The organism is Mesorhizobium sp. WSM3873, assembly GCF_001672445.1.
Taxonomy (GTDB): Bacteria; Pseudomonadota; Alphaproteobacteria; order Rhizobiales; family Rhizobiaceae; genus Mesorhizobium.
Map to the genome: position 1 here is coordinate 113332 of NZ_LYTM01000054.1, position 57186 is coordinate 170517.

Here is a 57186-nt window from a genome sequence, read left to right on the forward strand (position 1 = left end):
AGTTCGGCGCGTGCCGAGGTCGGCGGCGCGATGATCCACATCACCTCGGCCCGGCCGCTGCCGATGTTCTCGCTGCGATGTGGTGTCGATGTCGCGTATTCGATGCTGTCGCCCTCTTCGAGGACGTGGCGGGCGTCGCCGAGAGAGACCTCGACGACACCGCGAAGGACGATCAGCATCTCCTGCGCGTCGCCATGCGTGTAAAGCGCGGAGCCGGTCGAGCCGCCGATATCGAACTCGCCGACATAGACCTCCATGTCGCTCAGCGGCGGGCGGGAAAGCAGCATCTTACGGCAGCCGTCGCTGGGCGGAAGACTTGGCCGCTCGCTGCGCCGGAGCACGCCATGGTTCTGTGTCGCGCTTTCCTCGAACAGCATCGCGACGCTCACGCCCAACGCCGAAGCCATCTGGTTGAGCGAGGCAGTACTGGCGCCGGTCAGCCCGCGTTCAAGCTGGCTGATGAAGCTGGCGCTGGTCCCGGTCGCTTCCGCGAGGTCACGCAATGACAGGCGGCGAGCGAGGCGCAGGGCCTTGAGCCGCACGCCCAGCACCTGCTGCGCATGAGCTGCAGCCGTGCCGGCACCGTTCGCCGCCGGAGCCTGGCCGTCCTCCGAAGCCTCGCGCATCCCGTTTTCCTCCACTTAACACCCTGTACAGTACCACTGTACAGCTGGCAATAGGGGCGGATGCCATTTCCGCTGTCCCATGACTCGAAACGGAAGCCGACCAAAAAATTAAGCATTCAACGGCAGTATCGAATGTCGGCCGGCAAGATGTCGTACAGCAAGGGCCATTGTCGGTCAGCTGAGCGGGAAGGGATCGCGATATGTCATCCTGGCTAAGAAACGGACCGTTGATGCTCATGCGCAGCCTGCTGATGCTGGCTGTCTTGGCGATCGGCACTCTGACTGCAGGGGCGTTGGAACCGGCCAGCTATCCGGAGCCGCCAGACTCCGTAGCTTTCACCGTTCAAAAGGACGGCAAGCAGATCCCGCTCACGCTGCGGCAGTTGGAAAAGCTCGGCCTCTATAAGGTCATCACCACAAGTCCTTTCGAGCAAGGGCAATTGACGTTTGAAGGCGTCCTGTTCCGAGACGTGCTCAAGTCCGTGGGATTGGCGGATAGGGATTCCGTCACTCTAAGGGCCGCGGACGATTACGTGCAGGTGATTCCGCACGAGGATTGGACGGAAGGTCCTCTGCTTCTCGCGACGCGCCAGGACGGGGAGTTGCTCACCCGACGAACACAAGGTCCGACCCGCTTGGTCTATCCTCTCAAGGACTATCCCGCCTTCGACACGCCGATCCGCAAACCGCGATGGATTTGGCTGATCAAGACGATCGAGTCCGACAACTGACCGGCTGGCAGGCCTCCATGGTGGGATCTCGATTGAGAGGCTGGCGAATTCCGCTTTCCTACGGCAGTGCCATAGGGCTTGCGGCGGTCGGTTCCGCGATCCTCATCGTCATGCTGTTTGTCAGTATCAGCAAGATCGAGTCCTCGCTGCCCCGGTTCGGGTTCTTCGCGATCCGCGAATTCCATATTGCCATACGCGACGTGACCCACCTGAGGGATATGACCTCGCTCGCTGAGGTCGCGCCCAACTCTCAGGCGAGCCTAGATCATCTGGCCGCTGCCAACGACCTGGTCTACATCCGCTTCAAGCGGATCGACGGCGGCGAAACGATCAGCGCAATTCCCGCATATGCAGGCATCGTGCCGCGCGTGAACGACGCGGTAACGCGGCTCGACGCCGTAATCGCGGCGGGACTCCCGTTCGATCAGCAGCGCTTGAAGGAACTGGGTCTGGAACTCGAGCAGATCGTCGGCCGGATGAACGACGAGTACTACAAATACGGCGAGGGCGTTAACGCCGATCTCTATGCGTCGGAAGTCAGCCTGAATCGGTTCAACTATCAGATAGCCTTTGCTCTGACGATCCTGTCGCTGCTGGCAATCGGGACGGCGGTTCTGTTCATCGGTCGCCGGGAAACGATAAAGAAGCTGGAATTTCTCGCCTGGCGCGACGCGACCACCGGACTGAAGAATCGTGCCTGGATGGCAGCCAACAGGGACGCCATGCTGGACCGGGCGAGGGAGACCGGTAAGCAGCTTCAGCTGCTCCTGATCGATCTCGACCATTTCAAGAGCGTGAACGACACCTTCGGCCATCACGTCGGCGATCTGCTGCTGAAGGCGGTTGCCGAGGTCCTTCAGTCGGTCGAGCGGCCCGGCGACGTAGCCGCCGTGCGATTGGGCGGAGACGAATTCGCCATCATGGCTATTGCCGATCGGAATGATCATGACGATTTGGGGCAACGTCTGCGCGAACGGCTGAACAGGTTCGCAGAGTTGGAGGGCCATCAGGTGCGCATTGGCGCCAGCATCGGCATGGCATGTTTCCCTCAGCACGGTTCCGACATTTCCACGTTGCTGCACAGTGCCGATAGCGCTCTCTACACGGCAAAGGCCGAAGGGCGGTCCGGTTTCGTGACGTTTTCGCCCGCGATCCTCAGTCAGATCGACATGCAGCTCGGTGAAGAAGCGGCCATCAAGCGGGCCCTCAATTGCGACGAGTTCTTCCTGGTCTGGCAATCCCAGTTCGAGCTGGCGACCGGCCGCATGATCGGGGCCGAGGCGCTGGTCCGCTGGCACGACCCGGTCTCGGGAGCGGTTCGTGCGCCGGCATCGTTCATTCCGATCGCGGAACGAAGTGAGCTGATCCTGGAACTCGACAAGATGGTTCTGGGCAAGGCTTGCGAGCAAGCCGCCCGATGGATGCCTATTTCCACCGAAGAGTTCATCTGCTCGGTCAACGTCTCCGGAAGAAGCCTCCAGACCGATGCCTATCTGACGCATCTCACCGAGACGCTGCGGCAAACGGGGTTGCTGCCATCGCGTCTGCAGTTGGAGATCACCGAAGGAATATTCATCCAGAACAGCCGCAATGCCTTGGAGAGCATCGGCAAGATTAGAAACCTCGGGGTGAGCCTGGCACTCGACGATTTCGGGTCAGGTTATGCGAGCTTTGGATACCTTGCCGATTTCGACTTCAACCAATTGAAAATCGATCGCTCGTTCCTCAGCGACCTGGCTTCCTCCACGAAGAAACAGAACGTGGTCCGAGGCATCATCGCGCTGGCCAATTCGCTAAGCCTGACCGTTGTCGCGGAAGGGGTGGAGAACGAAGCCCAACTCGACTTCCTGATCCACGAACACTGTCACGGCGCACAAGGGTTCTTTATGTCGGAGCCTGTTGAGGCAAGGTTGATGACCAACTATCTCGTCGCAAGGCAGGGTGGCGCCAAAACAGATGGAAAAGCTCGGGCCGAGTCTCTTCGCTTGGGCCCATCCATGCTGCGGAAAGTCGCCAAGCAGGGCCGCAAGACCGCCGATTAAATCAGGGCTCAGCCCTCGCCGGAAAGATCCCGCCGCGCCTTGTCCAGCTCCTCGGCGTAGCGTCGCATCAGATGGCTTTCAGTGAGCAGGCCAAGCACGATGCGGTCGTCGAAATCCTCAACGACCGCTAGCTCTTCAGCGCCGGCGCGCTGAAAGGTCTCGGCGGCGGACTGGACGTTCATCGACGGCACCAGCACCGCATCCTTGAACTGCGCGAGCGCCTGCACCGGAGTCTCGCCGTCTGAGAGGTCGCTGTGCAGTTCGGCCACGAGCAGCACGCCGACATAGTGCCGGCCCTCTTCGACGGCGATGACGCGCTGCGCCGAGCCGAGCGGGATCTCCTTGCGGAACTCGGCCAAGGTAATCGAAGCATCGATGGTGCGGACGTCCTTGCGCATCATCGACCCGACATTGAGGCTGCGCATCCAGCCGACGTCGTGGGCGCTGCGGATCGTCTCGCCGCGCAGATGGAAGCGCCAGGTCGAGAAGGAGTAGCCGAAGGTCTCGCGCACCAGGATGGCCGACATGATCGACGCTGCCAGCACCACGCCGGTGAGCGTCAGGTCCCGCGTCGATTCCAGCGCGAGAAAAGTCATGGTCAGCGGGCCGCCGACCACACCTACGGCAAGCGAGGTCATGCCGACGACAGCGGCGACCGCCGGATCGAGCGCGGTTGAGGGCGCAGCCATCGCCATGACGCCGGCAAAGACCTTGCCGAGCAGCGCCCCCAGGAACAGCGAGGCGAAGAACAGACCGCCGCGGAAACCGGAGCCGAGCGAGATCGCCGAGGCAGCAAGCTTCAGCACGAAGACGCTGGCCACCACGGGAAGCGCGTAGTTCATGGCGAACTCGCGGTGGAGCGCGCCGTGTCCGCTGGACAGCACCTGCGGCGTGACCAGCCCGAGCAGCCCAACAACGATGCCGCCGATGAAAGGTCTGACGGAAGCGTCGATCGCCAGCCGCACAAAGACGCGCTCGATAAGGCTTACCAGATGCATGATTGCGATGGACGCCGCCCCGCCGAGCAGTCCCAGCAGCAGGAACGGCACATACTGGCTGGCGGTCAGCGTCGGCAGGCCGGAAAGTTCGAGCGGAAACGGCACGCCGCCGAACATCTCAGCCGTCAGCGAGGCGGCGATCGCCGCCGTCATGACCGGCGCCACATTGGCCACCGAGTAGATGCCGATGACCAGTTCGAAGCCGTAGAAGGCACCCGTCAACGGCGCGTCGAAGGCGGCAGCGATCGCGCCGGCGGCGCCGCAGCCGACCAGGATGCGCACGTCGTTGCGGCGCAGCCGGAAGGCGCGCGCCAGCCGCGAGGCGATGCCGGAACCAACCTGCGTATAACCGGCTTCCAGACCGACCGAGGCGCCGAAGCCGCTGGAGATCATGGTCTGGCCGACAATGATGAACGTATCGGTGAGCGACATGCGCCCACCGTAGAGCGCGTTGGCTTCGATCGGGTCGACAGGCGTTCTGAACTTCCGCCTTCTCAGCCAGATCACCGAAAGGCCGAGCAGCAGTCCCCCGATCGCCGGAAACATCGCCTGCACCGGACTGGCCAGCGAAAACATCGCTGAAAGACGCCCGCCCGGCTGCACGTCAAAGAGCAGGAAGTGCATGGCTTGCACCAGCGCGCTCATGCCGGTGACCAGGGCGCCCGCGATCATGCCGACCATCCCCGCCATCAGCACAATGACGATGCCGCGCGCCTCGAGCACGGGGATGGAATTGATCAACACCGCCCGAAGCCGGCGGGCGTAGACTTGCGGTTCGTTTATGGCAGGCAACGGAGCGGCTCGCCGGTATGCGGAGGATGGATGCTGCCGCGCCTGATACGCCCGACGGCATGGAGTGGCAACCGCAATGCCGACCGCTTGTGGCGCCATTTTGGCGTTGCGTCGATTAGCGACGGTTGGGCCGGCTACCCTCGCTTGCGAGAATGGGAAAATGGCACTGATCGAGAGGATCAGGGGCCTGCAATCGTCCCCCGCGACGAAGGTCGCCAGCAGCTCCGCCGGCTCCGTTGCGCTCGCCTTCTCCGCGAACAGATGACCCGGTGCCCGGCGGCTCGAACCAGGTCTATCCTTTGGCGGCAATTCCTTCGTCCCTCACACAGCCAGGCTGAAGTCGGGCCGCCAGCCGAGTTCGCTGACGGCCTTGTCGGTCGCGACATGGCCGTTCGGCTCGGCGATGTTGAAGGGGCCCGGCGCGCCGCGCTCGACGGCAAGCAGCGCCGCATAAGCAGCGGCATCGACATGCACGGCCGGATCGGCCGCAATCTCAGTTCCGGTGCCGGGACCATAGAGATGTCCATAGCGCAGCACGATGCCTGTCATGCTCGAGCCCTCGAGAACCTGGCGTTCGAGCGCGATCACGCCGCCGACGCTAATGCCGCGGCCGCCTTCGGCGCCGCTGTCGAGCGGATCGGTTTCGGCATGCGGCTCGGGTCCGGGCGCATAGGCCCAGGCGATGCTTTGCGCGATCAGGCGACGGGCGCCGGCCGACGTCGCGGCCTCGACCAGATTGCGGGTCCCCTCGTCGCGGACGCGCGCGTTTCCGATGATGGACTCGCCCATCCTATTGGGATCGAGTCCGGCCGGCAGATCGGTAAGCTGATGGATCACGACCTCTGGCCTCGCCGCGGCGACCGCCGCAAGCAGGCCGCCGGCATCGAACACATCGATCACCACCGGGCTGGCCCCGATCGCGCGGAGCTTCTCGGCCTTCTCGGCCCGACGCGTTGTCGCAGTCACCCGATGGCCGGTAGCGACCAGTTGCGGGATCAGGCGGCGGCCGATCGCGCCGGAACCACCAGCAAGAAAGATGCGATAGCCCATCGTCTTCCATTCCATCTTGCGATAATATCAGAGTTCGAACAACATATAAGAGCTCTTACATCGTGCGCAAGCAGAAACCGGAAATTCCGGCCCCTGGCAAAGGCAAGCGCGGCGAGGAAGGTTATCTCGGCTACCTGCTGCGCCAGGCCGCCGGCGCCCACAGGCTGCGGGTCGAGCGGGCGCTGGATGAGTTCGGCGTCACGCAGCCGCAATTCGCGACGCTGACCATGCTGTCGGCCTATCCAGGCATCTCCAATGCCGACCTCGCCCGGCTCGCGGTGCTGACGCCGCAGACGGTGAGCGTGATCGTCGGCAATCTGGAAAAGGCCGGTTCCGTGGTCCGCAAGCCGCATGCGGTGCACGGGCGCATCCAGCACCTTGATCTTAGCGACAGCGGCCGTGCCTTGCTGAAGAGATGTCGCGAGCGGGTGCAGCGGCTTGAACGCGAGCTGACCGCCGCACTTTCGGCCAACGAAGAGCGCGCCGTCCGGCGCTGGCTGGTCGCCGTCTCGATCGCGGACACGGCCGGTTAGATCGCAGTACCCTCGCCCGCTTCATAGAGCGCCAGCTTCCGATCCCCAATGCCGAGTTCCGCCCAGCTCGCGCGCCATTCGGCTATATGCGCTGACTTGAAATGCGCCTCGAGCGCCGCACGATCCCGCCAGGCTTCCGAGACATGGATCAGGCCGGGATCGAGAACATCCTGCGCATAGGAATATGCGAGGCAGCCGGCTTCGGCGCGACTCGCTGAAATCATTCGTCCCATCGCCGGCCTTGCCTGCTCGAGCCTGTCGGGTGGCAGCCGAATCGTGCCGATGATGAGGAGCATGCGCCTTTCCTTTCGCCAGCCGGCTCAAATCCCGTAGCCCCTCTCCCACCTTCGCGCAAGCTTGACCGGTTAAGGTCGGGAGCCTGCCTTTGCGCTGGGCAAGTCTGGATTCGAGGACGATATGGCGATCAGCGAAACAATCCCGTCCGGCCTGGCGGCCAAGAATGGCCGCGACGTTTTCTTCGCGCTCGGCATCGTCGTCATCCTGGCGGTGCTGTTCCTGCCGATCCCGGCCTTCCTCATCGACATCGGCCTTGCCTTCTCGATCGCGCTCTCGGTGCTGATCCTGATGGTGGCGCTCTGGATCCAGCGGCCGCTGGATTTCTCCTCCTTCCCGACCGTGCTGCTCATCGCCACGATGCTCAGGCTCTCGCTCAACATCGCCACCACGCGCATGATCCTGTCGCATGGCAATGAGGGTACGCATGCCGCCGGTTACGTCATCTCGGGCTTCTCGAAGCTGGTGATGTCGAGCGACTTCGTCATCGGCCTCATCGTCTTCATGATCCTGATCGTGGTGAACTTCATCGTCATCACCAAGGGCGCCACCCGCATCGCCGAAGTCGGTGCGCGCTTCACCCTCGACGCCATCCCCGGTAAGCAGATGTCGATCGACGCCGACCTTTCCGCCGGAATGATCGACGAGAAGACGGCGCAGCTTCGCCGCCGCGAGTTGGAAGAAGAATCCTCCTTCTTCGGCTCGATGGACGGCGCGTCGAAATTCGTGCGCGGCGACGCCATCGCCGGCCTCATCATCACCGCCATCAACATCGTCGGCGGCATCGCCATCGGCTATCTGCGCCACGGCATGGGCCTCGGCCAGGCGGCTGACGTCTTCATCAAGCTGTCGGTCGGCGACGGCCTCGTCACCCAGATCCCGGCCCTCATCGTCTCGCTCGCCGCCGGCATGCTCGTCTCCAAGGGCGGCACGCGGGGCTCCGCCAATCAGGCGGTGTTCGGCCAGCTCGGCGCGCATCCGCGCGCGCTCTATGTCGCGGCCTCGCTGCTCGTCATCCTCGGCCTTATGCCCGGTCTGCCGCTATTCCCGTTCTTTGCCCTTGCCGGCGCCATGGCCGGCCTCGGCTACGTCATCCCGCTGCGCCACAACCGCGCGCTGGCGGCAGCCGAAGCGCAGAAGAACAAGGAGAAGGCCGACAAAGTCGAGGAGGAGAAGAATTCGGTCAAGGCCTCGCTTGCGACTGCCGAGATCGAGCTGCTGATCGGCAAGCAGCTCTCGACCAGGCTGCTGGTCGCACATCAGGAGCTGGTGTTCCGCATGTCGAAGATGCGCAAGAAATTCGCCCAGCAATATGGGTTCGTGGTGCCGGAGGTGCGCGTCGCCGACGACTTCGCCATCCCGCCGAAGAGCTATCAGATCAAGGTCCACGGCACCGTCGTTGCCGAATACCAGATGCGCGTCGGCGAAATCATGGTGCTGCTTGGCACCCGCGGCGTGCCCGACATCCCCGGTGAGGAAATCCGCGAGCCGGCTTTCGGCATGCGCGCCTATTCGGTGCTGGAAACCTTCGCCGAAGATCTGAAGCGCGAGAACTACACCTTTGCCGACAACATGTCGGTCCTGCTCACCCACCTTTCCGAGGTGATCCGCAACAACCTGCCGCAGCTTCTGTCCTACAAGGACATGAAGGCGCTGCTCGAGCGGCTGGACCCCGAGTACCGCAAGCTCGCCGACGAGATCTGCACCTCGCACATCTCCTATCCCGGCCTGCAGGCGGTGCTGAAGCTTCTGCTTGCCGAGCGCGTCTCGATCCGCAACCTGCATCTGATCATCGAGGCCATCGCCGAGATCGCGCCGCATGTGCGCCGCACCGAGCAGATCGTCGAGCATGTCCGAATCCGCATGGCGCAGCAGATCTGCGGCGATCTCTCCGAGGTCGGCATGCTCAAGGTGCTGCGCCTCGGCAACCGCTGGGACCTCGCCTTTCACCAGAGCCTCAAGCGCGATGCCAAGGGCGAGGTGCGCGAGTTCGACATCGATCCGCGCCAGCTCGAGGAATTCGGCCAGGACGCCACCAAGGCGATCCGCAAGCATCTCGAAGCCGGCGAGCGCTTTGTGCTGGTCACCGCGCCGGACGCGCGGCCCTATGTGCGCATGATCATCGAGCGGCTGTTCACCACGCTGCCCGTGCTCAGCCACGTCGAGATCGCCAAGGGCGTCGAGATCAAGGTTCTCGGAACGATCTCGTGAACACGCTCTCGCAAGGCGTCGTCATCGCCGCCTTCCTTGCCTTCTGCCGCATCGGCGCCTGTTTCATGCTGATGCCCGGCCTGTCGAGCGCCCGCGTGCCTCTCCAGGTCCGGCTGTTCGTGTCGATCGCCGCCACCGGCGGCCTGTTCGCCTTCCTCTGGGACCGCATCTATCCCTATGTCGACCCGCGCCCGCAGGTGCTGGTGCCGATGATCGTTTCCGAGCTTCTGGTCGGCGGGCTGATCGGCGCCATGACCAGGCTGTATATGGAAGCGCTGCGCTTCATGGGCTCGGCCATCGCCATGATGATCGGCTATGGCGGCTCAGGCGGCCCGGCGATCGAGGAGCCGGAGCCGCAGGCTGCGCTTGCCGCCATCATCTCGTTCTCGGCGCTGCTCCTGCTTTTCGTCTTCGACTTCGACCACGAGATCGTGCGCGCGCTGGTTGCCTCCTACACGGTTGCTCCGGTCAATGTATTCTTCAACCCGCAGGCGGCGCTGGTCGACGTCACCGACACGGTGTCGGACGCCTTCTTCCTGGTCATCCGGCTCGGCAGTCCCTTCGTCGCCTACGCCATTCTGGTCAATTTGACGATCGGCTTCGTCAACAAGCTGACGCCGCAGATCCCGGTGTATTTCATCTCGCTGCCCTTCGTCATCGCCGGCGGGCTGATCATCTTCTACTTTGCCATCGGCACCTTGCTGTCGTTGTTCGTCGACGGCTTTGTCGACCTGACGCTAGCGAGGTAGCCGCGATGGCCTCGCGCAAGGACAGACTGAAGAAGTTGGTCAAGGTGCAGGAGCAGTTGAAGGCGGTGCACGAAACCCGTCATGCCGGCTTCCTCTCCGCGGCCGCGGCGGCCGAATCGGAAGCAAAGGAACTCATCGGGCATTTCGACGCTGACAGCTCGCTGGCCGGCCTGTTCCCGGAACTTTACCATCGCCGGATTGCGAACTCGCTCGGCCAACAAAAACAGAATCTTGAAAGCGCCCGGGAGGAGGCGACGTTGATCGCCGCCGCGACCGCGCGGACCAACATGGTCGAGCGCGCCTATAGGGACGCTCGCCGCCGCGACGAGCGCGAACGCTCAGACCGCGAGCGGCTGGACCTCATTGCCCAGAAGCGGGGACATGACTAGGGCAATCAGGAAAAGCATGAAACGGTTGGGCTCGGCGACGTCGCCGTGGCCTCCCGTCCGGACTTGCGTCAAACCAAGGAGATAGAGCGGTGGATCCGGCGCGCGGCGAACGAGGCTGTCAGATGCCGGTCGCCGTCGTGCCGACCGACTTGGCCGCCCCGATCCGCTCCCAGCGCCTGCCATTGCCCTGCGCCTGCCGGGCGAAATAGTTGTAGGGCGTGCTGGACCAATCACGGACCGCGCCGGTGAGGTTGTCGAGCACCAGGTCGCCCTCGTTGGTGCGCACCGTCAGCACCGTGTGTCCCTCGCCGTGATAGCTTGCCACGGTCAACAGCAGCGCCGAGGCCGGCCAGCCGCGCTTCATCAGTTCGAGCTTCTTGAGTATCGCGATATCCTCGCAATCGCCGGACACGGTCGGCACGCGCCAGTCGTCGTTCTTGCCGACAACGGCTCGATCACTGACCTCGGTAATGCGTGAATTGACCGAAAGGTTGATCTCGTTCAATTGCGCGCTGAGCTGAGGCCGCAGGGCGACGACCTTTGTTCCGCCGGCCGTGCTGCAGAGGCCGGGTTGGCGGCTGCAGAACGAATAGAAGGCCGGCGGTGGGAACGCCTTGCCTTTGGTTTGCATCGCCGTTCCGGCCTGGGCGGCAAATGGGCTGGCAACCGACAGCAGAAATGCGATCAGCACGACATCGCTTTTCACGATCAACGTCTCCAAGGCGTGGTCTCGAGGATGAGGGAGCGGGGTTAATTAGTCGTTTTCAAAACCCCGAATTGCGCCGGCGGCGGGGCAACACCGTTAAAATATTAATACCTGCTAAAATAAGATTTGAGCGCTGCACTGCACCTCGCCGCCCCCGCAAGCCTGCCACAAGCTTGTTGCGTCATTGTGCAACGGACATAACCGGCAAAAGGCAGTGCTTTCTTGGCGATTTTACCTCCCAGCGACATCGTGATGGACGTCGCCCGTGCGGCGGAGCCGGCCGACGTCGAGGCCGCGCGGGCAGCACTCGCGAGGCGGGCCGGCGGTGCCGGGGAGACCTTCTCGATCGACCAGACTGCCTCGGTCGAGGCGGGCTCGGTGCTCTCGCGCGCCGCTGCCGACAAGGCCGAGGCGGCAAATCCGGCTAAAAAGTTCCAGCGCTTCGAGGCGATGGTGCTGACCACTTTCATCCAGAACATGATGCCTAAGGACACCGAGGGCGTTTACGGCACGGGTCTGGCCGGCGACATGTGGAAATCGCAGCTTGCCGAAAAGGTAGCCGATGTCATGGCCGCGCATGGCGGGATCGGCATCGCGAGATCGATGCTTGCCGACCATTATCTGGACGGCAAACACAAGGTGCCGGTCGGGCCCGTTGGGGGCGGACCGGAGAAAGCCGAGATCGACCAGCAGACCAGGCTTTCGACCTCCCTGGTCGACGAGCTCGAGCGTAAGGCCGCCCGGTCTATGACCGGTGACGACACAACCATAAAAACGGACATCAAGATCTAGGGACCTACATGGCCGACCAAACGGACCTTTCCAACCTGCCTGCACGAACCACCGCCGCGGAAGCACCGATCGCAGCTGCACGGCCTGGCAACCTCGCCGCCATCATTGGCCGGATCGAGGAGGCGGTGGACGAGGAGACGGCGGGTATCCGCAGCGGCACCAGCTACGACCTCAAGGCCTCGAATGCCCGCAAAAGCCGCTATCTCTACGAACTGACCCGCGCGCTGAAGGGCGCCAATGAGATCGAGTTCCTCGAGCAGCATCGCGAAGGGCTGGCGCGGTTGCGCCAGAAGCTGGCAAAGAACGAGACGGCTATTCTTGCCCATCTCAATGCCGTCAACGAGGTCGCCACGCTGTTGAAGAACGCCATCCAGCGCGCCGATGCCGACGGCACCTATTCGGCAGGCGAATTCGGATATGCCCGGGCTTGAATGAGATGACTGCGGAGCAAGGTAGGATCCGGTGATCAAATTCCTCGCCGCAGCGCTTTGGATCTGCGCCGTAACCCTCGGCGCGGTGTTTTATTCGTTCCAGGCGGCGGGCGAGCGCGGCGTCGGTGAGCCGCCGAAGCCGATGCTGGGCGGTCTCGACTACGTCAAGACCGACATCATTTCGGTACCGCTCGTCCGCGATGCCAAGATCGACGGCTATTTTCTCACCAAACTCGTCTACACGGTGGAGCCGGATCAGATAAAGAAACTGTCGATCCCGGCGCCGGCGATCATCACCGATCAGGTCTATTCCTACCTCTATTCCAATCCGCAGATCGATTTCACCAAGAAGGACACGATCGATCTCGATGCTTTCCGCAAAGCGATCCGCGAGACCGTCAACGCCCGCGTCGGCGTCGAGCTGGTGCATGACGTGCTGATCGACCAGGTCAACTTCCTGTCCAAGGACGAAATCCGCGACAACGCCATCCGCCGCCGCAAGACTGCCGGCGAGACCGCGCAAGCGATGACCAAGCCGTTCCAGCCGGAGCATTGATCGGCTCTGGATCGACTTGGCACCGCCAGGGGTTCACATGCTTGTCCGGTGATGCGACATGCCGCATGGCGGCCACGTTGACGTAAACGTCAACCCGAAGCTATATGCGCCGGTGGCTGTCGCCGCGCTCCCGCGCGACGCGGCGCCTCGCCCAGCGGCCAAGGCCGGTGCGCGTCAAACGCAACCAAACGAGGAGAACCGCCATGGGCGTTCAGGAGATTGCCGACAAGATCAGGTCGCGCGTGGCAAGCGCCGGCTTCGAGCACTCGGTCAAGTTCGACACCGGCAGCGACGGCGTCATCGTTATCGACGGCGCGACCGTTTCGACCGCCGATGCCCCGACCGACTGCACGATCAAGCTCTCGCTCGACGATCTCGATTCACTGATCGCCGGCGATCTCAACCCGACCATGGCCTTCATGGCCGGCAAGCTAAAGGTTGAGGGCGACATGACGGTCGCCATGGCGCTCAGCCAGTTGCTCGGCTGACCGGCAGCCAACTACTTTTTGGAAGAGCGATGCGGCGCCGCGTTTTTGAACGCGCGGCGCCGCATCGGTATGCCTCCGAAGTGTCAGGCGACGAAATCCAGCGCCTTGACCTTGCGGCCGGCGGCCCTGATCGTGCCCGCGGCCGCGTCGAGCGAGCCCTCCTTCAGCTCGAGCGCCAGCAGGCGGTGCCGCTCATAGGGCCCAGGCATGGCGAGCGAGCCGGTGCGGTCGGCCGAAAAACCGAACCGCCCGTAATAGGGCGCATCGCCGACGAGCAGGATCGCGCCGTGACCGAGCCGCGCAGCCTCGGCGGTCGCGTGCCGCATCAGCGCTGAGCCGATGCCGCCGCTCTTCAGGCCCGGCTCGACTGCCAGCGGCCCAAGCAGGAGCGCTGCCGGACCGCCCTCGCCCAGCGTCACGTCCCACAGCCGAACCGTGCCGACGACCGCGCCCGACGGGTCGCGCGCGACAAAGGCCAGGCCTTCCGACGGCCGGCGGCCACGCCGCAGTTTCTCGGACGACTTCTTCCTGCGCTTCGGCCCCATGGCGCGGTCGAGCAGCGCTTCGCGCGCCTGCATATCACCGATGCCTTCGGCAACGATGACGAAGGCCGGCGCAATCTCCCCCCTCGAGCGGGAGATGTCGCCAAAGGCGACAGAGGGGGTCGTTGCGCATGTAACACCGGCGCCCAGCGTGACGAGAAGCGGCGCTGGCGCTCCACGCGCGACGCCCCCCTCTGACCGCTGCGCGGCCATCTCCCCCTCGAGGGGGGAGACCCGGCGCGCAGCGCCCTCGATGATGAAATCTGCAAAGTCCATTTCCGCGATCCTTCACGAGCGGAGATCTGTTCCACAAGCGAGCCCCGGCGGGCGATGTCACCCACGCCGGTTGATCTGAAGGCTCGCGCCTTCAGATCACGTAAGATCGGAGAGGCTCGAAGCCGTTGAAGGCGACCGACGAATAGGTGGTCGTGTAGGCGCCAGTACCTTCGATCAGCACCTCGTCGCCGATGGTGAGCGACAGAGGCAGGGGATAAGGCGTCTTCTCGTAGAGCACATCGGCCGAATCGCAGGTCGGGCCGGCGAGCACGCAGGGTGCGGTCTCCGATCCGTCGCGCGGCGTCACGATCGGATAGCGGATCGCCTCGTCCATGGTTTCCGCTAGGCCGCCGAACTTGCCGATGTCGAGGAACACCCAGCGCACATTGTCATTGTCGGCCTTCTTCGAGATCAGCACGACTTCCGACTTGATGACGCCGGCATTGCCGACCATGCCGCGGCCCGGCTCGATGATCGTCTCGGGCAGCGCGTTGCCGAAATGCCTGCGCAGCGCCGAGAAGATCGCCTGGCCATAGGCCTGCGCCGCCGGTACGTCCTTCAGGTAACGGGTCGGGAAACCGCCGCCCATGTTGACCATTTTCAAGACGATGCCTTCCTCGGCGAGCGTGGCGAACACCTTCTTGGCATCGCCCAGCGCGCGGTCCCAGGCCGAGAGATCGGTCTGCTGCGAGCCGACATGGAACGACACGCCATAGGCGTCGAGGCCGAGGCTCTTGGCGTGACGCAGCACGTCGACGGCCATCGCCGGCACGCAGCCGAACTTGCGCGACAGCGGCCATTCGGCACCCTCGCCGTCGGTCAGCACGCGGCAGAACACGCGCGAGCCCGGAGCGGCGCGGGCAATCTTCTCGACCTCCTCGACGCAATCCACCGCGTAGAGGCGGATGCCGAGCTGGTAGGCGCGCGCAATGTCGCGCTCCTTCTTGATGGTGTTGCCGAAGGAAATGCGATCCGCCGGCGCGCCGGCATCCATCGCCATCTCGACCTCGGCAACCGATGCGGTGTCGAAGGACGAGCCCATCGCAGCAAGCAGGCGCAGGATCTCCGGCGCCGGGTTTGCTTTCACCGCATAGTAGATCTTGGAATCGGGCAACGCCTTCTCGAAGGCGCGGAAATTGTCGCGCACGACATCGAGGTCGACGACGAGGCAGGGGCCGTTCGGACGTCGGGTGGCGAGAAAGTCAAGGATGCGCTGGGTGGCCATCGAGGTCTCTCCATCTGCGCCTTTCGGCGCGCACAAAGGCTGCGGGACGCGGGCGCTCAGCCTCGCGAACTCGCGGTGGACAAAGGCGGGACGGAAAATCCATGGAACCAGCCGGTGGAGACCCCGGAACCACGGATCGCCGTCTCGCGGCGGTGAACCTGGCCTTGCCCGGCCTCGGTTCGCTTTGTCTGCCTTGGCTTGGATGGGAGGACCCGTCCGCACTGCCGGCAATGAAGGTGTGCCTCTTCAGTAACCCCGGTCTTTGGACGACCGGCAGACACCAGAAAGGCCCGCACCGTCGTTGCTTCAAGGTGTCCTCGGTCTTGTGGTTGGCCACTGACCGACTGGAGGGGTTGGCTCCAGTTACCTTACCGATTGCCCTCACCATTCGAGGATCGGCGGACACCCACAGGCACGTGCGACTTTGGGCAAGCGCGATATAAGAGCGAAGGGTTTCACAATCAATAAAAATCGTCAGCGCCGGTTGTAAAAATTGCGGCATCGAACAATGTTTGTGGACCGTATTCGGAAATCGAACAATGCCAGGCACCCACGGCCCTCTCAACGCCTTCCTCGATCTGCGCCAAATGCCCGTGGCCAATGCGGAATTTGGCCCGCTGGCCGGCCTGCGCCTAGCCGTGAAGGACATCTATGACGTCGCCGGCTATCGCACCGGCTGCGGCAACCCGCGCAAGTTCGAACAGGCTCACGCCGCCTCGCGGACGGCCGAGGCTGTGCAGTTGATTCTCGATGCCGGTGCGCGATTCGTCGGCAAGACACAAACCGACGAGCTCGCCTTCTCGCTGTTCGGCCAGAATTCGCATTTCGCCTTTCCGGTGAACGCAGCCGCTCCGGATCGCGTGACCGGAGGCTCCTCGTCAGGTTCGGCGGCAGCGGTCGCCGGCGGCCTTGCCGACATCGCCGTCGGCTCCGACACCGGCGGCTCGATCCGCGCGCCGGCGAGCTTCTGCGGATTGATCGGCCTGCGCACCAGTCACGGCCGGATATCGCTCGAGGGCGCCATGAAGCTCGCGCCGAGCTTCGACACCTTCGGCTGGTTCGCCGGCGACATAGAAGCTTACGAAATGGCCGGCAAGCTTCTGCTCGGACGCGATCCACACCAGCATCCGCTCAACCGCCCGCTGTCGATCGGCTGGCTCGATGCCTTTGTTTCCGGGCCGACGGAAGCCGCCGAATATGCGCGGGTGAAGGCACAGGCAGCAGCCGTCGTCGGCGAGCCGACCGAAACCGAACACGCCTTCGCCTCGTCCCCAGATGATCTCTACTGGTGCTTTCGTCGACTGCAGGCCTTCGAGGCGTGGCAGGTGCATGGCGGCTGGATTTCGGCAGGCGATCACGGACTTGGTCCGGGTGTCGACGAGCGTTTCGGCTTCGGCCGCACGATCGATGCAAAGACGGTCGAAGCCGAAACGGCGCGTCGGGCAGCCTTCCGTTCCGAGTTCGGCAAGCTGCTCGGCAACGACGGCTTTCTTGTTCTGCCGACGGTGCCGGGCGCAGCGCCACTGAAGACCAGCACGCCGGAGCAGTTCCAGGCCTATCGCGAAAGGGCGCTGCATCTTTTGTGCTTGGCCGGGTTGTCGGGCTTCCCGCAGATCACCTTGCCGCTCGGTTCCGTCGACGGCGCGCCCTTCGGCCTGTCGCTGCTCGGCCCTTTCGGCAGCGACGTCGCCCTGATAGGGCTCGGCCGCACGATTCTGGATGCGGCCCGAAAGGTCTGATCATGGATACATTGACCCGCATGCGCGCCTTCATCGACGTGGTCGAGGCCGAAGGCTTCTCGGCCGCCGCGCGCAAGATCGGCCGTTCCAAGGCGCTGCTGTCGAAATATGTGCGCGAGCTGGAGGACGAACTCGGCGCGCTGTTGTTGAACCGTACCACGCGGCAGTTCTCGCTGACCGAAGCCGGTCACACCTATTATCAGCGCGCCTCCGAAATCGTGCGCGAGGTCGACAGCCTGGCCGATGCCGTGCGCGAATCTTCCGGCGACGTGCGCGGCCGCATCAAGCTCTCGGCTGCGCGCACCTTCGCCGACGCGCCGATTGGCCAGTCGCTGATCGATTTTGCCAAGCAACATCCGGACATCGTTCTCGACATCCATCTCGACGACCGCTTCGTCGATCTGGTCGAGGAAGGCTTCGATGTCGCCGTGCGCATTTCGCGGCTGGAGAACTCGTCGCTGATCGCGCGGCGCCTCGGGCCGTTTTCGATCAAGCTCTGCGCGTCGCCGGACCTGCTCGCAAAGCACGGCACCCCGACCCGCCCGCAGGATCTTTCCAACATGCCCTGCATCGTCGACACCAACGGCCGCTCTTTAGCCAACTGGCGCTTCAAGGGAGACGGCGAGGATTCGGTGAGCGTCACCGTGTCGGGGCCGATCGAGGTCAACAGTCCGATGGCGGCGAGAGCAGCCGCCGTGTCGGGCCTGGGCTTCACCATCCTGCCGGATTTCATCGCTGCGCCCGAAGTCGCGTCGGGCAAGCTGGTGACGGTGCTCGACGACCGCATCCTCTCGGGCAGTGGCATCTTCGCGGTCTATCCGCATCGCCGCTATTTGCCCGCCAAGGTCCGTGTCTTCGTCGATTTCCTGGTGCACTGGTTCAGGACGCGCGACGCTGCGTGAAGCACGTCCCCGAAGGTGGGAACCGTTTTCGGCACAAGGACATGCGCAGAAACAGAGCCTAAAAGCGCATCGAGCGATCTGGAAAGAGCGCAACGCTCTCCGAGAGCGCGTCCCAATTTCGCCCCCTTTCTGTTAACTCTCGGAGCCCACTCCCAAAGTCGATGGAATCGCGGCCCGGAATGCACCTGAAACGGCAAGCAATCGTACTGGCTTCGGCAATTGCGGCCACCTTTGCCGCGGTAGAGCCCGCCCAGGTGCACCCGCACGTCTTCGCCGAGGCTCGCCTCGACGTCATCCTCAGCGCGGATCACCAAAGTGTGACGGCACTGCGCCACCTTTGGCGCTTCGACGATCTGTTTTCGAGTACAGTGATGATGGAGTTCGACAAGAACTCCGATCTGAAGCTTGACGACAAAGAGCTCAAGGAAGTGGCCGACACCGTCCATTCCTCGCTGGCCGAGTTCAACTATTTCCAGCTGGTCACGCAGGACGGCAAGGACGTGGCCATGGTCCCTCCGCCGCATCTGATGGCGAGCTTCGACAACGACCAGCTGATCATTCTGTTCGAGTCGCAGCCGAAGAGGCCGATCAAGCTCGCCGGCAAGATCGACATCGGCGTCTACGATCCGACCTTCTACACGGCGATCGACTTCACTGACGACGCCAACCTCACCGTTGAGGGATTGCCCGCGAATTGCACCAAGAAGGTGATCCGTCCCGATCCGGACGAAGCGATCAAGGAAAACCAGAAGACCCTAACGGAAGCGTTCTTCAACGATCCGACGGGCACCGACATGAGCAAGATCTTCGCCACCAAGCTCGAACTGAACTGTCCGCCGGAAGGATAATCGGTGATGAAACCGTCGCTGCGCCTGGCGCTCGGCCTCGCGGCCGCCACCTTGGTCATGACGCATCTACCCGGCGTCGCTCATGCCCAGAGCTCGCTCGGCATCGGCACCAATGACGGCATGGCGCCGAGCACGACGGGTCCGTTCGCCCATATCCTGATGTGGATCAATCTCAGGCAGCAGGAATTCTACCATTTGCTGGCGGCCGCGATGAAAGCCATGCGCCAGGACGGCAGCAAGCTCTGGCTGCTGGTCGGCCTGTCCTTCGCCTACGGCATTTTCCACGCCGCCGGGCCCGGCCACGGCAAGGCGGTGATTTCGTCCTACATGGTCGCCAACGAAGTGGCGCTGAAGCGCGGGATCATGCTGTCCTTCGTCTCGGCGCTGCTGCAGGGGCTGACCGCGGTCGTCGTCATGATGCTTGCCTATTTCGTGCTGCGCGGCACGGCGGTGTCGATGACCGACGCGGCATGGTTTCTTGAGATCTCCAGTTATGTGCTGGTGACGCTGTTCGGCGCCTGGCTACTGTGGCGCAAGGCGGGCCCGGCCATTCTTCGGCGGTTCGGCGCCGGTCCGGCCTACAGCCTGTCGGCGGCCCATGCCGGCCACTCGCGTGGCGGGCACTCGCATGCTCACGCGCATTCCCATGCCGGTCATTCCCACTCCCATTCGCATTCCGCGCATGCCCACTCGATGCACTCGCACGCGCATCACGACCATGATCATGCCGCGCATTCGCATGCGCACAGCGATGAGGCGACTGATCACAAGGCGCATGATCACGACCACGCGGCGCACGACCATGCTCACGCTGGGCATCATCACCACGGCCCGGGCGAAGTCTGCGACACCTGCGGCCATTCGCACGCGCCGGATCCGGCGCTGCTTTCGGGCGATCGCTTCGACTGGAAGACCGCCTGGTCGGCGGTGGCCGCCGTCGGCATCCGCCCTTGCTCCGGCGCGCTGATCGTGCTGAGCTTCGCGCTCCTCAACGGCCTCTGGCTCGGCGGCCTGCTCTCGGTGCTCGCCATGTCGATCGGCACCGCGATCACCGTCTCCGCGCTGGCGACGATCGCGGTGACGGCCAAGAACTGGGCTGTCTATTTCGCCGGCGACGGACGCATCGGCAACCGCATCCATTCGATCGTCGAGATCGGCGGCGCCGCCTTCATCTTCCTCGTTGGCCTGCTGCTCTTGTCGGCCAGCCTGACGGGCGGCGTCTGAAGCCGACCGAAACTGTCATCCGATCCTTCCGTCGAGGTCGTCCTCGATATGGGCGCGGATGATCTCGTCAAAATTCTTCTCGGCGACAAAACCCAGTTCCCGCGAGCGGCGCGCCTCGAAGCGCGTCGGCCAGCCTCTGACGATCGCCCAGATCGTTTCGTCGGGCTGCTCGCGGATCCGTTTGACCACCTCGGCGCCGGCTATGCGCCCGAGCGCTTCGATCTGCTCGCCAACCGTGACCGCCACGCCGGGCATGGTGAGATTGCGCCGCGGCCCGACCTTATCGCCATCGATTTCGGCCGCATGGATCAGGAAATTCACCGCCGATCGCGGGCTGGCATGCGTGTGCAGCACCGAGCGCGGCACCGGCAGGATCGCCTCCTGGCGGCTGAGCGGCTCGCGGATAATCCCTGAGAAGAAGCTCGACGCCGCCTTGTTCGGCCTGCCCGGCCGCACGCAGATGGTGGGCAACCGGATGCCGATGCCGTCGAAGAATCCGCGCCGCGAGTAGTCGGCAAGCAGCGCCTCACTGATCAGCTTCTGCGTGCCGTAGGAGGTGAGCGGCGTCGGATGGAACTCGTCCGGAATGACATCCGGGAACGGCGCGCCGAACACCGCGATCGACGAGGTGAAGACAAGACGCGGCGCGAAGCCCGCCACCCGCACCGCGTCGAACAAAGCGCGTGTGCCGTCGAGATTGACACGGTAGCCGAGGTCGAAATTGGCCTCCGCCTCGCCGGAAACGATGCCGGCGAGATGGAAAATCACGTCCGGGCGGGAAGCAACGAGCTTGGCCGTCACACCGGGCGTGGAAAGATCGCCGGTGTGGATCGAGACATCGACTCCGGCGAGCGTCGGCGCCTGCGGCGGCACGATATCATGCAGATCGAGCGCGGTTATTTTGCGCCCGCGCAGCACACCGTCCTTGGCCAGCCTTGCGATCAGCTTGCGGCCAACCATGCCTGCGGCGCCGGTAATCAGAACTCTCATCTCATAGACCCTTCTTGCGTTGGCTGCGTCCGCGCAGCCACAGGACGACGAACAGCCCCACCATGAAGAGCGCGGCGATGACGACCGCAAGGACCGTCGAGACCTTGCCGGCGGCCAGCATGATGTTCGGCAGGAAATAGGCGGCGAGGCCGAACAGGAGCAGTATCCAGGCCGCGGCGATCGCCGCGTTGCGCGTCTCGCGATCCATCAGGCGCCGTCCCTCGATCCGAAGCTCATCACCGGCTCAGTGATAGTGGCGGCGATCGCGAGGCGCATCATGCGCATGGTCGTGATCATGGTGATGATCGTGCGTGTCATGGCTGTCGGCGCATAGGCCGAACTCGGGCTCCACCGTTGCATGATCGATCCCGTGCTTCGCCGCAAGCCGCTTCTTGATGGCGCTCACCGCAGCATGTGGATCGACGCCGTCATTCAGGCAGGCATGCAGCGTCGCCATGTTGCTGGTGCCGTCGAGCGACCAGACATGCATGTGATGCACCTCCCGCACGCCCTTGACCGCGGCTTCCAGATCCTTGGCGATGAGATCGCGATCGAGGCTTGCCGGCACGCCTTCGAGCAGCACATGGGCGGCCTCGCGCATCAGCGACCAGGCCGTCGACAGGATCAGCAGCGCCACCAGCACGGAGAGGATCGGATCGATCGGCGTCCAGCCGGTGGCGAGGATGATGAGGGCCGCAGCGATTGCCGCGGCCGAGCCAAGCAGGTCGCCCAGCACATGCAGTATGGCGCCGCGCATGTTGAGGCTCTCGCGGTCGCCGCCATGCAGCACGAAGAAGGAGGCGACGTTGACCAGCAGGCCGGCGACCGCCACCACCAGCATCGGCCCGCCCAGCACCGGCGCCGGTTGCATCAGCCGCCCCCAGGCCTCGTAAACGATCCACAGCGCGATAACGAAGATGGCGATGCCGTTGGTGTATGCGACCAGCGTCTTCACGCGAGCGAAGCCGTAGGTGAGACGCCCGGTGGCGGGACGTCCGGTGAGTTGGAAGGCATACCAGGCGAGGCCGAGCGCGATCGAGTCCGCCAGCATATGGCCGGCATCCGCAAGCAGCGCCAACGAGCCTGTGAGCCAGCCGCCGAGCGCCTCCGCGATCATGAAGCCGGCTGTCAGGCAGCCCGCGACGAGAACGCGCTTCTTGTCGGTCGACCCGTGCACGTGATCGGCGCCGTGGCTGTGCGCGTGTGAGCCGTGATCATGCGCCATCGCGCAACTCCTGCTACGCGCCGGATTCGGCACGGAAATCCTCGAGCCGTCGCTTTTGGCGGCCCTCGCCATCGAAATTCGCCGGATCGAGCCAGGCCTCATAGGCCTTGCGCAGCGCCGGCCACTCCTTGTCGATGATCGAATACCACGCCGTATCGCGGTTTTCGCCCTTCACCACAAGATGCTGGCGGAAAATGCCTTCGAACTTGAAGCCGAAACGTTCCGCCGCACGTTTCGACGGCTCGTTGCGGTTGTTGCATTTCCATTCGTAGCGGCGATAGCCGAGCTCGTCGAAGGCATATTTGGTAAACAGGAACTGTGCTTCCGTCGCCTGCGGCCTGCGCGAGATCAGCGGCCCCCAATAGATGTTGCCGATCTCGATGACGCCGTTGGCGGCATCAATGCGCATCAGCGTCTGACGTCCGGCGACCTTGCCGCTCGCCTTGTCGATGACGGCGAAGAACAACGGATCCTCGCTCGCCTCGACTTTGTCCAGCCATGGCTGGAAGGCGGCGCGGCTCTCGGGCGGATAGTCCGGCAGCCAGGCGAAGCGGCCTCCGGCATCCGACACCGACGACGCTTCATAGAGCCCGTCGCCGTGCTTTGACGCGCTCAGCGGTTCGAGCCGGACATAGCGACCTTCCAGCGCCTTGCGTTCGGGGCGCGGGCGTGCCTGCCAATTCTTCAGATTTTCCGACACCGACCGCTCCAATCCGTTTGACTTTTCCTGGCGCACGCTCACAAAAACGCTCGCCCACAGAAAGAACCACAGGGACGGGAAAAATGCTCCACACCATCGCGGCCTTCGATCGTCTCGGCGAGGAAAATGCCTTTGCGGTGCTCGCGCGGGCAACGGCGCTTGCCCATCAGGGCCGCGACATCATCAACCTCGGCATCGGCCAGCCCGACTTCAAGACGCCGCAGCATATCGTCGAGGCGGCGATCAAGGCGCTGCGCGACGGCCACCACGGCTACACGCCTGCCAACGGCCTGCTAGCCACGCGCGAGGCGGTCGTGCGCCGAACGCTGACCACCACCGGGGTCGAAGTATCGCCCGAGAACGTGATGATCCTGCCCGGCGGCAAGCCGACCATGTTCGCCGCGATCCTGATGTTCGGCGAGCCGGGGGCGGAGATTCTTTATCCCGATCCCGGCTTTCCGATTTATCGCTCGATGATCGAGTTCACGGGTGCTGCTCCAATCCCGGTGCCGATCCGCGAGGAGAACGGCTTCGCCTTCTCGGCGGATGAGACGCTCGCGCTGATCACGCCGAAGACGAGGCTGCTGATCCTCAACTCGCCCGCCAATCCGACCGGCGGCGTGACCGCGCGGGACGAGATCGCCAAACTCGTGATGGGGTTGGAGAAGCACCCTGAGGTCGCGATCCTCTCCGACGAAATCTACGATGTCATGACCTATGACGGCGAGACCCACTGCTCACTGCTCAATTTTCCAGAACTCCGCGACAGGCTGATCGTGCTCAACGGCTGGTCCAAGACCTGGGCGATGACCGGCTGGCGCATGGGCTGGTCGATCTGGCCAAACGGCGAAAAGGGCGCCTATCTCTACGACAAGGTGCGCAAGCTTGCGGTCAACTGCTGGTCCTGCGTCAACGCGCCGAGCCAGTATGCCGGCATCGCCGCGATAGACGGCCCGCAGGACGATGTCGAAAAGATGATGCTCGCCTTCGACAACCGCAGGAAGATAGTGGTCGAAGGGCTGAACGCGCTCCTCGGCATTTCCTGCATCACGCCGAAGGGCGCCTTCTACGCCTTCCCCAATGTTTCGAAAACCGGCTGGAAGGCCAAGAAGCTTGCCTCGGCGCTGTTGGAGGATGCCGGCGTAGCGCTGATCGGCGGCCCCGATTTCGGCGTGCTCGGCGAAGGCTATGTCCGGCTTTCCTACGCCAATTCCGAGGAGAACATATTGCGAGCGCTGGAGCGGATCGAAGGGTTCTTGACGAAATAGAGCCTCAGCCCCCTCACCCGCGGCCGACGAACGGCATCTTCGTCGCCATCACCGTCATGAACAGCACATTGGCGTCGAGCGGCAGGCTCGCCATGTGAAGCACCGCGTCGGCGACGCGCTGGACATCCATCACCGCTTCGGCGGCGATGGAGCCGTTGGCCTGCGGCACGCCGACGGTCATCGCCTGCGCCATCTCGGTCAGCGCATTGCCGATGTCGATCTGGCCGCAGGCAATGTCATAGGGCCGGCCGTCGAGCGCCAGGGTCTTGGTCAGGCCGGTGATGGCATGCTTGGTCGCCGTGTAGGGCGCTGAGCCCGGCCGCGGCGCATAGGCCGACACCGAGCCATTGTTGATGATGCGCCCACCCATCGGCTTTTGCCGGCGCATGACGCCGAAGGCGGCACGGGCGCATAGGAACGAGCCGGTCAGGTTGACGCCGACGACATCGTTCCAGACCTCGACCGGGATCTCGTCGATCAGCGTCGACTTGTAGCCCATGCCGGCATTGTTGAAGAGCAGGTCGACGCGCCCGAACGCCTCCACCACTGTCTCGAACATGTCGTCGACTTCGCCGGCCTTGCTGATGTCGCATGCAACGGCAAGCGCCCTGGCGCTGGTCTTCCCGGCCTCGGCGATCGCCTCCTCGAGCAGCGTCTTGCGGCGGCCGCAGAACACGGTGTTCCAGCCTGCCTTGAGCAGCGTGGTGGCGACGCTCTTGCCGATGCCGGTGCCCGCGCCGGTTACGATGGCTGTTTTCTCTGTCATGGCGGTCATCGTCCTCGCTCCCCGTCACTGCTGGAAGAAGACGTGGCATCGCAAATGACAGAGGGCGTGGCAAGCGGCTATTGTCGGCAAGAAAGCGGAGCCGACAAAAAGGGCGGTCATTGGCGACCGCCCCTCATCTGAACCGCGCTTGGGAGGAGGATAAGCCGGTCCGACTGGTTAGAATGATGCGCTTGCTGGGTTAACGAAAGATTAACGGCCAGCAGCACGTCCCATGCCCGTTTACCAACCGGCAATTTGCTGGCGCGGATCGGGCGCGGTTCAAGCCGGCGCCTTCGCCGCCGAGACCGTCGCCTCGACATGGTCGACCAGCGCGTCCGGCAGGCCGAGGCGGCCGGCTAGCAGGTCGAGATAGCCGCGCTCCGTGCGGGTGTCGGGATCGATGGTAAGGCGCGAGGCGGTGTAGAGCTCAACCTTCTGCGCATCGGTCTTGGCGCCGGTGATCAGGACGTCGAGATCGAGCGGGCGTTCAAGCTCATCCAGCAGAAATTTTTCCGCTTCGGCACCGATGCCGGCGAGCTTGAGCTTGTCGGCGATTTTCTGCCGCTCCTCGTCATCGACATGACCGTCCGCCTTGGCTGCGGAGATCATCGCCCGCACCAGGGTCAGCGTGAATTCGGCCTCGCCCTGCGGCGCCTGCGAGGGATGGAAGGCGGTGTCTTTGGGCGGCGGCAGCAACTCGGGCTCGCCGGCCACGGGTTCTTGTGCCGGCACATTGCCGGCCTTGTAGTTCTGGTAGGCCTTGTAGGCGAGGCCGCCAATGGCTGCCAGGCCGCCGAGCTTCATGGCAGCGCCCGTCACCTGTCGACCGGGGCCGGTGCCGAGCAGCACCGCCGCCAGCGCGCCGGCGGCGAGCGGATTGTCCTTCGCCATCTGCACCGCCTGCCCCGCCTTGTCGCGAACGGTCGATCCCGTGCCGGGAATTTGCGAGCCGAAAAGGTCGTCGAGCAGCTTCTTGGGGTCGAGCATCAATGCCTCCAGAATTGGCCCGGCCGAATGCGCCCGGGCGGGGTTTCGGACCGGCAAGACGTAGGCCCCGCGCATTGACATTACAATGAACGGGCGGATGATTTGACGAAACCTGGGCTGCTCAGCTTCCGATGTGGCGCTTGGCGCCCCGCGCATGCGCGAGTTCCACCTGGCGATGGCGCTCGGCGTAGCGCGCGCGGTCCTCGTCCGAGCGCGCTTCGAAGCAATGCGGGCATGAGACGCCGACCGTATATTTCGGCGAGAGCCGGTCCTCGACGGTGAGCGGATGGCGGCAGGCGCGGCAGAGTTCGGCTTCGCCCTCGGCCAGGCCATGCGACACCGATACCCGCTCGTCGAAGACGAAGCATTCGCCCTGCCATAGGCTCTCTTCGGCCGGCACCTCTGCGAGATATTTCAGGATGCCGCCCTTGAGATGGAAGACCTGCCTGAAGCCCAGCGACTTCACGTAAGCGGTCGCCTTCTCGCAGCGAATGCCGCCGGTGCAGAACATCGCCACCTTGCGGCCTTCGAGCTCCTCGCGGTGCTCTTCGACCCAGCCCGGGAACTCGCGAAAGCTGGCGGTCTTGGGATCGACCGCGCCCTTGAAGGTGCCGATCGAAACCTCGTAGGCGTTGCGCGTGTCGATGACCAACGTGTCGGCGTCCGAGATCAGCGCGTTCCAATCGGCCGGCGCGACATAGGTGCCGGCGCTGCTCGCCGGATCGAGATCGTCGACGCCCATCGTGACGATCTCGCGCTTCAGCCGCACCTTCATGCGGTGGAACGGCATCTCGGCGGCGGTGCTGTATTTCACTTCCAGGCCGGCAAGCGCTTCGATCGCCTCCAGGTGATCGATAAGCGCTGCGATCGCTGCCTCGCTGCCGGCGACCGTGCCGTTGATGCCCTCATGCGCCAAAAGCAGCGTGCCCTTGATGTCGCGTCCGCAGCAGAAGGTGGCAAGCGGCGCGCGCAGCGCTTGGTAATTGTCGAGCCACGCAAACTTGTAGAGCGCGGCAACGCAGACCGGCTGAATTTCCTTGGTTGTTGTCATGCCCATGCCACTAGACCGTGCTGAAAGCCGTTTCAAGGCGGAGCGGACGGGCCGCGTGACATTGCGACACGCCCGCCTTCGTGGACTCGGAATACCCCTTCTGCTAATCGGTTGAAATCGACCGAAACGGAGAGACAAGCCAATGACCAGCAAGACCGAAAAGCTCCTGTCGCTCCTCAACGGCCAGCCGGTCATCCCGGTGCTCAAGATCGCCAATGTCGCCGACGCCGTGCCGCTCGCCCGCGCTCTGTCGCGCGGCGGCTTGAGGGCGATCGAGATCACGCTGCGCACCGCCGATGCGCTGGAAGCGATCCGCCGCGTCGCGGCCGAAGTCGAGGATGCGGTTGTCGGTGCCGGCACCATTCTCGATGCCAAGCAGTTCGACGAGGCGGCACGCGCCGGCTCGAAATTCATCGTCAGCCCCGGCATTACGGGCCAGCTTCTCGACGCGGCCAAGGACAGCCCCGTGCCGCTGCTGCCCGGCGCCATCACCCCCGGGGAGATCATGGCTGCGCGCGAAGCCGGCCTGCGCTTCCTGAAATTCTTCCCGGCCGAACAGTCGGGCGGCATCGCATCGCTGAAGGCCTTCGCCTCGCCGCTCGCCGACGTGAAATTCTGCCCGACCGGCGGCATAACGGCCAAGAACGCCGCCGACTATCTGAGCCTCCCCAACGTCATCTGCGTCGGCGGCTCGTGGGTGGCGCCCGACGAATTCATCAAGGCCGGCAAATGGGATGAGATCGAAGCCCTGGCGCGCGAGGCGAGCAAGCTCGCCTAACGCAATTCCAGGAAGAGTGGGCACCGGTTCTTCCGTGCGGATCGTGTAAAGAACACCTGGAGCGGTTCAGCGGTCTATCAAACGCTGAACCGCTCCAGGGCTGGACATGCGGTCAGTGGCAGACCTTGACCTTCTCGACGACCTTGCGGTGGTGAACCCAATGGGTGACCACCTTGGTTCTGCAGTGATGCTTGCCGGTCTTGACGATAACGGTTTCGGCCTGCGTTGGAGCCACGGCAGCCGATGCCGCGGCCAAAGCGAGAACTGACGCCAATAGAATCTTCTTCATGAATATCCCCAGTTTGGAACGAACGCATCCTAACCCGAAAAAGCGCGGCCCGTTCCGGTCTCACGAGAAGTTTAAGCGTGCGTGATGGCATGCCGGTGCGGGCCGAAAACCAGCCGCCGGCTGGTTCCCGCTCATGGATTCGAACCACGATTCACGCCTTCAAAGGGCGCTGTCCTACCGTTAGACGAAGCGGGAAAAGACCACGCGGGAAACCCGCGCCGTTCAAACTATGCCGCCGTGATAAAAAGCAAAAGCCGCGCTGTTGTTCAACGCGGCTGTTGCGGCACTGGCAGGCTCGTTATTTCGTCTGGAAGCGGGCGACCGAAAGGAACTTCACCGCGTTGCCGGTGAACCGGCTGGCGTCCGGCAATTGCGCATCCGTCTGGAAGCCGGCCGTGTAGACCTCGCTCGGCGGCGTGTGCACGATATTGTAGGCATAGCGCGGTGCCGTGGTCGGATCGGAAACGGTGGCGATGTTGTCGCCGCTGCCCAGCGCCCAGCGCGCTGCCTGCGGCGGCGTTGCCACCACCATTGCCTTCGGGCCGGGCTTCAGGTCGTTGGCGGACGCCCTGGCCTCCTTGCGCGTCGTCTTCACGCCGGCGCCGATCGCCTGCGCCGGATCGGTGCCGGCGGGGCGTGCGGCAATGGCTTGACGCGGCGAAGCTGCATCGAGACCCGACGGATCGTTGAATGCCGAGCGTGGCTCCGGCGCAGTCAGCGAAGCGACTTCGTATTCGGCCCCACTCGAGCCGGCCACGGTGGTCGCGCTGGCCTGCTCGAGCACCGCTTTGATCTCATCCGGCTTGCCCGTGTCGGGCCTCGCGGTCGGCAGCACCGAGAAGGCATCGGTCGCGCTCTTGTCCTGCGAGGCGGTTTCCGCCAGCGCCAGAAGCACGCCCTTGTCCTTGGGCGCAAGTTCCCTCGGCAGATCGGGCCGCCTCGTCGGCAGCGGAACATTGTTGAACGCCCCCTGCGCGGGATCGGCTGCGGCCTGCGCCGCGCCGGCGGCCATGCCGAACGGTACGTTGGCCGGAGCATGCGCCGTCGCCACCACCTGCTCAGCCGTGGCCGAGGCGTCCGCCACGGCGAACGGCACGTTTTCAGCCGTCTGCTGGCCGACATCGGCCTTGGGCCTCGGCGCGAAGGCGGGCAGAGGAACCTCCTTCGGCGGCAGCGCGGCAATAATGGTTTCGGGCGTGTCCTGCTGCGGTTGCGAATCGTCCGAGCTGTCATCGGCAATCTGCGGGATGTTGGCGCGCTTGGCATCCTGCGGCGAGACGATCGCGATGCCCGGCAGGCTGCCGCTGTTGCCGCTCTTGGCGGCCGCCACCTGCTTCACAGCTTTCGGCTGGGGTGCGGGTTGGGCGCTCGCGACATCGGCGCTGTCGTCGGCCTCGTCGTCGCCGCCGCCGAACCAGGCCGCAAACAGTCCGCCGGACCGCTTGGTCGAGCCGCCGGCGCTGGCCAGCTCGATATTGGGGGTGCCGGCGCCCTTGCGCGCCTTGTAGGCGGCCAGAGCCTGCTCATAGCCAGGCAGCGGCCGGCCGTCGCTCGGCACGTGCAGCGTCTTGCCGTTCGGGAACAGGCTGACCAGTTCCTGACGGCTGATACCCGGCCAGTGGCGGACATTGCCGACATCCATGTGGACGAACGGAGAACCGGAATTCGGATAGTAGCCGACGCCGCCGCCCTGCATCTTGAGGCCGATGTTGCGCAGCTTCTTCAGCGGCACGCCGGGGATGTAGAAGTCCATCGCCTTGCCAAGCATGTGCTGGCTTTTCTCGGCGACACCGCGGCTGCGGCTGCGCAGCATCGAATTGGTAGATGGCGAGCGATAGCCGCAGACGACCTGGATGTAGTCGGTCGCTCCGCTCTGCCGGTAGGCCTCCCACACCAGATCGAGCAGCCGCGGATCCATCTTGGTCGGCTCGTTGCGGCGCCAGTCGCGCAGGATGATGTTGATCTTGCGCAGGCCTTCGGGAACGTAGCGGCCGTTACGCTTGTAGACGATCTCGGCCTTTTCGTGTGTGTGCAGGTGATAGAGCTTCAGCGAACGGACTTCGGCTTTCGCGCCAGAGGCGGCTGCCGAAAGGAACCCTACGGCCAAAATCACAAACGTCAGCCACCGTGGCCAGACGCTCATGTGAAAATGCCGCCCGTTCGTGTGTCGTTCGACTTGGTTCAAATCAAAAGGCCTTGCAGGCTGCCGTTTGTCCCCGGATTTGCCCAAACGGATGCGTGGTTCTCACATCCGAATATCGATCCTAATGGTTAATCATCGCTTATTGGAGCCGAAATGCGGTAACACCGTGGCGATATCCCGTCAAAAATGATGCACCACGTTTCGTGGTAAATCGCTGGTTTAGATCGAGAATTCGGCTTTGGCCCAAACACAATCTATTACCGATTGCGTTAAATGCGTGATCGCGAACACGCAAGCGACTGAAAAAGCGCCTTCAGAAACGAAAAAGCGACGATTTAAGTCGGAGTATAAACCGGTAGGCTGGGCTGGGCTTGCGTCTCAAGAGGCAAGTCGATCAAGCCGACCCGCTTCGGGGTCAATGCCATATTCCTTCAACTTGCGGTAGAGCGTAGAGCGCCCGATGCCGAGGCGGCGCGCCACCTCGCTCATCTGGCCGTTATAGTGGTCGATCGCAAGCTTGATCATCTCGAACTCGACATCGGCCAGCGCCCGCACATTGCCGCGCTCGTCCAAGGCCCTCAGCGTGCCGAATCGCGGCTGCAGCCGCGCCGGCGCCTCGGCCTCGTGCGAGCCTGACGCCACTCCGCCGGAGGCGGCCTGATCGCCCGACTGCAGCTCGTCCGCGACCGGTGCCACGGCAGGCGCGGGCTCGGCATCGAGCTTCACCGTGCCTTCGACCTGCGCGCGGATTTGCGGGAATTCCTCTTCGGTCAGCAACTCGCCTTCGGCGAGCACCGACGCCCTGAACACCGCATTTTCGAGCTGGCGGATGTTGCCCGGCCAATCGTAGGCCTGCAGCATCGCCAGCGCTTTGGCCGATATGCCGGTGAGACGATGACGCGGATCGGCCGGCGCCACCTTCTCCATGAAATGCCTGACCAGATGGGGGATGTCCTCGCGCCGGTCGCGCAGCGGCGGCACGAAGATCGGATAGACGTTCAGGCGATAAAATAGGTCCTCGCGGAATTTGCCGTCCTTGACCTGCTGCAAAAGATTCCGATGCGTCGCCGAGATCAGCCGGATGTCGACCTTGACGGTCGAACGGCCGCCGACCGGGTCGACCTCGCCCTCCTGCACGGCGCGCAGCAGCTTGACCTGGACGTCGAGCGGCAGGTCGCCGATCTCGTCCAGGAACAGCGTGCCCGAATGCGCCTCGACGAATTTGCCGGTGTGCTTGTCCGTGGCGCCGGTGAAGGAACCCTTCTCATGGCCGAACAGGATCGATTCCACTAGATTGTCGGGGATGGCGCCGCAATTGACGGTAACGAAGGGTTTCGAGCGGCGGTCGCCGCTGCCCTGGATGGCGCGCGCCACCAATTCCTTGCCCACGCCCGATTCACCTTCGATAAGGATCGGAATATTGGAGGCCGCCGCCTTTTGCCCGAGCCGGATCACCCGATCCATCGCCGGGCTGCGGGTGATCAAGTCCTTAAAGGTGAGATGGCCGCCGCGACGCCGCGACGAGCGCTTCACCTCGTCCTCGACCGCTTCCACCTTCAAAGCATTGGAAATCGAGGTTTGCAGCCGGTCGGGCGAGGCCGGCTTGACGACGAAATCGAAAGCGCCGTGGCGCATGGCCGAGACAACGGTTTCGATGCCGCCCTGCGCGGTCTGCACGATGACCGGGAGATTGATGGCGCGCTCGCGCATCGCCTTCAGCACGCCGATGCCGTCGAGACCGGGCATGACCAGGTCGAGGATGACGACCGACACATCGCGCGCGTTCGGTCCGTCCAGCACATCGAGGCCCGCCTCGCCGCCGTCGGTGACGATGGCGCTGTGGCCGAATTTCGTCACCGCCGCCTCGAGCAGCCTGCGCTGCACGGGATCGTCATCGACTATGAGTACGGAACCTGTCATGACTCTTTGAATTATCCGCCCGATAAATCCCCATGGATCATCTTGGCACAGGGTTCTAAATAAGGTTTCAAAAAACCCGGTGAACGAATTCCTTAGGATTTGACCGGCTTCTCCTTTCCCGTTGATTCGAAGAAGGTATTGTCGATGCGCATGATGTTTGGTCAGCGGCTTGCGGCGACGGCATCTGGCCAGGCCGCGGCGGAGCTCGGCGATCTGCCGGAGTGGAATCTCGCCGATCTCTATTCCGGCATGGAAGCGCCGGAGCTGAAGCGTGACATCCCCCGGGCGGCAAGCGACGCCATCGCCTTCGAGGTCCGCTGGAAGGGCACGTTGGCCGCCGAAGCCGAGCGTGGCGCCGCCGGCCGGCTCGGCGAGGCGCTGAGGGCCTACGAGGCGCTGGAGGAACTGATCGGCCGCATCGTCTCCTATGCCGGGCTTGTCTATGCCGGCAACACCGCCGATCCGCAGCGCGCCAAGCTCTATGGCGACATCCAGGAGAAGATGACGGATGCCAGCGCGCATCTTTTGTTCTTCGCGCTGGAGCTGAACCTGATCGACGACTCGGTGATCGAAGCAGCACTCGCGGCCGACCCTGCCTTCGCCCACTACCGTCCCTGGGTGCTCGATCTCAGGAAGGACAAGCCGTACCAGCTCGAGGATCGGGTCGAGCAGTTGTTCCACGAGAAGTCGGTCACCGGACGCGGCGCCTGGAACCGCCTGTTCGACGAGACGATGACGGATCTGCGCTTCGACGTCGATGGCGAGGAGCTGACGCTGGAGCCGGCGCTGAACCGGCTGCAGGACGCGGATGGCGAAGTGCGCCGCCGCGCCTCCGAGGCGCTCGCCGCGACTTTCCGCAAGAACCTGCGCACCTTCACGCTCATCACCAACACGCTGGCCAAGGACAAGGAAATTTCCGACCGCTGGCGCGGCTTCGAGGACATCGCCGATTCACGCCATCTCGCCAACCGCGTCGAACGCGGCGTGGTCGATGCTTTGGCCGCGGCCGTGCGCGAAGCCTATCCGCGCCTGTCGCACCGCTACTATCAGATGAAGGCGCGCTGGCTCGGCATGGACGTCATGAACCACTGGGACCGCAACGCGCCGCTGCCCGAGACCCCGCAGTCGGTGATCCGGTGGGACGACGCCAGGGACACGGTGCTGTCAGCCTATCAGCGTTTCTCGCCGAAGATGGCGGAAATCGCGCGGACATTCTTCGATCGCAAATGGATCGATGCGCCGGTCAGGCCGGGCAAATCGCCCGGCGCCTTCGCGCACCCGACTGTGCCTTCGGCGCATCCCTACGTGCTCCTCAACTACATGGGCAAGCCGCGCGACGTGATGACGCTGGCGCATGAGCTGGGCCACGGCGTTCACCAGGTGCTGGCCGCCGACCAGGGCGCGCTGATGGCGTCCACCCCGCTGACGCTGGCCGAGACGGCCTCCGTCTTCGGAGAGATGCTGACCTTCCGCTCGCTGCTCGACCAGACCTCCGACAAGCGCGAGCGCAAGGCCATGCTCGCCCAGAAGGTCGAGGACATGATCAATACCGTCGTGCGCCAGATCGCCTTCTACGAGTTCGAGCGCAAGGTGCATGCCGAGCGCCGCAACGGCGAGCTGACCTCGGACAGGCTGGGCCAGTTCTGGCTTGAGGTGCAGGCTGAAAGCCTGGGGCCGGCGATCAAGTTGCGCGATGGCTACGAGGTCTTCTGGACTTATATCCCGCACTTCATCCACTCGCCCTTCTACGTCTACGCCTATGCCTTCGGCGACTGCCTGGTCAACTCGCTCTACGCCGTCTACCAGAACGCCGAGCGCGGGTTTCAGGAGAAGTATTTCGAGATGCTGCGCGCCGGCGGCACCAAGCATCATTCGGAACTGCTGGCGCCCTTCGGCCTCGACGCCACGGATCCGGCCTTCTGGCAGATCGGCCTGGGTGTGATCGGCGCGCTGATCGACGAGCTGGAGGCGCTCGACAAATGACGGGTGCTCGCCTGGCGGCATAGACCGGGAACAGTTTGGCCGGAACGCATATTTCTACTGTTCTTCAATAACTCTGCCCGCACTTTTCAATTAGCTTTGCGCAGGCCGTGTGCTAGCGTCAGACCCCAAGCTCAACCGGACGCGACAGCAAGGCCGGAGGCGGCCCTAGCGTTGCTTCAGCGAGAGCGATAGCGGCCGTCGGGCCGCAGCCGGAGGAGGGCCAGCCGCCAGCGATTGGAGGGGCGGTTCCGCCCAGCGATTGACGATCCCTGCGGCAAGGCCGCCGTTTGCGGCCGCGGCCCGATCGGACTGGAGAGGAAAATGAGCACTTTCTTCTATATGCTCCTGGCGTTCGTTGTCGGTGTCCTGGTTGGCTGGTTCATCTGGGGCCGCCTGCGTGGCGAGCTCGACAGCCTGCGCGGCGAACTCGGTCGCGCGAAGAGCGAACGCGACCGGTTTAGCGCCGATACCTACCGCCTGAGCGGCGAGCTCGACGCATGCGGCCGCAGCCGCGCCGATCTCGAACGCAAGCTGCGCGAAGCGCCGACCTCTTCCGCCAAGGCGGGAACCGACAAAGCCTCCGCGCCTGCGCCGGCGGCGCTGATGTCGACCCCGACCCCAGCCAGATCCTCATCTGCAAGACCGTCAGCGGCAAAATCGGCTTCGACCAAATCCGCCGCGGCCAAGCCGGCAGCGGCAAAGACGGCCGCCGCGGCGCCAAAGAAGGCACCGGCTCCGAAGAAAGCCGCCGCCCCGAAGGCGACCACCGGCAAGGCGGACAATCTGCGCCGCCTGATCGGTATCGGCCCGGTCAACGAAAAGCTGCTCAAGGCGCAGGGCGTCACGTCCTACGGCCAGATCGCCGCCTGGACCGATGCCGACGTCAAGCGCATCGAGGAGGTGCTCAATTTCGACGGCCGCATCGCGCGCGAGAAATGGATCGAGCAGGCGAAACTGCTGGCCGCGGGCGACGAGGCCGAATTCGCTAGCCGGTTCCCCACGGCGGCGACCTCGAACAACAACTGATCTCGCTGTGCCTTCCCAGCGCAGGCGGCGTCCATTGGGCGCCGTTTTTGCTTTGGACCAGATGCCTTTACGCCCTCCGACGCCGCTCTCTCGATTGCGCCTCGCCGCGCCCCCATATAGAGCGATCGACTTAATCGACCCCATCCAAGGCTTATGTCCCTGCCCTCAGCAATATTCCGCAATGACGAGACCGGCCGCCAGCTCGTCTTTGAGGGGCCGCATGAGGTCATCACGGCGCGAACCGCGGACGAATTCACGCCGGCGCTGGAAGCGGCTCAGGCCGCCTCCGACGCGGGCAAATGGCTGGCAGGCTATTTCTCCTATGAGGCAGGCTACCTGCTGGAGCCGAAACTGGTGCCGTTGCTGCCAGAGGGCCGCCGCGCGCCGCTGATCTGTCTCGGTGTCTTCGATGCGCCGCTCGAACAGGCCGTGCCGCGGAACGAAGGCCCCGCCAGCAACGGACCGATCTTCGACGCCCGCGCATCCTGGTCCGCCGAGGACTACGCCGTCCGCTTCGCGCGCCTCCACAACCATATTCGCAAGGGCGACTGTTATCAGGGCAATCTGACCTTTCCGGTCCATGCGCAATGGTCGGGCGATCCGCTTGCCGCCTTCGAGGCGCTGACCGGGCGCCAGCCGGTGAAATACGGCGCGCTGATCTCGTTCGGCGATCCGATCGTGCTGTCGCGCTCGCCGGAACTCTTCTTCGAGATCGATGCGTACGGCATGATCGAGACGCACCCGATGAAGGGCACGGCGCCGCGCGGCGCCACCAAGACCGAGGACGCGCGGCTGAAGGCGTTCCTGCGCAACGACGAGAAGAACCAGGCCGAGAACCGGATGATCGTCGATCTCCTGCGCAACGACATCTCGCTGATCAGCGAGGTCGGCACGCTGGAAGTGCCGGAGCTATTCCGCATCGAGACCTACCCGACGGTGCACCAGATGGTGAGCCGGGTGCGGGCGAAGCTCCTGCCTGATATCGGTATTCGCCAAGTCTTCGCAGCGCTCTTTCCCTGCGGCTCGATCACCGGCGCGCCGAAGATCCGCGCCATGGAGATCCTGCACGATTTGGAGGGCGTGCCGCGCGACGTCTATTGCGGCGCCATCGGCTGGGTCGCGCCCGGCGGCACGATGCGGTTCTCGGTGGCGATCCGCACCATCTCGCTCTTTGCCAATGGCGAGGCCGTCTACAATGTCGGCGGCGGCGTGGTCTTCGATTCCACCGCCGAGGAGGAGTACCGGGAGTGTCTTCTGAAAGCGCGCTTCGCGACGGGAACCGTCCCGACTTCGAGCTGATCGAGACCATGCGCTGGCAGCCGGGGTCCGGCTTTCTGCGCTTCGAGCGCCACCTTGCGCGGCTTTATGCCTCGGCGGCGGAGCTCGGCTTTGCGTGCGATCCGCAGCGGATCGGCGAAGTGCTGAAGAACGCGACCGGCGGGCAGCGGATCGCTTTGCGCACCCGGCTTGCACTGCAGCGCAACGGCGAGGCGACAGCCGCCGCGCAGCCGTTTGAGCAGCTTCCCGCAGACAGGGCATGGCGTCTGCAGCTGGCGCGGGTCCGCCTCGATTCCGGTAACTTGTTGCTGCGTCACAAGACCAGCCGCCGCGAAACCTACCAACAGGCGCGCGCCGAATACCTCGCCACCCGCGCCGACGAAGTGCTGCTCGCCAACGAGCGCGGAGAACTCTGCGAAGGCACGATCACCAATCTGTTCGCCGATTTCGGCGGCGGGGTGCTGGTGACGCCCCGGCTTGATTGCGGCCTGCTGCCTGGAGTATTGCGCGGCGAGCTTCTGGACGAAGGCCGCGCCGCGGAAGCGATCTACACCTTCGACGATCTGAAGTCGGCGCAGGCGATCTTCGTCGGCAATTCGCTACGTGGGTTGATCCCGGCGAGGCTGGCATGACGCCAAGCAGGAGAATGCAATGTTCATCGTTTCGCTGAACTACAAGGTGCCGCTGACCGAGATCGATCGGCTGGCGCCGGCGCATGTCGAATGGCTGAAGGCCTGCTACGCGGAAGGCATTTTTGTTGCGTCTGGACCGAAACGGCCAAGGACCGGCGGCATCATCGTCGCGCGCGGTTCCCGCGACGTGCTTGACGCCAGACTGGCGGCCGACCCTTTCTCCGAGGCAGGCGCGGCCGACTACGAAATCACCGAATTCGCGGCGCGGTTGACCGCCACCGAACTGGACGCCTTCAAGGAAGCATGAGTGTTCGCCCGCCGACCCATACGCCCTATGACGGATCGTCAAGGCTTTTCACCATCGGGCTGAAACCGCTCGATCTCGATCGATGGATCGAGCTCGACGAGTTTCTTTTGCCGCATCTCGCCGAGAAGCGCCGTCTCTACGCGGAAATCCCAAGCCGGGTTTTTGTCGAGGAGGAGGGCACGCGTGAGGCGCAGCAGGAGGTGCTGGATCTGCTTGGAGCGCACCTGCTGGCGAAACATCCCGAAACCTACCGCCGCAAGGGTGCCGGGATCGAGGTAGCCGGCCCCGAAGGCAGCAATGTCGGCCCCGACGCCCCGCTGGTCGCAGCCTCGCTGCTAATCCAGGAAGATCTGATCCTGATGCGCCGCGACGACAGCGGCTGGCGGCTCGCCGCCGGCTCGCTCTGCTTTCCGTCGTCCTGGTCGCTCCAGGAGAAATTCGGCAAACCGCTGCAACAGATCCACGCGCCGGTGCCCGGCTTCGGCCCCGGCACACGGCCTGCGGACCTCATCAACCGCATGTTCGACGGCCTGCAGGGCCAGGCGGTCGAGCGCTTCAACTGGTCGATCCAGGCGGGCGACGCGCTCTATCATCCACTTTCCAACGGGGAGCGGATCGACCGTGCCACGAACCGTCCGACTCGTTTTCCGGATGGTGACATCAACGCCCATGCCTTCATTCGCGTCGAGCGCCAGACCTTGCGCAAGCTGCCGGTGTCGCGCGACATCCTTTTCACCATTCGCATCCATCTCGACCCGCTGGCGGTGCTTGCCCGCCACCCCGACAAGGTCGCGCTTGTGGCCTCCTTCGCCGACCAGCTCAATGCTCTCGATCAGGCGCAGCTCGACTACAAGGGTTTGAGCGCCGACCGCGACCGGCTGGTTTCGTACCTCGCCGGCATGGCCATGGTGGCTTAACCAAACCGCCAGGCCGGTTTGGCCGTCGGTTGGCGGTTTTTGCTGGTTTGTGACAATGATCTGTGATGTAGGGCTACCGGCGAAAAATGCCGGACTTTCCCGTGTTTGAAGGAGTGTGCGAAAAAATGGCGAACGAGAACTGGCCCGTTTACGGTGAAATCACCGGCCCTGTCGTGATGATCGGCTTCGGCTCGATCGGACGGGGAACGCTGCCGCTGATCGAACGCCATTTCAAGTTCGACAAGTCGCGCATGGTGGTCATCGACCCGCGCGACAGCGACCGCATGCTGCTCGACGAGCGCGGCATCGCCTTCGTTCAGGACGCGGTGACCAGGAAGAACTACAAGAAGCTTCTGACCCCGCTTCTCACCAATGGCAGCGGTCAGGGCATGTGCGTCAACCTGTCGGTCGACACCTCCTCGCTCGAGTTGATGAAGCTCTGCCGCAAGCTCGGCGTGCTCTATATCGATACGGTGGTCGAGCCTTGGCTCGGCTTCTATTTCGACGACAAGGCCGACAATGCCTCGCGCACCAATTACGCGCTGCGCGAGAGCGTGCGCCAGGAGAAGGAGAAGGCTCCCGGCGGCACTACGGCGATCTCCTGCTGCGGCGCCAATCCTGGCATGGTCTCCTGGTTCGTCAAGCAGGCACTGGTCAACCTCGCCAACGATCTCGGGCTCGAGTTTGTGGTCCCGCCGGAGCACGACCGCGAGGGCTGGGCGAAGCTGATGAAGAAGGCCGGAGTCAAGGGCATCCACATCGCCGAGCGCGATACCCAGCGCACCAAGAAGCCGAAGCCGATGGACGTATTCTGGAACACCTGGTCCGTCGAGGGCTTCATCTCGGAAGGCCTGCAGCCGGCCGAGCTCGGCTGGGGCACGCATGAGACCTGGATGCCGAAGAACGGCAAGAAGCACAAGCACGGCTCGCAGGCGGCGATCTACCTGGAGCAGCCGGGCGCCAACACGCGCGTGCGCTCCTGGTGCCCGACGCCCGGCCCGCAATACGGCTTCCTGGTGACCCACAACGAGGCGATCTCGATCGCCGATTTCTTCACCGTGCGCGGCAAGAAGGGCAAGGTTCAGTATCGCCCGACCTGCCATTATGCCTATCACCCCTGCAACGATGCCGTGCTGTCGCTGCACGAGGTGTTCGGCGCCGCCGGCAAGGCGCAACCGGTGCATCACGTGCTCGACGAGAACGAGCTGGTCGACGGCGTCGACGAGCTCGGCGTGCTGCTCTACGGCCATGCCAAGAACGCCTATTGGTACGGCTCACAGCTGTCGCTGGCCGAGGCGCGCAAACTGGCGCCTTACCAGAACGCCACCGGCCTGCAGGTCACCTCGGCGGTGCTCGCCGGCATGGTCTGGGCCTTGGAAAATCCGATGGCCGGCATCGTGGAAGCCGACGAGATGGATTACCGGCGCTGCCTGGAAGTGCAGCTTCCCTATCTCGGGCCGGTCAGGGGCTACTACACCGACTGGACGCCGCTCGACCATCGCCCGGGGCTTTTCCCAGAGGATCTAGACAAGGACGATCCGTGGCAGTTCCGCAACATCCTGGTGCGATAGCAGCCAAGCCTACCCGCGTCTCCACCTTGCAATCGCCCGGAAATCGGGCGATTGAAGACGGGCTGCCCAGAGCGACGCGCGTCCTGTCGGACGCACAAAGTACGCTCTAGCACTTTGAATGCACGCATCGTGCTTTTCCGAAGATCGGAGATCGATTTTCCGGCCGATGCGAGAGGAGAGGATTCTTAAATGACCATTGCGCGCAAATTGCTTTCGGCAGGCGCCGCGGCAAGCCTTCTGGCCGCTGCCGCCTGCACCACCACCGGCCCTTCGGAGCCGATCGCAGCGGCGCCCAAGGGCGTCGAGGGCAACTGGATCGACGCCAAGGGCACCGGCCTCTCGACTTTCGCGGCCGGCAGCTTCACCACCGTCGCAACCGATACCGGCCAGAAGCTGTCCGAGGGCAGCTACACCATGACCGGCGCGACCTCGGTCGAGATCCACGGCACCTCGCTGATCCGCCAGACGCCGGTCAGCTTCAACTGCCTGATGGTCTCCACCAGCCAGCTCAACTGCACCAGCTCCAGTGGTCAGAATTTCGTGCTGACGCGCCGGGCCTGAGCGCAGACATAGATCGACTTTGTTGGGGATGGCGGCGCGAGCCGCCGTCCTTTTTTGTGCCGGCAAAATCCCCTCCCGATTTCCGCTTGCATCGGCCAAAACGCGATGTGAACATGACCCGAAGCTGACTGTTACCTTCCAGCCAAGCGAGGGCTTTAAGCACTTCAAGTCAGCTCATCCGGGAGACGAGAATGAAGAAATTTGCCGCCATTGCCGCCCTTTCCGCATCAGCACTTGGCCTCTCGGCCGGAGCGTCTTTTGCCGACTACACGCTGAACATCCTGCATTTCAACGATTGGCATAGCCGCATCGAAGGCAACAACAAATACGAGTCGACATGTTCCGCGGAGGAGGAGACCAAAGGCGAGTGCATTGGCGGCGCCGGCCGGCTGGTCACGGCGATCGCACAGGAGCGCAAGAAGCTCCAAGGTCAGAACGTGCTGCTGCTCAATGCAGGCGACAGCTTCCAGGGATCGCTGTTCTACATCACCTACAAGGGAGCAGCGGAGGAGGAATTCCTCAATCAGCTCAAGCCCGACGCGGTGACGCTCGGCAACCATGAGTTCGACGACGGCGAAAGCGCGCTTGTGCCTTACCTCGACAAGGCGAAGTTCCCGGTGGTCAGCGCCAACGTCGTGCCCAACGACAAGTCCGGCGCCCACGGCAAGGTCAAGCCGTCCATCGTGGTCGAGGTCGGCGGCCAGAAGATCGGCATCGTCGGCGCCGTCACCAACGACACTCCGGAACTCGCCTCGCCCGGCCCCAACATTGCCATCGCGGACGACGTCAAGTCGATCACCGCCGAGGTCGAGAAACTGAAGGCGCAGGGCATCAACAAGATCATCGCCGTCACCCATATCGGCTACAACCGCGAGCGCGACGTCATCGCGAAAATCCCCGGCGTCGACGTGGTGGTCGGCGGCCACAGCCACACGCTTTTGTCGAACACCGATCCGAAGGCGGCAGGCCCCTACCCGACGATGGTCGACAACCCCGACGGCTACAAGGTGCCGGTGGTGCAGGCGGCGTCCTATTCGAAATATCTCGGCGAATTCAAGGTCGTGTTCGACGACAACGGCGTCGTCAAGTCGGCCAGCGGCGACCCGATCTTTCTCGACAAGTCGATCACGCCCGATCCGGCGGTGCTCGCCCGCATCAAGGAGCTTGGCGCGCCGATCGAGGCGCTGAAGAACAAGGAAGTGGCGGAGACCACCAAGCCGATCGATGGCAGTCGTGAAAGCTGCCGCACCCGCGAATGCGAAATGGGCAATCTCGTCTCCGACGCCGTCCTCGATCGGGTCAAGGGCCAGGGCGTCGAGATCGTCATCTCGAATGGCGGCGGACTGCGCGCCTCAATCGACCAGGGCACCGTGACCATGGGCGAAGTGCTGACGGTGCTGCCGTTCCAGAACACGCTGGCGACCTTCAAGATCTCCGGCAAGGATCTGGTCGCCGGTCTCGAAAGCGGCGTCAGCCAGGTCGAGGACGGCGCCGGCCGCTTCCCGCAGGTGGCCGGCTTGAAATATGCCTTCGACAAGTCGGTCGCGCCCAATGCCGGTCGCGTCAAATCGGTCGAGGTGATGGAGAACGGCGCCTGGGTGCCGATCAACCCGGACAAGCAGTATCTCGTCGCCACCAACAACTACGTCCGCCAGGGCGGCGACGGCTACAAGGTCTTCGCCGAAAAGGCCACGGATGCCTATGACTACGGCCCGGGCCTGGAGCAGGTGGTGGCCGACTATCTCGGCGCGCACCGCCCCTACACACCGAAGCTCGACCACCGCATCACCGAGATCGGCGCCACGACAGCGGCCGCGGAGCCGGCAAAACCTGCCGAGACCGCCCCGACGCCGCCTGCCGCCCAACCCGCGAAGCCGGCCGAGACGGCGCCGGCGGCCACCGAGCCTGCCATGCCGGCTTTGCCGTCCAATTCCGGCGACATCGCGGGGACGCCGCCGGCCGTTCCGGCCGAGACGGCACCGGCAACGTCGGAGACAGCAAAACCTGCCGAGACTGCGCCGGCGACCGCCGCCCCTGCGACCGAATCCGCCAAGCCGGCCGAAACAGCGCCCGCCGAGGCCAAGCCGGCCGCGACCGGTCCGGAGGCCAGCCCAGAGACCAGCCATGTGGTTGCCGCCGGCGACACCTATTGGGATCTGGCCAAGAAAAACTATGGCGACGGCAGCAAATGGAAGCTGATCTCCGAGGCCAACAAGGACTACAGGCCGCGCCGTCTGCCGCTCGGAGCAACGCTGACCATTCCGCCGGCCGCAAAGTAACCTTTCGCCGGAAATTCATGGCGCCCGTCCGGGAGACCGGACGGGTGTTCCGTCTTCAGACGCAAACGCGGTAAGGTGCGTCCAGACGCAGCATTCCAAAACCGGCATGGCATCGCTAGTTTTCGCACCGACAACCGGAGACCGTCGATGACGCTTGCCAATCCTGCCGACGCGAAAGCCGCCAAGACCGCCGGTCCGGCGCCGGCGGGTGCCGCGCCGGTGAAAGCGGGCAAGATCGGCATCATGCTGATCAATCTCGGCACGCCCGACGGCACCGATTTCAAGCCGATGTGGCGCTATCTCAGAGAGTTCCTCTCCGATCCGCGCGTCATCGAGCTCAACAAGGCGATCTGGTATCCGATCCTCTACGGGCTGGTTCTCACAACGCGGCCGAAAAAGTCCGGCGCCAACTACGCCAGGATCTGGAACCGGGAGAAGAACGAGTCGCCGTTGCGCACCTTCACCCGCTCGCAGGCGGAGAAGCTCGCCATTGCGCTTGCTGACTTGCCAACCGTCGTGGTCGACTGGGCCATGCGCTACGGCAATCCCTCGACCCGCAGCGTCGTCCGCCGGCTGGTCGAGCAGGGCTGCGAGCGCATCCTCACTTTTCCGCTCTATCCGCAATATTCGGCGACGACCACGGCGACGGCGAACGACCAGCTGTTCCGGGCGCTGATGAAGATCAGGCAAGCGCCGGCGATCCGCAGTGTGCCGCCCTATTATGACGAGCCGGTCTATATCGACGCCCTCGCCCGTTCGATCGAGCAAAACCTGGCGACGCTCGGTTTCGCGCCGGAGGTGGTGATCACCTCCTACCACGGCATCCCAAAACCCTATTCCGACAAGGGTGACCCTTACCAGGCGCATTGCCTCGAGACGACGAGGCTGCTCAGGGCAAGGCTCGGCTGGGACGAGAAGAAGCTCATCACCACCTTCCAGTCGCGCTTCGGCGCCCAGGAATGGCTGCAGCCCTACACCGACGTCACTGTCGAGAAGCTGGCGAAGGACGGCGTCAAATCGATCGCGGTCGTCAATCCGGGTTTTTCCGTCGACTGTATCGAGACGCTGGACGAAATCGGCCGCGAGGCCGCCGAGACATTCCACCATGCCGGCGGCAAGAACTTCGCCCACATCCCTTGCCTCAACGACAGCGCCGAGGGCATGGCAGTGATCGAGGCGCTGGTGCGGCGGGAACTGTCAGGCTGGGTCTGACGTCCGATAATAGGCGGCGAAACCGGTTCGCAATAGCCTTCGCTAACCAATATTCGCGATCACCTGATTGTAACGCTTCGGAAACACACTTAAGTGATTCCGCGAGGTCGCCGCCTTTTGAGGGAGAAACGAAATGGGGTTTAGCGGTTTCGATATTGCCATCATTGTTCTTGTATTCCTCGTCATCATCCTTCTTTTCAAAGGCATCAGAACGGTGCCGCAGGGCTACAACTACACGGTAGAGCGTTTCGGCCGCTACACCAAGACGCTGACGCCCGGCCTGAACATCATCAACCCGATCTTCGAGCGCGTAGGCGCCAAGATGAACATGATGGAGCAGGTGCTCGATGTCCCGACGCAGGAGATCATTACCCGCGACAATGCAATCGTCGGCGTCGACGGCGTCGCCTTCTACCAGGTGTTGAATGCCCCGCAGGCCGCCTATCAGGTCTCCGGGCTGCAGAACGCCATCCTCAACCTCACCATGACCAACATCCGTACCGTCATGGGCTCGATGGACCTCGACGAGTTGCTGTCCAACCGCGATGCGATCAACGAGCGGCTGCTGCGCGTCGTCGATGAGGCCGCGCACCCGTGGGGCATCAAGATCACCCGCGTCGAGATCAAGGACATCAACCCGCCGGCCAATCTGGTGGATTCGATGAGCCGCCAGATGATCGCCGAGCGCGACAAGCGCGCCCAGATCCTGGCCGCCGAAGGCATGAAGCAGTCGCAGATCCTCGAGGCCGAAGGCCGCAGGGAAGCCGCTTTCCGCGATGCCGAGGCGCGCGAGCGTTCCGCCGAGGCGGAGGCCAAGGCGACCCAGGTGGTGTCGGAAGCCATCGCCAAGGGCGACGTGCAGGCGATCAACTACTTCATCGCGCAGAAATACACCGAGGCGCTGGCCAGGATCGGCTCGTCCAGCAACAACAAGATCGTGCTCATGCCGTTCGAAGCCTCATCGCTGATCGGTTCGCTCGGCGGCATCGGCGAGATCGCCCGCGAAGTGTTCAAGGCCGACGGCCCTTCCGGCCCGCAACGTCAGGGGGCGCGCACGCCGCTCGTGCGACCGTCGGACAATTGAGTCACGCCATCTGGGTGGGAGAACGTCAATGATCGATCGCATCGTCTCGGAACTCGGGCCGTGGAACTGGATGGTCCTCGGCTTCGTGCTGCTGGTGATGGAAATCGTGGCGCCTGGCGTGTTCATGCTGTGGATCGGCATCGCCGCGCTGATCATCGGCGCGGTATCGCTGCTGGTTTGGGACGCTGCCTTCTGGACCTGGCAGCTCCAGGTGCTCGCCTTCCTCGTGCTCTCTCTGGTCTCAGCCTTCGTCGGCAAGAAGCTGGTGGGCGATCGTGCCGTCAATGCGGACCAACCGCTGCTCAACCGCCGCGGCGCTCAGATGGTCGGCCGCACGGCGACATTGGCCGAGCCCATCAAGAATGGCCGCGGCCGCATCCGCCTCGGCGACACGCTGTGGCGTGTCTCCGGCCCGGACCTGCCCGTCGGCACCCAGGTGCGTGTGACCGGCGCCGCCGACACCGATCTGGAGCTGACGGTGGAGGCCGTCTGAGTTTGCGGATTTCCTATTCTGAAGCCGCTTGGGATCAGGCCTGCGTGTCCTGAGTCTCGCCCATCTCAAGCGGCGCCGATGCGCAGCAGATCGTGCAGATGCACTAGCCCCACGGGGCGATCGGCCTCGACCACCATCAGACTGGTGATGGCCGATGTATTGATCGTCTGCAGCGCCGTCGCCACCAGCGTGTCGGGGGCAGCCGTCTTCGGCTTCTTTGTCATCACCTCATCGACGTTCATCGACAGAAGGTCATCGGCAATGTGGCGGCGGATGTCGCCGTCGGTGATGATGCCGATCAGCGAACCGTCGGCGCCGGTGATCGCCACGCAGCCAAAACCCTTGCGCGACAGCTCGACGATCGCTTCGCGCATTCCCGTGCCCGACGGCACCAGCGGCAGCCGCTCGCCGACATGCATGATCTCGCGCAGTTGCATCAGATTGGCGCCGAGCTGACCGCCGGGATGGAAGGTGCGGAAATGGTCCGGCGTGAAGCCGCGCGCCTCGAGCAGCGCGATCGCCAGCGCATCGCCCATGACCAGCTGCAGCAGCGCCGATGTCGTCGGCGCCAGCCCGTGCGGACAGGCCTCCGGCGCGGCCGGCAGCAACAGCACGACGTCGGCGGCGCGCGCCAGCGCCGAATTCTCGCCCGAGGTGATGGCGATCAGCGGGATCGAAAAGCGTCTGGAATAGGCGACGATGCCCATCAGTTCCTTGCTCTCGCCCGACCACGACATGGCGATGATGGCGTCGTCCCTGGCGATCATGCCGAGATCGCCGTGATTGGCCTCGGCCGGATGGACGAAGAAGGCAGGCGTGCCGGTCGAGGCGAGCGTCGCCGCGATCTTTGAGCCGATATGGCCGCTCTTGCCGACGCCGGTGACGATGACGCGGCCCTCGATCCGCGCGATGGCATCCACTGCGGCAGCGAACGGTTCGGACAAGCCGTTGCCGAGAGCGGCTGCAAGCGCGGCCATGCCGGCCTGCTCCGTCGCCACCGTTCTCAGCGCCGATTCAATCGCTGCCTGCCTGTCCGGCTGCTTTCTTTCTGAGGACCCCGCGTGCATGGCAGATGCCATTAGCGCCATGTCGCTCGCGTGTCCAACGGAATTCCCGTCTCGCGTGCGTCGCGGACAAGGGCACTTGGCCTGTTTCAACCCTCCGTTAACCATCCGCATTTACGGTCCGGTAAGTATGGCGCGCCTGCGCCGCGCAAGCAGTGGTGATGATGTTCGGGGGCGAGCCAGATACGAAAAAGGGCCGGAATTGCATTGCCGTTGCAGCGCTTTTGCTGACGGCAAGCATTGTCGCCTTGCTGCGGACCGTGCCGGCATTTTCGCAGGAAACCGAGTTGCGCGGCGAGGTCTCCGAATCGGCAATCCTGGCCGACCAGCAACGCAAGGCGAGACAATTGCGCGCGCAGGGATCGCTGGATCAAGCGGTTCCAGCGACCCAGATGGCTGAGGACCAGACGCCCGCAAACCCTTATGAGCCGGCAAGCCCAGGCGCGGTGCCCGACGACGACCAGACGGGGGGCGCGGCGGGCAGCATCTTCGACCAGCCGCAAGCCACCAACGACCCCTTCGCCGACAATCAGACAATTGCCCCGCCACGCCGGCCTTCGACTGCCAGGCAGAGTGCGGGTGCCAAGGCGAAAAGCGATGCCAAGGGGGCCGGCAAGCAAAACGCCAAGAAGAAGCCTGGCCAGACGACCGACAGCACGGCCAAGGCCGCCACCGGCGATCAGGCCGAAACGGCGGCCACCGAGGATGACGGCGCGAACCGCCGCGCCGTCACTATCGACAGCGTCGACCGGCAGAAGCTCGATCCCGGCGCGGAGCGCACAGGCTCGATTGACGGCCAGAAAGCGAAGCTGGAGGACGATCCCTTCGCCGCCCCCGGCATCAAGCTCGGCACCTTCGTCTTCCGTCCGACACTCGAGCAAGGCCTCACCGCGACTTCCAATGCCGATGCCAGCGCCGGCGGCAGGTCGGCTGTGCTGTCCGAAACCGCGCTGCGTTTCTCCGCCACCTCCGACTGGCGCGAGAATTCGGCCGTCATCGACGGCTATGGCCTCTTTCGCAACACGCTTTCGGGCCAGAAGATCAACGATGCGCAGGGCCGGATCGAAGGCCAGCTCAATGTCGACCTCGACAATGAACTGCGCGCCATCGCCAGGCTCGGCTATGAAGCGGTGCCGGAATCGGCGTCCTCGCCGGATGCGATTGCCGGCGTCACCTCACAGCCGCTGCGGCAGACCGTCGACGGCAGCCTCGGCATCGAGAAGGATGTCGGCAAGATGCGCTACGCGCTGACCGGCGCGGTCTCGCATGATTTCTATGGCGACGCCAAGCTCTCGGACGGCACCGTCTTGTCGCTGAAGGATCGCGACTCGACACTCTACTCTGCGACCTTGCGTACCGGCTATCAGGTCTCACCGGCCATGACGCCATTCGTTGAAGTGGAAGCCGGCCGGCGGATCTACGATCTGCGCCTCGACAGCAACGGTTTCGAGCGCTCCTCGACGCGGCTCGGCGCGCGCGCCGGCCTCGAGCTCGACATGCGCGAGAAGCTCTCCGGCGAGTTCTCCGTCGGATGGCTGCGCGAAGGCATCGACGACGACCGTCTGCCGGCGATTGCGGGGCCCTACGTCAACGCCGACCTCAAATGGTCGCCCGAGCGCGGCACCATCATCGGGCTGACCGGAAGAACCACGGTCGAGACCACGACCATCGCTAACGAGAGCGGCGACCTCCTCTATTCGGGCCGGCTCACCGGCGAGCGGCAGGTCCGCGCCAACCTGACGGCGAATACAGCGCTGGGGCTCGATTGGCGCGACTACACCGGCTCCGATGGCCACGATCTGATCCTGAGCGCCGAGGCCGGCCTGACCTGGTGGCTGAACCGCTATGCCGGCCTCACCACAAGAATCAGGACGGAGAAGCTCACCAGCAACCTTCCCGGTCGCGACTATGTCGCCAACAGCGTCTATCTCGGCCTGAAGGTGCAGCGCTGACACTTCGTGATCCTCGCGCCAGCGACGCGGACGCGGAGATCCGAAGGATCAACGCCGCTTAACCGCCTAGGAAGCGGCGCCGATCCGCTCCGCCGGCCGCACCTCATCCAGCAGCGTGCGGATGACCCCGGCCATGCTCGCATTCATGTCGCTGCGCCAGAGCGCGAAGGCGACATTTGCCTCGACGAAGCCTTCCGGCGAGCCGCAGTCGAAGGTGCGCCCCTTATAGTGATAGCCGTAGAAGGGCTGCTGCTTCTCCAGCTTCAGCATCGCATCCGTCAGCTGGATCTCGTTGCCGGCGCCGCGCTCCTGGCTTTCGAGGATGCCGAAAATCTCCGGCTGCAGGATGTAGCGCCCGTTGATGAAGAGATTGGAGGGCGCCGTGCCCGCCTTCGGCTTCTCCACCATGCCGGTGATGCGGAAACCGTGATGGGTGTCCTCGCCACGGCCGACGATGCCGTATTTATGGGCCTCGGCCGGGTCGCATTCTTGTACGGCGATGATGTTGTTCCCGGTCTCGGCATAGAGTTCGACCATATCCTTCATGCAGCTTTTTTCCGACTGCATGATCATGTCGGGCAAAAGCAGCGCGAACGGTTCGTCACCGACCAGCTCACGCGCGCACCAGACGGCATGACCAAGCCCCATCGGCACCTGCTGGCGGGTGAAGCTGGTCTGGCCCGGCGCTGGCTGCAGCCGCTGCAGGCGGGCGAGCTGGTCGTCCTTGCCGCGCTGGGCGAGCGTATCGTAGAGCTCGAACTGGACGTCGAAGTGATCCTCGATGACCGCCTTGTTGCGCCCGGTCACGAAAATGAAATGCTCGATGCCGGCGTCGCGCGCCTCGTCGACCACATATTGAATGACCGGACGGTCGACGACTGTCAGCATCTCCTTCGGAATGGCCTTGGTGGCCGGAAGAAACCGTGTGCCGAGACCGGCGACCGGGAAAACTGCCTTGCGAACTCGCTTCATGCTCCACCCATCCGTTTAAGCCCATTATCCGCGCGGCCATCCGCTCCGCAATCCCCCCGAACATTTTCGCGCCGGAATGTTGAATTATCCGAGCGGATGGCCTGAAAATCGAAAGTTAAAGCGCCGACCTCTCTTTTCGTTCCTAATGGCACCTATGGTAAACTAAATACTAACCGGCTTCGGCGTTGAATGATCCTTCCTAATTTTGATGAAGGAGGAAAAGGATGTCCGTTCGCAACAGCGCAAGGCGCCTGGCGGCACTTGTGACGGCCGCAGGCCTCACGCTTGCCTTGTTGATGCCCGCCGGACCCGCTTTCGCCGATGCGGGTTTCCGCCAGTGGGTCGCGGGCTTCCGTGCCACCGCGGTTTCGGGCGGCGTTTCCGGCGCAGTCTATGACAAGGCCATGAGGGGCATCGAGCCCGACCCGGTCGTGCTGGAAAAGGCCCGCACCCAGCCGGAATTCACCGCCCCCGCCTGGGATTATTTCGACAACCGCGTGCATGACCAGTCGGTGACCAACGGTCAGGCAATGGCGCGCAAATGGAAGCCATGGCTGGATCGGATCGAGGCGCGGTTCGGCGTCGATCGCCATATCCTTCTCGCCATCTGGTCGATGGAATCGAACTATGGCGAGATCCTCAAGCGCGACGACATCATGCGCAATGTCATCCGTTCGCTGGCGACTCTTGCCTATGGCGACCCGAAGCGGTCGAAATATGCCCGAACCCAGCTGATCGCGGCGCTGAAGATCCTGCAGACCGGCGACATCGACGAAAGCCATCTCATGGGTTCCTGGGCGGGCGCGATGGGTCAGACCCAGTTCATCCCGACCAGCTATCAGCACTACGCGGTGGACATGGACGGCAATGGCCGGCGCGACATCTGGAATTCGATACCCGACGCGTTGGCGACTGCCGCCAACCTGCTCAGGAAGAACGGCTGGCAGGCCGGCAAGACCTGGGGCTATGAAGTGACCTTGCCGCCGGGCAAGCTGCCCGCCGGATCGAAGACGCTGGCGCAGTGGCAGGCGCTCGGGGTCGCCAGGGCCAACGGCAAGCCGTTCAGGAACCTGAGCGACAAGGCGACGCTCAAGGTGCCGGACGGCAGGGGCGGACCGGCCTTCCTGATGATCAGGAATTTCTCGGTCATCAAGGCTTACAACAATGCCGACAAATATGCTTTGGCTGTCGGCCTGCTCGCCGACGAAATCGCCGGTGGCACCGGCCTGGTGCAGGACTGGCAGCGGCCTTTCACCAAGCTCAGCTTCGAGCAACGGCAGGAACTGCAGAAGCGGCTTTCCGAGCACGGTTATTATGACGGCAAGTTCGACGGCAAGATCGGCGAGGGGTCGAAGGCCGCCATCATGGCCTACCAGGCGAAGGTAGGCTTGAGCCAGGATGGCTATCCGAGCCTGGAAGTGCTGAAATGGCTCCGGAAGCAATAGAGCCGCCCATGGCGTCAAGCATCCTTTCAAAAGCGGAAAGGATGCTGTAGCGCTGCGGCCTGCGCATGACTTGCCGGCTTTTTACGTTGTCATGCGCCAAGGATGGGAGACTTTCATTGGTTACGGTCGCGCGTGTCTGGCTGATCGTTCGCCGCCTGCCGATTCTCGTCCTGGCCATCGCTGTGCTTGCCGTCGCCGGCTCAAGCGCCTTTCATTCCCCGGCTTTCGCGCAGGAAGACGGAAACCGCGGCTGGTCGCTGCGCGATCTTCTTTTCCCGCGCCGCAGCGAGCGCATTGAACCCCCTGCCAATGTCCAGCCGGTGAGGCCGAAGCCGAAGGCCAGAAAACCCAAGCCGCGCCCGCCGGCCGAGCCGGAGGCGCCGGTCGTCGAAAAGGCGCCGGATGCGCGCGTCGTGCTGGTGGTCGGCGATTTCCTGGCGGGCGGGCTCGCCGAGGGTCTGGAGGTCGCCTTTGCCGACAATCCGGCGGTCAGGATCGTTTCGCGCAGCAACGGCTCGTCGGGCTTCGTGCGTGACGATTTCTACAATTGGCCGGTCGAGATCAAGTCTCTGATCGAGACGGAGAAGCCGTCCGTCGTGGTGGTCATGCTTGGCTCCAACGACCGCCAGCAGATGCGCGTCGGCGACGTCCGCGAGCAGCCGCGCTCCGAGAACTGGACCAAGGAATACGAGCACCGCACCGATGCGCTGGGCAAGGCCATTCAAGATGCAAAGGTGCCGTTCCTGTGGGTCGGCATGCCGGCGTTCGGGGCGGCAAAAATGACCTCGGACATGCTCGCCTTCAACGACATCTATCATTCAGCCGCACAGACCCATGGAGGCGAGTTCGTCGATGTCTGGGACGGCTTCGTCGACGAGAACGGCGCCTTCGTCACCTCCGGTCCGGACATCAACGGCCAGCCGGTGCGCCTGCGCTCCGACGACGGCATCAACGTGACCAAGGCCGGCAAGCGCAAGCTTGCCTTCTACACCGAAAAGCCGCTGGCCAAGATCCTCGGGCTGGCGGCACCCGGAAGCGTCACCACGGTTTCCGCGCCGGCGGGCGCTCCGGTCGAGGCGTCGAAGCCTGCCGCGGCCCCTGTCATCGTCGACCGCACCGCGCCGATGCTGCTCAGCGACCCCGCGCTCGACGGCGGGACCGAGCTGCTTGGTGCCGCACCGCCGGCCAAGGCCGATCCGAATCTTCCCGGCGAAAAGCTGACCGTCGAGGGCAAGGCGCCCGTCGCCTCGCCCGGCCGAGCCGACGATTTTTCCTGGCCGCAGAAGACGCCGACCGCTTCATCGGAGACCTCGACAGCGGTGCGTCGGTAGGGCCGCGACGGAAGGCCCTGTCGTGGCTGCAGGTGGACTCAGCGGGGGAGTACGCTAGACCCCATCAGCGCCTCGTCGATCGCGCGAGCTGCCTGGCGGCCTTCGCGGATCGCCCACACCACCAGCGACTGGCCGCGACGGACGTCGCCCGCGGCATAGAGCCTGTCTATGCTGGTTCTGTAGTCGCGGTCGTCGGCCTCGACGTTCCGCGAGCGGCGGCTGTCGGTGACCACCTTTATCTCGCCGTCCAGCTCCTTCATGACCCCATCATTCGCCGGACCGGCAAAGCCGATGGCGATGAAGGCGAGATCGGCGCGGATGACGAACTCGGTGCCGGCGATCGGCTTGCGCTTCTCATCGACCTCGCAGCAGCGGACGCCGGTCAGCTGTCCGTCCTCGCCGATGAATTCGAGGGTCGCCACCTGGAATTCGCGCTCCGCGCCCTCGGCCTGCGAGGAAGACGTGCGCATCTTCGTCGCCCAGTAAGGCCAAACGGCGAGCTTGTCTTCCTTCTCCGGCGGCTGCGGACGGATGTCGAGCTGCGTCACGCGCACCGCGCCTTGCCGGAAGGCGGTGCCGATGCAGTCCGACGCGGTGTCGCCGCCGCCGACGACGACGACATGCTGGCCGCCGGCGATGATCGGATGTGACGGCCAGGCCACCGATTGGATCGGCTCGCCGCCGACGCGGCGGTTCTGCTGCACGAGATACGGCATGGCATCATAGACACCGCTGAGATCGTCGCCCGGAATGTTGGCCGGGCGCGGGGTTTCCGAGCCGCCGCAATAGAGCACGGCGTCGTGCTCGGCGAGGAGCTCGGCAACCGGCTTGTCGACGCCGACATTGACGCCGCAATGGAAACTCACGCCCTCGCCCTGCATCTGCTCGATGCGGCGATCGATGTAATGCTTCTCGATCTTGAAGTCGGGAATGCCGTAGCGCATCAGCCCGCCCGGCCGGCTCTCGCGCTCATAGACATGCACATCGTGGCCGGCGCGGCCGAGCTGCTGGGCGGCGGCCATGCCGGCCGGCCCGGAGCCGATGACGGCAACCCGCTTGCCGGTCTTCTTTTCCGGCGGGTAGGGCCGGATGTGGCCGGTCTCATAGGCCTTGTCGGCGATCGCCTGCTCGACCGTCTTGATGGCGACCGGAATGTCCTCGAGGTTCAGCGTGCAGGCTTCCTCGCAGGGCGCCGGGCAGATGCGGCCGGTGAACTCCGGGAAATTGTTGGTCGAATGCAGGTTGCGGATGGCGCTGTCCCAGTCGCCATTGTAGACGAGGTCGTTCCAGTCCGGGATCTGGTTGTGGATCGGGCAGCCGGTCGGTCCATGGCAGAACGGGATGCCGCAATCCATGCAGCGCGCGGCCTGTTTCTCGACCTCCTTGTCCGACATCGCCAGCGTGAATTCGCGGAAATGCCGGATGCGATCCGAGGCAGGCTGGTACTTCTGCACCTGCCGGTCGATTTCGAGAAACCCTGTTACCTTGCCCATAGTCCAGTCCCTGCTGTCCGAAGGCGCGCTCGCAAGCCTAGCTTGTCGGCGCACCCGTTAACCTCATAAGGCCGCCGTGGCAACCTTGGTCCGAGGTCAGGATTGTTGGTGAGGATGCCGGCCGGGCGATTACCTCCCCGGCCGTGCCCAAAGCCTATTCCGCCGCCACGCTCATGCGCATGCGCTCCATCTCGATCAGCGCGCGGCGATACTCGACCGGCATGATTTTCCGGAATTTCGGCCGGAAGCTTGCCCAATTGTCGAGGATCTCGCGGCCGCGCACCGAGCCCGTGTAATGGACGTGGTTCGAGATCAGCTGATAGAGCCGCTCCTCGTCATGGCTTGTCATGTCACCGGAGACGTCGACGCGGCCCTTATGGTCGAGGTCACCGCCATGATGGAGCAGCTTCTCCATCAGGTCGTCCTCTTCCGGAACGGGCTCCAGCTCGACCATCGCCATGTTGCAGCGTTCGGCGAAATCGCCCTTCTCGTCGAGCACATAGGCGACGCCGCCCGACATGCCGGCGGCGAAGTTGCGGCCCGTTTTGCCGATGACCACTACTATGCCGCCGGTCATGTATTCGCAGCCATGGTCGCCGACGCCTTCGACGACGGCAACGACGCCGGAATTGCGCACCGCGAAGCGCTCGCCGGCGACGCCGGCGAAATAGGCCTCGCCCTCGGTCGCACCGTAGAGCACCGTGTTGCCGACGATGATCGAGTCGGCCGCGACGATCTTGGCCTCTTCCGGCGGCCGGATGACGATGCGGCCGCCCGACAGGCCTTTGCCGACATAATCGTTGCCGGCGCCGACCAGCTCGAAGGAAACGCCGCGCGCGAGAAACGCACCGAAAGACTGGCCAGCCGTGCCGGTGAGCTTGACCTGGATCGTGTCCTCGCGCAGGCCTTTGTGCTTGAAGCGCTTGGCGACTTCGCCCGACAGCATCGCGCCGGCAGAGCGGTCGACATTGCGGATCGGCAGCTCGATGCTGACCGGCTGCTTGGCTTCCAGCGCCGGCTTTGCCAGCTCGATCAGCTTGCGGTCGAGCACGTCGTCGATCGGATGCTTCTGCCGCTCGGTCCAGTGCAGCGCCTCAGGCGGCGCCTCCGGCTTGAAGAACATCTTCGAGAAGTCGAGCCCGCGCGCCTTCCAGTGCTGGATCACGTCGCGCTTCTCCAGAAGGTCGGTGTCGCCGATGATCTGGTCGAGATGGGTGAAGCCCATTTCGGCGAGCAGCGCGCGCACCTCCTCCGCCACATAGAAGAAGAAGTTGATGACATGCTCCGGCGTGCCCTTGAAGCGCTTGCGCAGCACCGGGTCCTGCGTCGCCACCCCGACCGGGCAGGTGTTCAGGTGGCACTTGCGCATCATGATGCAGCCGGCCGCAATCAGCGGCGCGGTCGAGAAGCCGAACTCGTCGGCGCCGAGCAGCGCGCCGATGATGACGTCACGGCCGGTGCGCAACCCGCCGTCGACCTGCAGCGCCACGCGGGAGCGCAGGCCGTTGAGCACCAGGGTCTGATGCGTCTCGGCAAGGCCCATCTCCCACGGGCTGCCGGCATGCTTGAGTGAGGTCAGCGGCGAAGCGCCGGTGCCGCCGTCGTAGCCGGAGATGGTGATGTGATCGGCGCGCGCCTTGGCGACGCCCGCCGCAACCGTGCCGACGCCGACCTCCGACACCAGCTTGACCGACACATCGGCCGCCGGGTTGACGTTCTTCAGGTCGTAGATCAGCTGCGCCAGATCCTCGATCGAATAGATGTCGTGATGCGGCGGCGGCGAGATCAGGCCGACGCCGGGGGTCGAATGCCTGACCTTGGCGATGGTGGCGTCGACCTTGTGTCCGGGCAACTGACCGCCCTCGCCGGGCTTGGCGCCTTGCGCCACCTTGATCTGCATGACATCGGAATTGACCAGATATTCCGCCGTCACGCCGAACCGCCCCGACGCGACCTGCTTGATCGCCGAGCGTTCCGGATTCTTGCCGCCGCCGGGCAGCGGCAGATAGCGGTCGGCCTCTTCGCCGCCCTCGCCGGTGTTCGACTTGCCGCCGATGGCGTTCATCGCGCGCGCCAGCGTGGTGTGCGCTTCCCGGGAGATCGAGCCGAAGGACATAGCGCCGGTCGAGAAGCGCTTGACGATCTCGGCCGCCGGCATGACGTCTTCGATCGCGACCTTCTTGCGGCCGGTCTCTTCCGCCAGCTTGATCTCGAACAGGCCGCGGATGGTCCGCGCTCTAGCTGTCGCGCTGTCGATCTGCGCCGAATACTCCTTGAACGTGTCCCAGGAGCCCTGGCGCACGGCATGCTGCAGGCTGGCGACCGCATCCGGCGACCACATATGCGCCTCACCGCGCATGCGGAACATGTATTCGCCGCCGACCTCGAGATTGTTGCGCAGCACCGGGTCGTTGCCGAAGGCATCGGTATGGCGGCTGAGAGTCTCGGTCGCGATCTCGTCCAGCCCGACGCCTTCGATCAGCGTCGCGGTGCCGGTGAAGTACTTCTCGACGAAGTCCGACTTGAGCCCGATGGCGTCGAAGATCTGCGCACCGCAATAGGACTGGTAAGTCGAGATGCCCATCTTGGACATCACCTTGAGGATGCCCTTGCCGATCGACTTGATGTAGCGGGAGACGACCTCGTATGCGTCGACCTCCTCCGGCAGCTCGCCGCGCCTGTGCATGTCGAGCAGCGTGTCGAAGGCGAGATAGGGGTTGATCGCCTCGGCGCCATAGCCGGCCAGGCAGCAGAAATGATGCACCTCGCGGGGCTCGCCGGATTCGACGACCAGTCCGACCGCGGTGCGCAGGCCCTTGCGGATCAGGTGATGGTGCACCGCCGCCGTCGCCAGCAAAACCGGAATGGCGATGCGGTCCGGCCCGACCTGGCGGTCGGACAGGATGATGATGTTGTAGCCGCCCGCGACCGCCGCCTCGGCGCGCTCGCAGAGCCGGTCGATGGCGCCTTGCATGCCGGCAGCGCCCTCGTTCGAACCGTAGGTGATGTCGATCGTCTTGGTGTCGAAGCGGTCCTCGGTGTGTCCGATGGAGCGGATCTTCTCGAGATCGCCGTTGGTGAGAATCGGCTGGCGCACTTCAAGCCGCTTGCGGCGCGATGTGCCGATCAGGTCGAAGATGTTCGGCCGCGGCCCGATGAAGGACACCAGGCTCATCACCAGTTCCTCACGGATCGGGTCGATCGGCGGATTGGTGACCTGAGCGAAGTTCTGCTTGAAATAGGTGTAGAGCAGCTTCGACTTGTCCGACATCGCCGAGATCGGCGTGTCGGTGCCCATCGAGCCGACCGCTTCCTGGCCGGTGGT

52 protein-coding genes and 1 tRNA gene (2 of these 53 cut by a window edge) are annotated in these 57186 nt (G+C 64.1%); 31 read left to right on the forward strand and 22 right to left on the reverse strand.

All coding sequences use genetic code 11. The features are described from left to right. Window positions 1-626, reverse strand: partial view of an XRE family transcriptional regulator gene (locus A9K71_RS25120; RefSeq protein WP_067002738.1) — the 5' portion only. 40 nt of this gene lie to the left of the window's left edge; only the first 626 of its 666 coding nucleotides appear in the window; its start codon is at window positions 624-626; its stop codon lies off the left edge, out of view. 230 nt (window positions 627-856) lie between these two features. Here A9K71_RS25120 and A9K71_RS25125 point away from each other — a divergent pair, with 230 nt between their 5' ends. Beyond that, window positions 857-1357 (forward strand): molybdopterin-dependent oxidoreductase, encoded by a 501-nt coding sequence (locus A9K71_RS25125; RefSeq protein WP_067002450.1) that lies wholly within the window; start codon window positions 857-859, stop codon window positions 1355-1357. After that, entirely contained in the window at window positions 1318-3399 is a 2082-nt protein-coding gene (locus tag A9K71_RS25130; RefSeq protein WP_082980695.1) for a bifunctional diguanylate cyclase/phosphodiesterase, read from the forward strand. Before A9K71_RS25125 ends, A9K71_RS25130 begins: the two co-directional genes overlap by 40 nt. 8 nt (window positions 3400-3407) lie before the next feature. On the opposite strand, the gene A9K71_RS25135 is transcribed toward A9K71_RS25130, so the two are convergent. Continuing rightward, window positions 3408-5189: a chloride channel protein gene (locus A9K71_RS25135; RefSeq protein ID WP_067002454.1), complete on the reverse strand. Its 1782-nt coding sequence runs from the start codon at window positions 5187-5189 to the stop codon at window positions 3408-3410. A 321-nt stretch (window positions 5190-5510) separates the two neighbouring features. Further along, window positions 5511-6254 (reverse strand): NAD(P)-dependent oxidoreductase, encoded by a 744-nt coding sequence (locus A9K71_RS25140; RefSeq protein WP_245299769.1) that lies wholly within the window; start codon window positions 6252-6254, stop codon window positions 5511-5513. Between the two features lie 47 nt (window positions 6255-6301). Here A9K71_RS25140 and A9K71_RS25145 point away from each other — a divergent pair, with 47 nt between their 5' ends. Next, complete coding sequence (locus A9K71_RS25145; protein WP_067002456.1) at window positions 6302-6772, forward strand: MarR family transcriptional regulator; 471 nt, start codon at window positions 6302-6304, stop codon at window positions 6770-6772. Here A9K71_RS25145 and A9K71_RS25150 read toward each other — a convergent pair. Beyond that, window positions 6769-7068: a putative quinol monooxygenase gene (locus tag A9K71_RS25150; RefSeq protein WP_067002458.1), complete on the reverse strand. Its 300-nt coding sequence runs from the start codon at window positions 7066-7068 to the stop codon at window positions 6769-6771. The two genes, A9K71_RS25145 and A9K71_RS25150, sit on opposite strands and share 4 nt — an antisense overlap. A gap of 121 nt (window positions 7069-7189) precedes the next feature. Here A9K71_RS25150 and flhA point away from each other — a divergent pair, with 121 nt between their 5' ends. Genes flhA through A9K71_RS25165 form a run of 3 tightly spaced genes read left to right on the forward strand, consistent with a single transcriptional unit; the run spans window position 7190 to window position 10415 of the window. Beyond that, window positions 7190-9277: a flagellar biosynthesis protein FlhA gene (gene flhA, locus A9K71_RS25155; protein WP_067002459.1), complete on the forward strand. Its 2088-nt coding sequence runs from the start codon at window positions 7190-7192 to the stop codon at window positions 9275-9277. Continuing rightward, a complete protein-coding gene (gene fliR, locus A9K71_RS25160) occupies window positions 9274-10026 on the forward strand; it encodes a flagellar biosynthetic protein FliR (RefSeq protein WP_067002462.1) in 753 nt (250 codons plus the stop codon). Before flhA ends, fliR begins: the two co-directional genes overlap by 4 nt. Before the next feature lie 5 nt (window positions 10027-10031). Next, entirely contained in the window at window positions 10032-10415 is a 384-nt protein-coding gene (locus tag A9K71_RS25165) for a hypothetical protein (protein WP_067002464.1), read from the forward strand. 118 nt (window positions 10416-10533) lie between these two features. Here the strand turns inward: A9K71_RS25165 and A9K71_RS25170 are convergent, their stop codons facing one another. Next, entirely contained in the window at window positions 10534-11121 is a 588-nt protein-coding gene (locus A9K71_RS25170) for a transglutaminase-like cysteine peptidase (protein WP_067002742.1), read from the reverse strand. Between the two features lie 222 nt (window positions 11122-11343). Between A9K71_RS25170 and A9K71_RS25175 the strand changes: the two genes are divergently transcribed. The 4 genes from A9K71_RS25175 to A9K71_RS25190 all read left to right on the forward strand — a co-directional run bounded on the left by A9K71_RS25175 (window position 11344) and on the right by A9K71_RS25190 (window position 13388). Continuing rightward, entirely contained in the window at window positions 11344-11913 is a 570-nt protein-coding gene (locus tag A9K71_RS25175; protein ID WP_067002466.1) for a rod-binding protein, read from the forward strand. Window positions 11914-11921: 8 nt separating this feature from the next. After that, window positions 11922-12344 carry a hypothetical protein gene (locus A9K71_RS25180; RefSeq protein WP_067002468.1) on the forward strand — a complete coding sequence of 141 codons (423 nt, stop codon included), beginning with the start codon at window positions 11922-11924 and terminating at the stop codon, window positions 12342-12344. A gap of 31 nt (window positions 12345-12375) precedes the next feature. Then, the gene (locus tag A9K71_RS25185) at window positions 12376-12900 is read left to right on the forward strand and encodes a hypothetical protein (RefSeq protein ID WP_067002470.1); all 525 of its coding nucleotides are present in this window, start codon (window positions 12376-12378) and stop codon (window positions 12898-12900) included. A 203-nt stretch (window positions 12901-13103) separates the two neighbouring features. Then, entirely contained in the window at window positions 13104-13388 is a 285-nt protein-coding gene (locus tag A9K71_RS25190; protein WP_067002744.1) for an SCP2 sterol-binding domain-containing protein, read from the forward strand. 83 nt (window positions 13389-13471) lie between these two features. On the opposite strand, the gene A9K71_RS25195 is transcribed toward A9K71_RS25190, so the two are convergent. Then, entirely contained in the window at window positions 13472-13966 is a 495-nt protein-coding gene (locus tag A9K71_RS25195; RefSeq protein ID WP_067002746.1) for an N-acetyltransferase, read from the reverse strand. A gap of 331 nt (window positions 13967-14297) precedes the next feature. After that, window positions 14298-15431, reverse strand: a complete 1134-nt coding sequence (odc2, locus tag A9K71_RS25200) for an ornithine/lysine decarboxylase (RefSeq protein WP_067002471.1) — start codon at window positions 15429-15431, stop codon at window positions 14298-14300. A gap of 539 nt (window positions 15432-15970) precedes the next feature. Here odc2 and A9K71_RS25205 point away from each other — a divergent pair. The 4 genes from A9K71_RS25205 to A9K71_RS25220 all read left to right on the forward strand — a co-directional run bounded on the left by A9K71_RS25205 (window position 15971) and on the right by A9K71_RS25220 (window position 20144). Then, window positions 15971-17170: an amidase gene (locus A9K71_RS25205; RefSeq protein ID WP_067002473.1), complete on the forward strand. Its 1200-nt coding sequence runs from the start codon at window positions 15971-15973 to the stop codon at window positions 17168-17170. A gap of 2 nt (window positions 17171-17172) precedes the next feature. Continuing rightward, complete coding sequence (locus A9K71_RS25210; protein ID WP_067002475.1) at window positions 17173-18072, forward strand: LysR family transcriptional regulator; 900 nt, start codon at window positions 17173-17175, stop codon at window positions 18070-18072. 179 nt (window positions 18073-18251) lie between these two features. Next, on the forward strand, window positions 18252-18920 hold the full coding sequence (locus A9K71_RS25215; RefSeq protein ID WP_067002477.1) for a DUF1007 family protein: 669 nt from the start codon (window positions 18252-18254) through the stop codon (window positions 18918-18920). 6 nt (window positions 18921-18926) lie between these two features. Next, the gene (locus tag A9K71_RS25220; protein WP_067002479.1) at window positions 18927-20144 is read left to right on the forward strand and encodes a nickel/cobalt transporter; all 1218 of its coding nucleotides are present in this window, start codon (window positions 18927-18929) and stop codon (window positions 20142-20144) included. A gap of 15 nt (window positions 20145-20159) precedes the next feature. On the opposite strand, the gene denD is transcribed toward A9K71_RS25220, so the two are convergent. The 4 genes from denD to A9K71_RS25240 are packed head-to-tail and all read right to left on the reverse strand — an operon-like array spanning window position 20160 to window position 23059. Beyond that, on the reverse strand, window positions 20160-21134 hold the full coding sequence (gene denD, locus A9K71_RS25225; RefSeq protein WP_067002481.1) for a D-erythronate dehydrogenase: 975 nt from the start codon (window positions 21132-21134) through the stop codon (window positions 20160-20162). Window position 21135: 1 nt separating this feature from the next. Further along, complete coding sequence (locus A9K71_RS25230; RefSeq protein WP_067002483.1) at window positions 21136-21342, reverse strand: hypothetical protein; 207 nt, start codon at window positions 21340-21342, stop codon at window positions 21136-21138. Between the two features lie 36 nt (window positions 21343-21378). Beyond that, on the reverse strand, window positions 21379-22359 hold the full coding sequence (locus tag A9K71_RS25235) for a cation diffusion facilitator family transporter (RefSeq protein WP_067002485.1): 981 nt from the start codon (window positions 22357-22359) through the stop codon (window positions 21379-21381). 13 nt (window positions 22360-22372) lie between these two features. Further along, window positions 22373-23059 carry a GNAT family protein gene (locus A9K71_RS25240; RefSeq protein WP_067002748.1) on the reverse strand — a complete coding sequence of 229 codons (687 nt, stop codon included), beginning with the start codon at window positions 23057-23059 and terminating at the stop codon, window positions 22373-22375. An 83-nt stretch (window positions 23060-23142) separates the two neighbouring features. Here A9K71_RS25240 and A9K71_RS25245 point away from each other — a divergent pair, with 83 nt between their 5' ends. Further along, window positions 23143-24327, forward strand: coding sequence for a pyridoxal phosphate-dependent aminotransferase (locus A9K71_RS25245; protein WP_067002487.1), 1185 nt, complete (start codon window positions 23143-23145; stop codon window positions 24325-24327). 13 nt (window positions 24328-24340) lie between these two features. On the opposite strand, the gene A9K71_RS25250 is transcribed toward A9K71_RS25245, so the two are convergent. The 3 genes from A9K71_RS25250 to A9K71_RS25260 all read right to left on the reverse strand — a co-directional run bounded on the left by A9K71_RS25250 (window position 24341) and on the right by A9K71_RS25260 (window position 27131). Then, window positions 24341-25093 (reverse strand): SDR family oxidoreductase, encoded by a 753-nt coding sequence (locus A9K71_RS25250; RefSeq protein WP_082953977.1) that lies wholly within the window; start codon window positions 25091-25093, stop codon window positions 24341-24343. A gap of 279 nt (window positions 25094-25372) precedes the next feature. Continuing rightward, window positions 25373-26080 (reverse strand): tellurite resistance TerB family protein, encoded by a 708-nt coding sequence (locus A9K71_RS25255; RefSeq protein WP_067002750.1) that lies wholly within the window; start codon window positions 26078-26080, stop codon window positions 25373-25375. 121 nt (window positions 26081-26201) lie between these two features. Beyond that, window positions 26202-27131 carry a rhodanese-related sulfurtransferase gene (locus tag A9K71_RS25260; protein WP_067002752.1) on the reverse strand — a complete coding sequence of 310 codons (930 nt, stop codon included), beginning with the start codon at window positions 27129-27131 and terminating at the stop codon, window positions 26202-26204. 142 nt (window positions 27132-27273) lie between these two features. Here A9K71_RS25260 and A9K71_RS25265 point away from each other — a divergent pair, with 142 nt between their 5' ends. After that, window positions 27274-27909, forward strand: coding sequence for a 2-dehydro-3-deoxy-phosphogluconate aldolase (locus A9K71_RS25265; protein WP_067002491.1), 636 nt, complete (start codon window positions 27274-27276; stop codon window positions 27907-27909). A gap of 112 nt (window positions 27910-28021) precedes the next feature. Here the strand turns inward: A9K71_RS25265 and A9K71_RS32190 are convergent, their stop codons facing one another. The 4 genes from A9K71_RS32190 to A9K71_RS25280 all read right to left on the reverse strand — a co-directional run bounded on the left by A9K71_RS32190 (window position 28022) and on the right by A9K71_RS25280 (window position 32261). Then, on the reverse strand, window positions 28022-28198 hold the full coding sequence (locus A9K71_RS32190) for a hypothetical protein (protein ID WP_082980697.1): 177 nt from the start codon (window positions 28196-28198) through the stop codon (window positions 28022-28024). Window positions 28199-28319: 121 nt separating this feature from the next. Continuing rightward, window positions 28320-28393, reverse strand: a tRNA-Gln gene (locus tag A9K71_RS25270). Window positions 28394-28496: 103 nt separating this feature from the next. Continuing rightward, window positions 28497-30341, reverse strand: coding sequence for a DUF882 domain-containing protein (locus A9K71_RS25275; protein WP_067002493.1), 1845 nt, complete (start codon window positions 30339-30341; stop codon window positions 28497-28499). 378 nt (window positions 30342-30719) lie between these two features. Continuing rightward, the gene (locus tag A9K71_RS25280) at window positions 30720-32261 is read right to left on the reverse strand and encodes a sigma-54 dependent transcriptional regulator (protein ID WP_067002495.1); all 1542 of its coding nucleotides are present in this window, start codon (window positions 32259-32261) and stop codon (window positions 30720-30722) included. Window positions 32262-32405: 144 nt separating this feature from the next. Between A9K71_RS25280 and A9K71_RS25285 the strand changes: the two genes are divergently transcribed. From A9K71_RS25285 to A9K71_RS25340, 12 genes are all read left to right on the forward strand, one after another. Beyond that, window positions 32406-34244, forward strand: coding sequence for a M3 family oligoendopeptidase (locus tag A9K71_RS25285; protein WP_067002754.1), 1839 nt, complete (start codon window positions 32406-32408; stop codon window positions 34242-34244). 321 nt (window positions 34245-34565) lie between these two features. Next, entirely contained in the window at window positions 34566-35270 is a 705-nt protein-coding gene (locus A9K71_RS25290) for an NADH dehydrogenase (protein WP_067002497.1), read from the forward strand. Between the two features lie 153 nt (window positions 35271-35423). After that, a complete protein-coding gene (locus A9K71_RS25295; protein ID WP_067002499.1) occupies window positions 35424-36569 on the forward strand; it encodes an aminodeoxychorismate synthase component I in 1146 nt (381 codons plus the stop codon). After that, on the forward strand, window positions 36518-37180 hold the full coding sequence (locus A9K71_RS25300) for an aminotransferase class IV family protein (protein ID WP_067002756.1): 663 nt from the start codon (window positions 36518-36520) through the stop codon (window positions 37178-37180). Before A9K71_RS25295 ends, A9K71_RS25300 begins: the two co-directional genes overlap by 52 nt. 19 nt (window positions 37181-37199) lie before the next feature. Beyond that, entirely contained in the window at window positions 37200-37487 is a 288-nt protein-coding gene (locus A9K71_RS25305) for a YciI family protein (RefSeq protein ID WP_067002501.1), read from the forward strand. Further along, entirely contained in the window at window positions 37484-38404 is a 921-nt protein-coding gene (locus A9K71_RS25310; protein WP_067002503.1) for a DUF3445 domain-containing protein, read from the forward strand. The genes A9K71_RS25305 and A9K71_RS25310 overlap by 4 nt, the downstream gene beginning before the upstream one ends. Before the next feature lie 125 nt (window positions 38405-38529). After that, window positions 38530-39975 carry a homospermidine synthase gene (locus A9K71_RS25315; protein ID WP_067002505.1) on the forward strand — a complete coding sequence of 482 codons (1446 nt, stop codon included), beginning with the start codon at window positions 38530-38532 and terminating at the stop codon, window positions 39973-39975. 189 nt (window positions 39976-40164) lie between these two features. Continuing rightward, entirely contained in the window at window positions 40165-40536 is a 372-nt protein-coding gene (locus A9K71_RS25320; protein ID WP_067002507.1) for a hypothetical protein, read from the forward strand. Window positions 40537-40727: 191 nt separating this feature from the next. After that, window positions 40728-42815 carry a 5'-nucleotidase C-terminal domain-containing protein gene (locus tag A9K71_RS25325; RefSeq protein ID WP_067002509.1) on the forward strand — a complete coding sequence of 696 codons (2088 nt, stop codon included), beginning with the start codon at window positions 40728-40730 and terminating at the stop codon, window positions 42813-42815. Window positions 42816-42962: 147 nt separating this feature from the next. Next, window positions 42963-44027: a ferrochelatase gene (gene hemH / locus A9K71_RS25330; RefSeq protein ID WP_067002511.1), complete on the forward strand. Its 1065-nt coding sequence runs from the start codon at window positions 42963-42965 to the stop codon at window positions 44025-44027. A 133-nt stretch (window positions 44028-44160) separates the two neighbouring features. Continuing rightward, window positions 44161-45111 (forward strand): SPFH domain-containing protein, encoded by a 951-nt coding sequence (locus A9K71_RS25335; protein WP_067002512.1) that lies wholly within the window; start codon window positions 44161-44163, stop codon window positions 45109-45111. 28 nt (window positions 45112-45139) lie between these two features. Continuing rightward, a complete protein-coding gene (locus A9K71_RS25340) occupies window positions 45140-45604 on the forward strand; it encodes an NfeD family protein (RefSeq protein WP_067002514.1) in 465 nt (154 codons plus the stop codon). Between the two features lie 65 nt (window positions 45605-45669). On the opposite strand, the gene A9K71_RS25345 is transcribed toward A9K71_RS25340, so the two are convergent. Beyond that, entirely contained in the window at window positions 45670-46671 is a 1002-nt protein-coding gene (locus tag A9K71_RS25345) for a KpsF/GutQ family sugar-phosphate isomerase (RefSeq protein ID WP_067002758.1), read from the reverse strand. Window positions 46672-46832: 161 nt separating this feature from the next. On the opposite strand from A9K71_RS25345, the gene A9K71_RS25350 reads away from it, so the two are divergent. Then, window positions 46833-48620, forward strand: coding sequence for an outer membrane beta-barrel protein (locus tag A9K71_RS25350; protein WP_067002760.1), 1788 nt, complete (start codon window positions 46833-46835; stop codon window positions 48618-48620). A 66-nt stretch (window positions 48621-48686) separates the two neighbouring features. Here the strand turns inward: A9K71_RS25350 and galU are convergent, their stop codons facing one another. Beyond that, the gene (gene galU, locus A9K71_RS25355; RefSeq protein WP_067002516.1) at window positions 48687-49592 is read right to left on the reverse strand and encodes a UTP--glucose-1-phosphate uridylyltransferase GalU; all 906 of its coding nucleotides are present in this window, start codon (window positions 49590-49592) and stop codon (window positions 48687-48689) included. 224 nt (window positions 49593-49816) lie between these two features. Here galU and A9K71_RS25360 point away from each other — a divergent pair, with 224 nt between their 5' ends. Together A9K71_RS25360 and A9K71_RS25365 are read left to right on the forward strand one after the other, a co-directional pair. Beyond that, window positions 49817-51037, forward strand: a complete 1221-nt coding sequence (locus tag A9K71_RS25360) for a lytic murein transglycosylase (protein ID WP_067002518.1) — start codon at window positions 49817-49819, stop codon at window positions 51035-51037. A 116-nt stretch (window positions 51038-51153) separates the two neighbouring features. After that, a complete protein-coding gene (locus A9K71_RS25365) occupies window positions 51154-52368 on the forward strand; it encodes a DUF459 domain-containing protein (protein ID WP_067002519.1) in 1215 nt (404 codons plus the stop codon). Between the two features lie 38 nt (window positions 52369-52406). Here A9K71_RS25365 and A9K71_RS25370 read toward each other — a convergent pair whose 3' ends face one another. Both A9K71_RS25370 and gltB read right to left on the reverse strand, forming a co-directional pair. Beyond that, the gene (locus tag A9K71_RS25370; protein WP_067002522.1) at window positions 52407-53861 is read right to left on the reverse strand and encodes a glutamate synthase subunit beta; all 1455 of its coding nucleotides are present in this window, start codon (window positions 53859-53861) and stop codon (window positions 52407-52409) included. 154 nt (window positions 53862-54015) lie between these two features. After that, window positions 54016-57186 carry the 3' portion of a glutamate synthase large subunit gene (gene gltB / locus A9K71_RS25375; protein ID WP_067002524.1) on the reverse strand. It continues 1548 nt past the right edge of the window, so the window shows 3171 of its 4719 coding nt (coding positions 1549-4719); the start codon falls outside the window, past its right edge; its stop codon occupies window positions 54016-54018.

Excerpts from the sequence above, each read along its gene's own strand:
- A9K71_RS25315 (WP_067002505.1), top strand. The coding sequence starts at position 38,530 with ATGGCGAACGAGAACTGGCCCGTTTACGGTGAAATCACCGGCCCTGTC.
- A9K71_RS25350 (WP_067002760.1), top strand. The coding sequence starts at position 46,833 with ATGTTCGGGGGCGAGCCAGATACGAAAAAGGGCCGGAATTGCATTGCC.
- A9K71_RS25340 (WP_067002514.1), top strand. The coding sequence starts at position 45,140 with ATGATCGATCGCATCGTCTCGGAACTCGGGCCGTGGAACTGGATGGTC.
- A9K71_RS25220 (WP_067002479.1), top strand. The coding sequence starts at position 18,927 with ATGAAACCGTCGCTGCGCCTGGCGCTCGGCCTCGCGGCCGCCACCTTG.
- A9K71_RS25335 (WP_067002512.1), top strand. The coding sequence starts at position 44,161 with ATGGGGTTTAGCGGTTTCGATATTGCCATCATTGTTCTTGTATTCCTC.
- flhA (WP_067002459.1), top strand. The coding sequence starts at position 7,190 with ATGGCGATCAGCGAAACAATCCCGTCCGGCCTGGCGGCCAAGAATGGC.
- A9K71_RS25230 (WP_067002483.1), bottom strand. The coding sequence starts at position 21,342 with ATGGATCGCGAGACGCGCAACGCGGCGATCGCCGCGGCCTGGATACTG.
- A9K71_RS25215 (WP_067002477.1), top strand. The coding sequence starts at position 18,252 with ATGCACCTGAAACGGCAAGCAATCGTACTGGCTTCGGCAATTGCGGCC.
- A9K71_RS25310 (WP_067002503.1), top strand. The coding sequence starts at position 37,484 with ATGAGTGTTCGCCCGCCGACCCATACGCCCTATGACGGATCGTCAAGG.
- A9K71_RS25165 (WP_067002464.1), top strand. The coding sequence starts at position 10,032 with ATGGCCTCGCGCAAGGACAGACTGAAGAAGTTGGTCAAGGTGCAGGAG.
- A9K71_RS25295 (WP_067002499.1), top strand. The coding sequence starts at position 35,424 with ATGTCCCTGCCCTCAGCAATATTCCGCAATGACGAGACCGGCCGCCAG.
- A9K71_RS25345 (WP_067002758.1), bottom strand. The coding sequence starts at position 46,671 with ATGCACGCGGGGTCCTCAGAAAGAAAGCAGCCGGACAGGCAGGCAGCG.
- A9K71_RS25255 (WP_067002750.1), bottom strand. The coding sequence starts at position 26,080 with ATGCTCGACCCCAAGAAGCTGCTCGACGACCTTTTCGGCTCGCAAATT.
- A9K71_RS32190 (WP_082980697.1), bottom strand. The coding sequence starts at position 28,198 with ATGAAGAAGATTCTATTGGCGTCAGTTCTCGCTTTGGCCGCGGCATCG.
- A9K71_RS25245 (WP_067002487.1), top strand. The coding sequence starts at position 23,143 with ATGCTCCACACCATCGCGGCCTTCGATCGTCTCGGCGAGGAAAATGCC.
- A9K71_RS25140 (WP_245299769.1), bottom strand. The coding sequence starts at position 6,254 with ATGGAATGGAAGACGATGGGCTATCGCATCTTTCTTGCTGGTGGTTCC.
- A9K71_RS25275 (WP_067002493.1), bottom strand. The coding sequence starts at position 30,341 with ATGAGCGTCTGGCCACGGTGGCTGACGTTTGTGATTTTGGCCGTAGGG.
- A9K71_RS25195 (WP_067002746.1), bottom strand. The coding sequence starts at position 13,966 with ATGCAGGCGCGCGAAGCGCTGCTCGACCGCGCCATGGGGCCGAAGCGC.
- A9K71_RS25360 (WP_067002518.1), top strand. The coding sequence starts at position 49,817 with ATGTCCGTTCGCAACAGCGCAAGGCGCCTGGCGGCACTTGTGACGGCC.
- A9K71_RS25150 (WP_067002458.1), bottom strand. The coding sequence starts at position 7,068 with ATGCTCCTCATCATCGGCACGATTCGGCTGCCACCCGACAGGCTCGAG.
- denD (WP_067002481.1), bottom strand. The coding sequence starts at position 21,134 with ATGAGAGTTCTGATTACCGGCGCCGCAGGCATGGTTGGCCGCAAGCTG.
- hemH (WP_067002511.1), top strand. The coding sequence starts at position 42,963 with ATGACGCTTGCCAATCCTGCCGACGCGAAAGCCGCCAAGACCGCCGGT.
- A9K71_RS25190 (WP_067002744.1), top strand. The coding sequence starts at position 13,104 with ATGGGCGTTCAGGAGATTGCCGACAAGATCAGGTCGCGCGTGGCAAGC.
- A9K71_RS25265 (WP_067002491.1), top strand. The coding sequence starts at position 27,274 with ATGACCAGCAAGACCGAAAAGCTCCTGTCGCTCCTCAACGGCCAGCCG.
- A9K71_RS25325 (WP_067002509.1), top strand. The coding sequence starts at position 40,728 with ATGAAGAAATTTGCCGCCATTGCCGCCCTTTCCGCATCAGCACTTGGC.
- A9K71_RS25210 (WP_067002475.1), top strand. The coding sequence starts at position 17,173 with ATGGATACATTGACCCGCATGCGCGCCTTCATCGACGTGGTCGAGGCC.
- A9K71_RS25370 (WP_067002522.1), bottom strand. The coding sequence starts at position 53,861 with ATGGGCAAGGTAACAGGGTTTCTCGAAATCGACCGGCAGGTGCAGAAG.
- A9K71_RS25250 (WP_082953977.1), bottom strand. The coding sequence starts at position 25,093 with ATGACAGAGAAAACAGCCATCGTAACCGGCGCGGGCACCGGCATCGGC.
- A9K71_RS25235 (WP_067002485.1), bottom strand. The coding sequence starts at position 22,359 with ATGGCGCATGATCACGGCTCACACGCGCACAGCCACGGCGCCGATCAC.
- A9K71_RS25205 (WP_067002473.1), top strand. The coding sequence starts at position 15,971 with ATGCCAGGCACCCACGGCCCTCTCAACGCCTTCCTCGATCTGCGCCAA.
- A9K71_RS25180 (WP_067002468.1), top strand. The coding sequence starts at position 11,922 with ATGGCCGACCAAACGGACCTTTCCAACCTGCCTGCACGAACCACCGCC.
- odc2 (WP_067002471.1), bottom strand. The coding sequence starts at position 15,431 with ATGGCCACCCAGCGCATCCTTGACTTTCTCGCCACCCGACGTCCGAAC.
- A9K71_RS25290 (WP_067002497.1), top strand. The coding sequence starts at position 34,566 with ATGAGCACTTTCTTCTATATGCTCCTGGCGTTCGTTGTCGGTGTCCTG.
- A9K71_RS25305 (WP_067002501.1), top strand. The coding sequence starts at position 37,200 with ATGTTCATCGTTTCGCTGAACTACAAGGTGCCGCTGACCGAGATCGAT.
- A9K71_RS25280 (WP_067002495.1), bottom strand. The coding sequence starts at position 32,261 with ATGACAGGTTCCGTACTCATAGTCGATGACGATCCCGTGCAGCGCAGG.
- A9K71_RS25320 (WP_067002507.1), top strand. The coding sequence starts at position 40,165 with ATGACCATTGCGCGCAAATTGCTTTCGGCAGGCGCCGCGGCAAGCCTT.
- A9K71_RS25130 (WP_082980695.1), top strand. The coding sequence starts at position 1,318 with ATGGATTTGGCTGATCAAGACGATCGAGTCCGACAACTGACCGGCTGG.
- A9K71_RS25260 (WP_067002752.1), bottom strand. The coding sequence starts at position 27,131 with ATGACAACAACCAAGGAAATTCAGCCGGTCTGCGTTGCCGCGCTCTAC.
- galU (WP_067002516.1), bottom strand. The coding sequence starts at position 49,592 with ATGAAGCGAGTTCGCAAGGCAGTTTTCCCGGTCGCCGGTCTCGGCACA.
- A9K71_RS25285 (WP_067002754.1), top strand. The coding sequence starts at position 32,406 with ATGCGCATGATGTTTGGTCAGCGGCTTGCGGCGACGGCATCTGGCCAG.
- A9K71_RS25125 (WP_067002450.1), top strand. The coding sequence starts at position 857 with ATGCTCATGCGCAGCCTGCTGATGCTGGCTGTCTTGGCGATCGGCACT.